The organism is Clostridioides sp. ES-S-0123-01 (assembly GCF_020658415.1).
Taxonomy (GTDB): domain Bacteria; phylum Bacillota; class Clostridia; order Peptostreptococcales; family Peptostreptococcaceae; genus Clostridioides.
This window is the reverse complement of record NZ_JACVWD010000003.1, coordinates 519,045-576,715: the sequence shown is the minus strand read 5'-3', so window position 1 is coordinate 576,715 and position 57,671 is coordinate 519,045. Positions and strand designations below refer to the sequence as shown.

At 27.9% G+C, this 57,671-nt stretch carries 52 protein-coding genes (2 of these 52 cut by a window edge); 12 read left to right on the top strand and 40 right to left on the bottom strand.

Going from position 1 to position 57,671, the window contains the following annotated elements; all coding sequences use genetic code 11:
* The 6 genes from IC175_RS09595 to IC175_RS09570 all read right to left on the bottom strand — a co-directional run.
* Positions 1-1,138, bottom strand: partial view of a DUF1846 domain-containing protein gene (locus IC175_RS09595; protein ID WP_227436738.1) — the 5' portion only. The gene continues 368 nt to the left of window position 1, outside the view; 1,138 of the gene's 1,506 nt are visible here — the first part of the coding sequence; it begins with the start codon at positions 1,136-1,138; the stop codon falls past the left edge of the window.
* A 261-nt stretch (positions 1,139-1,399) separates the two neighbouring features.
* The gene (locus IC175_RS09590; protein WP_227436740.1) at positions 1,400-1,750 is read right to left on the bottom strand and encodes a DUF6483 family protein; all 351 of its coding nucleotides are present in this window, start codon (positions 1,748-1,750) and stop codon (positions 1,400-1,402) included.
* Positions 1,751-1,973: 223 nt separating this feature from the next.
* Positions 1,974-2,165 carry a hypothetical protein gene (locus IC175_RS09585; protein ID WP_003418667.1) on the bottom strand — a complete coding sequence of 64 codons (192 nt, stop codon included), beginning with the start codon at positions 2,163-2,165 and terminating at the stop codon, positions 1,974-1,976.
* Positions 2,166-2,285: 120 nt separating this feature from the next.
* Complete coding sequence (locus IC175_RS09580; protein ID WP_227834710.1) at positions 2,286-3,200, bottom strand: ComEC/Rec2 family competence protein; 915 nt, start codon at positions 3,198-3,200, stop codon at positions 2,286-2,288.
* 170 nt (positions 3,201-3,370) lie between these two features.
* Positions 3,371-4,867: a 4Fe-4S dicluster domain-containing protein gene (locus tag IC175_RS09575; RefSeq protein ID WP_227436744.1), complete on the bottom strand. Its 1,497-nt coding sequence runs from the start codon at positions 4,865-4,867 to the stop codon at positions 3,371-3,373.
* A gap of 262 nt (positions 4,868-5,129) precedes the next feature.
* On the bottom strand, positions 5,130-6,620 hold the full coding sequence (locus IC175_RS09570; protein ID WP_227834711.1) for a 4Fe-4S dicluster domain-containing protein: 1,491 nt from the start codon (positions 6,618-6,620) through the stop codon (positions 5,130-5,132).
* 466 nt (positions 6,621-7,086) lie between these two features.
* On the opposite strand from IC175_RS09570, the gene IC175_RS09565 reads away from it, so the two are divergent.
* A complete protein-coding gene (locus tag IC175_RS09565; RefSeq protein ID WP_227436749.1) occupies positions 7,087-7,287 on the top strand; it encodes a cold-shock protein in 201 nt (66 codons plus the stop codon).
* A 173-nt stretch (positions 7,288-7,460) separates the two neighbouring features.
* Here IC175_RS09565 and speB read toward each other — a convergent pair whose 3' ends face one another.
* The 15 genes from speB to IC175_RS09490 form a co-directional block, all read right to left on the bottom strand.
* The gene (gene speB / locus IC175_RS09560) at positions 7,461-8,339 is read right to left on the bottom strand and encodes an agmatinase (RefSeq protein ID WP_227851459.1); all 879 of its coding nucleotides are present in this window, start codon (positions 8,337-8,339) and stop codon (positions 7,461-7,463) included.
* The gene (speE, locus tag IC175_RS09555) at positions 8,329-9,180 is read right to left on the bottom strand and encodes a polyamine aminopropyltransferase (protein ID WP_227436752.1); all 852 of its coding nucleotides are present in this window, start codon (positions 9,178-9,180) and stop codon (positions 8,329-8,331) included. Before speE ends, speB begins: the two co-directional genes overlap by 11 nt.
* Positions 9,181-9,215: 35 nt before the next feature.
* Positions 9,216-9,629 carry an adenosylmethionine decarboxylase gene (speD, locus tag IC175_RS09550; RefSeq protein WP_227436754.1) on the bottom strand — a complete coding sequence of 138 codons (414 nt, stop codon included), beginning with the start codon at positions 9,627-9,629 and terminating at the stop codon, positions 9,216-9,218.
* Between the two features lie 60 nt (positions 9,630-9,689).
* Positions 9,690-11,165 (bottom strand): aminotransferase class I/II-fold pyridoxal phosphate-dependent enzyme, encoded by a 1,476-nt coding sequence (locus IC175_RS09545; protein ID WP_227845904.1) that lies wholly within the window; start codon positions 11,163-11,165, stop codon positions 9,690-9,692.
* 528 nt (positions 11,166-11,693) lie between these two features.
* Positions 11,694-12,998, bottom strand: a complete 1,305-nt coding sequence (locus tag IC175_RS09540; protein WP_227482951.1) for an MATE family efflux transporter — start codon at positions 12,996-12,998, stop codon at positions 11,694-11,696.
* Positions 12,999-13,095: 97 nt separating this feature from the next.
* On the bottom strand, positions 13,096-13,935 hold the full coding sequence (locus tag IC175_RS09535; protein ID WP_227436759.1) for a MerR family transcriptional regulator: 840 nt from the start codon (positions 13,933-13,935) through the stop codon (positions 13,096-13,098).
* A 143-nt stretch (positions 13,936-14,078) separates the two neighbouring features.
* Positions 14,079-14,717: a GntR family transcriptional regulator gene (locus IC175_RS09530; protein ID WP_227436760.1), complete on the bottom strand. Its 639-nt coding sequence runs from the start codon at positions 14,715-14,717 to the stop codon at positions 14,079-14,081.
* Between the two features lie 233 nt (positions 14,718-14,950).
* On the bottom strand, positions 14,951-16,816 hold the full coding sequence (locus tag IC175_RS09525) for a glycoside hydrolase family 13 protein (RefSeq protein ID WP_227436761.1): 1,866 nt from the start codon (positions 16,814-16,816) through the stop codon (positions 14,951-14,953).
* Between the two features lie 6 nt (positions 16,817-16,822).
* Complete coding sequence (locus IC175_RS09520; protein WP_227824765.1) at positions 16,823-19,243, bottom strand: glycogen/starch/alpha-glucan phosphorylase; 2,421 nt, start codon at positions 19,241-19,243, stop codon at positions 16,823-16,825.
* A gap of 13 nt (positions 19,244-19,256) precedes the next feature.
* On the bottom strand, positions 19,257-20,699 hold the full coding sequence (glgA, locus tag IC175_RS09515; protein WP_227824764.1) for a glycogen synthase GlgA: 1,443 nt from the start codon (positions 20,697-20,699) through the stop codon (positions 19,257-19,259).
* A gap of 28 nt (positions 20,700-20,727) precedes the next feature.
* Positions 20,728-21,858 carry a glucose-1-phosphate adenylyltransferase subunit GlgD gene (gene glgD, locus IC175_RS09510; protein WP_227436767.1) on the bottom strand — a complete coding sequence of 377 codons (1,131 nt, stop codon included), beginning with the start codon at positions 21,856-21,858 and terminating at the stop codon, positions 20,728-20,730.
* Between the two features lies 1 nt (position 21,859).
* Positions 21,860-23,020, bottom strand: a complete 1,161-nt coding sequence (locus IC175_RS09505; protein WP_227851458.1) for a glucose-1-phosphate adenylyltransferase — start codon at positions 23,018-23,020, stop codon at positions 21,860-21,862.
* Between the two features lie 758 nt (positions 23,021-23,778).
* Positions 23,779-24,822 carry an SPFH domain-containing protein gene (locus IC175_RS09500; protein WP_227436770.1) on the bottom strand — a complete coding sequence of 348 codons (1,044 nt, stop codon included), beginning with the start codon at positions 24,820-24,822 and terminating at the stop codon, positions 23,779-23,781.
* 20 nt (positions 24,823-24,842) lie between these two features.
* Positions 24,843-25,289 carry an NfeD family protein gene (locus tag IC175_RS09495; RefSeq protein ID WP_227436772.1) on the bottom strand — a complete coding sequence of 149 codons (447 nt, stop codon included), beginning with the start codon at positions 25,287-25,289 and terminating at the stop codon, positions 24,843-24,845.
* A gap of 189 nt (positions 25,290-25,478) precedes the next feature.
* Positions 25,479-27,065 (bottom strand): NAD(P)H-hydrate dehydratase, encoded by a 1,587-nt coding sequence (locus IC175_RS09490; protein WP_227824762.1) that lies wholly within the window; start codon positions 27,063-27,065, stop codon positions 25,479-25,481.
* 816 nt (positions 27,066-27,881) lie between these two features.
* Here IC175_RS09490 and IC175_RS09485 point away from each other — a divergent pair.
* From IC175_RS09485 to IC175_RS09455, 7 genes are all read left to right on the top strand, one after another.
* Positions 27,882-28,769, top strand: a complete 888-nt coding sequence (locus IC175_RS09485) for an ABC transporter permease subunit (RefSeq protein ID WP_227436775.1) — start codon at positions 27,882-27,884, stop codon at positions 28,767-28,769.
* Positions 28,770-29,525 (top strand): ABC transporter ATP-binding protein, encoded by a 756-nt coding sequence (locus IC175_RS09480; protein WP_227824761.1) that lies wholly within the window; start codon positions 28,770-28,772, stop codon positions 29,523-29,525. It begins immediately after the preceding gene.
* A 153-nt stretch (positions 29,526-29,678) separates the two neighbouring features.
* On the top strand, positions 29,679-30,716 hold the full coding sequence (locus IC175_RS09475; protein WP_227482958.1) for an ABC transporter substrate-binding protein: 1,038 nt from the start codon (positions 29,679-29,681) through the stop codon (positions 30,714-30,716).
* 799 nt (positions 30,717-31,515) lie between these two features.
* Positions 31,516-32,418, top strand: a complete 903-nt coding sequence (locus IC175_RS09470; protein WP_227482959.1) for an ABC transporter permease — start codon at positions 31,516-31,518, stop codon at positions 32,416-32,418.
* Positions 32,405-33,160: an ABC transporter ATP-binding protein gene (locus IC175_RS09465; RefSeq protein WP_227433316.1), complete on the top strand. Its 756-nt coding sequence runs from the start codon at positions 32,405-32,407 to the stop codon at positions 33,158-33,160. The genes IC175_RS09470 and IC175_RS09465 overlap by 14 nt, the downstream gene beginning before the upstream one ends.
* Positions 33,161-33,315: 155 nt before the next feature.
* A complete protein-coding gene (locus IC175_RS09460; protein WP_227433317.1) occupies positions 33,316-34,338 on the top strand; it encodes a CD0873 family tyrosine ABC transporter substrate-binding lipoprotein in 1,023 nt (340 codons plus the stop codon).
* Positions 34,339-34,370: 32 nt separating this feature from the next.
* Complete coding sequence (locus IC175_RS09455; protein WP_227851457.1) at positions 34,371-35,387, top strand: ABC transporter substrate-binding protein; 1,017 nt, start codon at positions 34,371-34,373, stop codon at positions 35,385-35,387.
* A gap of 213 nt (positions 35,388-35,600) precedes the next feature.
* Here IC175_RS09455 and IC175_RS09450 read toward each other — a convergent pair whose 3' ends face one another.
* From IC175_RS09450 to modA, 4 genes are all read right to left on the bottom strand, one after another.
* Complete coding sequence (locus tag IC175_RS09450) at positions 35,601-36,158, bottom strand: sugar O-acetyltransferase (RefSeq protein ID WP_227433319.1); 558 nt, start codon at positions 36,156-36,158, stop codon at positions 35,601-35,603.
* A gap of 5 nt (positions 36,159-36,163) precedes the next feature.
* Positions 36,164-37,240, bottom strand: coding sequence for a sulfate/molybdate ABC transporter ATP-binding protein (locus IC175_RS09445; RefSeq protein WP_227433320.1), 1,077 nt, complete (start codon positions 37,238-37,240; stop codon positions 36,164-36,166).
* The gene (modB, locus tag IC175_RS09440) at positions 37,241-37,924 is read right to left on the bottom strand and encodes a molybdate ABC transporter permease subunit (RefSeq protein WP_227433321.1); all 684 of its coding nucleotides are present in this window, start codon (positions 37,922-37,924) and stop codon (positions 37,241-37,243) included.
* Positions 37,925-38,072: 148 nt separating this feature from the next.
* Entirely contained in the window at positions 38,073-38,885 is an 813-nt protein-coding gene (gene modA, locus IC175_RS09435) for a molybdate ABC transporter substrate-binding protein (RefSeq protein ID WP_227482961.1), read from the bottom strand.
* Between the two features lie 192 nt (positions 38,886-39,077).
* Here modA and IC175_RS09430 point away from each other — a divergent pair, with 192 nt between their 5' ends.
* Positions 39,078-40,007 (top strand): helix-turn-helix transcriptional regulator, encoded by a 930-nt coding sequence (locus tag IC175_RS09430; protein WP_227835929.1) that lies wholly within the window; start codon positions 39,078-39,080, stop codon positions 40,005-40,007.
* A gap of 171 nt (positions 40,008-40,178) precedes the next feature.
* Here the strand turns inward: IC175_RS09430 and IC175_RS09425 are convergent, their stop codons facing one another.
* The 8 genes from IC175_RS09425 to IC175_RS09390 form a co-directional block, all read right to left on the bottom strand.
* Positions 40,179-40,628, bottom strand: coding sequence for a hypothetical protein (locus IC175_RS09425; RefSeq protein WP_227433324.1), 450 nt, complete (start codon positions 40,626-40,628; stop codon positions 40,179-40,181).
* 200 nt (positions 40,629-40,828) lie between these two features.
* Positions 40,829-41,800 (bottom strand): alpha/beta hydrolase, encoded by a 972-nt coding sequence (locus IC175_RS09420; protein WP_227433325.1) that lies wholly within the window; start codon positions 41,798-41,800, stop codon positions 40,829-40,831.
* 189 nt (positions 41,801-41,989) lie between these two features.
* Entirely contained in the window at positions 41,990-42,844 is an 855-nt protein-coding gene (locus IC175_RS09415) for a protein-ADP-ribose hydrolase (RefSeq protein ID WP_227433326.1), read from the bottom strand.
* Between the two features lie 327 nt (positions 42,845-43,171).
* Positions 43,172-44,116 (bottom strand): ABC transporter ATP-binding protein, encoded by a 945-nt coding sequence (locus tag IC175_RS09410; RefSeq protein ID WP_227433327.1) that lies wholly within the window; start codon positions 44,114-44,116, stop codon positions 43,172-43,174.
* Positions 44,109-45,134, bottom strand: coding sequence for an ABC transporter ATP-binding protein (locus IC175_RS09405; protein WP_227433328.1), 1,026 nt, complete (start codon positions 45,132-45,134; stop codon positions 44,109-44,111). The genes IC175_RS09410 and IC175_RS09405 overlap by 8 nt, the downstream gene beginning before the upstream one ends.
* A 73-nt stretch (positions 45,135-45,207) precedes the next feature.
* Positions 45,208-46,776 carry an ABC transporter substrate-binding protein gene (locus tag IC175_RS09400; protein ID WP_227433329.1) on the bottom strand — a complete coding sequence of 523 codons (1,569 nt, stop codon included), beginning with the start codon at positions 46,774-46,776 and terminating at the stop codon, positions 45,208-45,210.
* Positions 46,777-46,891: 115 nt separating this feature from the next.
* Positions 46,892-47,803 carry an ABC transporter permease gene (locus IC175_RS09395; protein ID WP_227433330.1) on the bottom strand — a complete coding sequence of 304 codons (912 nt, stop codon included), beginning with the start codon at positions 47,801-47,803 and terminating at the stop codon, positions 46,892-46,894.
* Positions 47,787-48,773 (bottom strand): ABC transporter permease, encoded by a 987-nt coding sequence (locus IC175_RS09390; RefSeq protein WP_227433331.1) that lies wholly within the window; start codon positions 48,771-48,773, stop codon positions 47,787-47,789. The genes IC175_RS09395 and IC175_RS09390 overlap by 17 nt, the downstream gene beginning before the upstream one ends.
* A 329-nt stretch (positions 48,774-49,102) precedes the next feature.
* On the opposite strand from IC175_RS09390, the gene IC175_RS09385 reads away from it, so the two are divergent.
* Positions 49,103-49,537: a MarR family winged helix-turn-helix transcriptional regulator gene (locus tag IC175_RS09385; protein WP_255605859.1), complete on the top strand. Its 435-nt coding sequence runs from the start codon at positions 49,103-49,105 to the stop codon at positions 49,535-49,537.
* A gap of 2 nt (positions 49,538-49,539) precedes the next feature.
* Complete coding sequence (locus IC175_RS09380; RefSeq protein WP_227433332.1) at positions 49,540-49,938, top strand: HsmA family protein; 399 nt, start codon at positions 49,540-49,542, stop codon at positions 49,936-49,938.
* A 121-nt stretch (positions 49,939-50,059) separates the two neighbouring features.
* On the opposite strand, the gene IC175_RS09375 is transcribed toward IC175_RS09380, so the two are convergent.
* The 5 genes from IC175_RS09375 to IC175_RS09355 all read right to left on the bottom strand — a co-directional run bounded on the left by IC175_RS09375 (position 50,060) and on the right by IC175_RS09355 (position 54,907).
* The gene (locus IC175_RS09375; RefSeq protein ID WP_227433333.1) at positions 50,060-50,284 is read right to left on the bottom strand and encodes a NifU family protein; all 225 of its coding nucleotides are present in this window, start codon (positions 50,282-50,284) and stop codon (positions 50,060-50,062) included.
* A gap of 36 nt (positions 50,285-50,320) precedes the next feature.
* The gene (locus IC175_RS09370; RefSeq protein ID WP_227433334.1) at positions 50,321-51,688 is read right to left on the bottom strand and encodes a M20 family metallopeptidase; all 1,368 of its coding nucleotides are present in this window, start codon (positions 51,686-51,688) and stop codon (positions 50,321-50,323) included.
* A gap of 82 nt (positions 51,689-51,770) precedes the next feature.
* The gene (locus tag IC175_RS09365; RefSeq protein ID WP_227851456.1) at positions 51,771-53,285 is read right to left on the bottom strand and encodes a DUF6179 domain-containing protein; all 1,515 of its coding nucleotides are present in this window, start codon (positions 53,283-53,285) and stop codon (positions 51,771-51,773) included.
* 23 nt (positions 53,286-53,308) lie between these two features.
* Complete coding sequence (locus IC175_RS09360; RefSeq protein WP_227433336.1) at positions 53,309-53,743, bottom strand: DUF6323 family protein; 435 nt, start codon at positions 53,741-53,743, stop codon at positions 53,309-53,311.
* 252 nt (positions 53,744-53,995) lie between these two features.
* Complete coding sequence (locus IC175_RS09355; RefSeq protein WP_227433337.1) at positions 53,996-54,907, bottom strand: recombination protein NinG; 912 nt, start codon at positions 54,905-54,907, stop codon at positions 53,996-53,998.
* 288 nt (positions 54,908-55,195) lie between these two features.
* Here IC175_RS09355 and IC175_RS09350 point away from each other — a divergent pair, with 288 nt between their 5' ends.
* Positions 55,196-55,549 carry a GIY-YIG nuclease family protein gene (locus IC175_RS09350; RefSeq protein ID WP_227482965.1) on the top strand — a complete coding sequence of 118 codons (354 nt, stop codon included), beginning with the start codon at positions 55,196-55,198 and terminating at the stop codon, positions 55,547-55,549.
* Between the two features lie 334 nt (positions 55,550-55,883).
* Here IC175_RS09350 and IC175_RS09345 read toward each other — a convergent pair whose 3' ends face one another.
* Positions 55,884-56,822 carry a cell wall-binding repeat-containing protein gene (locus tag IC175_RS09345; protein WP_227433339.1) on the bottom strand — a complete coding sequence of 313 codons (939 nt, stop codon included), beginning with the start codon at positions 56,820-56,822 and terminating at the stop codon, positions 55,884-55,886.
* A 102-nt stretch (positions 56,823-56,924) separates the two neighbouring features.
* Positions 56,925-57,671 carry the 3' portion of a glycosyltransferase family 4 protein gene (locus IC175_RS09340; protein WP_227824754.1) on the bottom strand. 489 nt of this gene lie beyond the right edge of the window, so 747 of the gene's 1,236 nt are visible here — the last part of the coding sequence; its start codon lies off the right edge, out of view; it ends in the stop codon at positions 56,925-56,927.

The following is a 57,671-nucleotide window of genomic DNA, read 5'->3' as shown; positions in this document are numbered from 1 at the left end:
TACCAGTTAATATTGTCCCATCTTCTAATTCTAGTGCCACTACAGGACAAGTATCATTTTTATCAGCATTTTCTTTTAACTTATTACTGTAATTTCTAGCAGGTAAAACAACGTTTCTATCTTCTGGCTTTAAATTAAGCTCTTCCATAATCATTTTCATTCTATCATAAGCACCTTTATCAACTTGTCCCTTTTTATACTCACAAGCAGTTTTAAAGTATCTTCTTATAATTTCTTCTATAGAAGCTTTTCTTATTACTTCATCATCTATTATTCCAAAACCAACTCTATTAACACCCATGTCAGTTGGAGATTGGAAAATTGATTCTTTTCCAGTTATTTTTTCTATTATTTTTTTTAGCACTGGGAATAACTCTAAATCTCTATTATAGTTTACTGACATTTCACCATACGTTTCAAGATGGAATGAATCTATCATATTTACGTCTTTTAAATCTACTGTAGCTGCCTCATAAGCTATGTTTAAAGGATGTTTCACAGGTATATTCCAAACTGGGAATGTTTCAAATTTAGAATATCCAACTACATTTCCTCTTTTATTTTCATGGTATAACTGACTTAAACAAGTACCAAGTTTTCCACTATTAGGTCCTGGTGCTGTTACTACTACAATTGGCTTTGTAGTTTCTATATAATCATTTGCTCCATATCCTTCATCACTAACTATAGTTTCAACATCTGAAGGATATCCCTTTGTTGGATAATGTTTATAAACTTTGATTCCTCTACGCTCTAACTTATTTATGAATACAGTCGTTGCAGGTTGTCCCTCAAATCTAGTGATTACTACACTGTTTACATCTAGCTCATAACCTCTTAAATCATCTATTAATCTTAAAACTTCCATATCATAAGTGATACCAAAGTCACCTCTTATTTTATTTCTTTCTATATCTCCTGCATACACACAAATTACAACTTCAACTTTTTCTTTCATATGTTGTAATACTTTTATCTTTGCATTTTCATCAAACCCTGGAAGTACTCTTTTTGCATGAAGGTCTCCCATTAATTTTCCTCCAAACTCCAAATAAAGCTTGTCAAAATTATTTACTCTTTCTAAGATATATTTAGACTGCTCTTCTAAATATTTTTTGTGGTCAAATCCTATTTTCATCTTAACACCTCACTAAATTAAATTTCTTTTTGATAACAGTATATTTATATATATTTTTTTAGTAAAACATCTTATAAAAAAATGTTAATACTTTTTCACTCAAAGTAATATTATACATTTAAGATTAATTTTTTTCAAGATAGTTTTATGGTAAATAAGATATACTTATATTATTAATAAAATAAGAATATTATATTTAAATATATAAAATATAATATTCTCATCTTAACATTAATTTATTTTAATATCTTTATACATGCTTTATTCTAAATTTAAAACTTTCCTAATATCTTCTATACCTTGATAAACTTCTTGTTTAGAAAAATTCATAGCCTCTAATTCTTCATCAGTTTTTTCCATAAGCATAGTATAAAATTCTATTGCTATATACTGCATATTTTCACTATTTACAGTTTTAGCTTTATCAAATAAAATTTCTTCTGCTTCATTCACATTTCCCTGGAAAACTAATCTTTTCAAAGTTATTAATATAACTTCTTCTTCAGTATTATATACTAAATCTTTCTCTTCATATTCACTGTATTTTTTCCCCAATAAGAATCTTGCAACCATCAATTTTATCTCATTGAAAATCTTATCCACTATAGCCATATTTACATCTCCTATAAATAAAATTTATTTTCTTTTTAATTATACCAAACTTTATAGAAAAAATTATTGTATGTAAATAAAATGATGAATAAATAAATTTTAAATAATAAAAAAAAGAAGGTAGCGGGGGATCTCCGACTACCTTCAAACACTAGATTGTGATTGGTTTGGTATTTTGTTTATACCCACCATAAGCTTTTTTAAATCATTTAAATTGATTTTTTTAGCATCCACATCCTCCATCAAAAACGTCACCACATTCGCAAAGTATTAATAATAATATTAAGAAAGGTATCCATGCACATAAGTCCATCTCAGCCCAACAGTCTTGGAATGCTAAGAATAAGAAAAATAATATTATTATCCACCAAGCACATCCGCCAAATCCGCCTTCACCAAAAAATCTATCCAACATAATATGTTACCTCCTAGTTATTTTGTATGTGGAGTTTCAGCTCCTAAAATATACTATGTTTAAGGTCTTATATTTGCTAATGATTTTTTTAAATTTTTTTATACAATTTTTCAGAAAACACTATTGACTTACACTTAATTTATTTCCATCACTATCTATAACTATCTCTCCATTATAAGTAAGAAAAGTTTTTATATCTAATTTTTTTAATATTTCTAATACTTCTTTATCAGGTTCTTTTTTTTGTGAGCAAGTAATAGCAGCATATTTTGGTGAAATAGATTTTAAAAATGCTTCACTTAATTTATCATACCTTCCATGATGAGGAATTTTCACAAAATCGTATTTTAAAGTATTTTCACTTATAAATTCAGCTAAACGTTCTTCTTCTGCATCTCCTGCAAATAAAAAATTGTGTGTGCCATAATTTATACTAGTGATTATTGAGTAATCGTTTGAACTCTCATACTCACTTTTTAAAGCTGGTTGTATGCTTATATTTGCATTATTAACTACAATATTCATTTTTTCTTTCAATATTATGGGCTCTATACCAGTTTTTTTAAGTGAGTTAACATATTCATCATATTGTTTACTGTCTTTTTTATAATTTGCTTGTATTAAATTATTCACTTTAACACTGGACAACACACTATCAACTCCACCTATATGGTCTTTATCTAAATGAGTTAAAATTAGATAATCAAGTGTATTTATTCCTTTTTCTTTTAACTTATTAACTATTTGTTCACCATCTTTATCTTCTCCTGTATCAATCATTATGGCTTTTTTGCCTATCTCAATTAATATGCAATCTGACTTTCCAGTATTTAGTATAGTAGTTTTAAATGCAGTATTTCCTATATCATTTTGAATATTATTTTGACTCATACTATTTTTCTCACTACCTAAATAAGATTTACTTGTTGACTCTGTCTTACCATTAGCAGTTACATTTACTACAATCAATAGAACTGCAATCAAAGATACTGTTGTAATTAAAAACATGATGTCTTTTAATATTATTTTCTTCATCCAAAAGCTCCTATAAATTTTATTTATTACATATTTATAGTATAGCAATGCTGACATAATAAAATACACCTAGAAAAAGGGCAAATTCTAGGCATATTTGTGGCATTAAATATAACAAATAGTTTAGTTTTATAATTGTAACTAAGTATTTTTTAAAATATTAATTAATACTATCTTTCTAAATTTAAATCTTCAAACTCTTTTATTTTATCATTAGATAAAACACTCTTCTTAGTTGACTGTCCATTTTTTCTATCAAAAGTATTTTTAGCTTTTGCACCTGATAAGAACTTACCAGCTCCATTAATACAGCCTTCTTCGCACATCATTCCTTCTATAAAATTACCTTCTAATCTACCTAATTTAGCCATTGTCATTGTTTTCTTAATTTGTCTTGGTCCAGAAACTTTTATAGGCTCAAAATCAAAACTGATACCTTTTTCAGCAATATAATTTTGTATTGATTTTGTGAGCCCACCAGATGCTCCAAATCCTCTTCCAAAAATTGAACCATCATTTATATCATCATTTGAGCATTTTGACAAATCTACATTAAAAGCTTCAAATAATGCCATTAATTCTTCAAAAGTAAGTACATAATCTACTGCATCTTTTAAACATTCCTCAGTTGCCTCACTCTTTTTTGCAGTACATGGACCTATAAATACTACCTTAGCATCAGAATCAAATTTTTTTACGAATCTTCCTGTAGCTACCATAGGTGATACTGTAGAAGATATTTTATCAACTTCATCTGGGAACATCTTCTCTATATACTTAAAGAAGCCAGGACAACATGAATTGGTCATATACTTATCTCCAGATTTTATTCTTTCAATAAATTCATTACTTTCATGAACTGTAACTGCATCTGCTCCACAAGAAGCTTCTATCATATCTATAAATCCTAGTGATTTTACAGCATTTTTTAATTGTCCATATGTAATATTACTATCAATTTGACCTGTTATTGCTGGAGCTACTATAGCATACATATTTTCTTTTCTTGCAAGTTTTTTTGCAACTGGTGCTATCAAACTCTTGTCACATATTGCTCCAAATGGACAGGCTGACATGCATGCACCACAATTTATACAATTATCTTCATGTATCATAGCCTTCATAGTATCCCTGTTAAAATCTAACGCCCCAGTTGGGCATACACTTTTACATGGTCTTACAACTTCTGAGATAGCATCATATTGACATGAACTTTTACACATTCCACAAGCTTTGCATAAATCATGGTTTATATAAGCTCTTCCATTTATATAAGAAATTGCTCCAAACTTACAAGCTTCTTTACATCTATGTGCCAAACACCCTCTACAAAGTTCTGTTACTGTAAATTCATTTATTGGACATCTATCACATGCAGCTTCTACTATATACATAATTTGCTCATTAGAACCTAAATTTACTGAATCTGGATTTATATTTTCATATTTAGCATTTGGTGTCAAACTCAGTGCAAGCTGTGCTCGTTCAAGAACTACCTCTCTCTCTTTATAAACGCAACATCTATATCTTGCTTTCTCTCCTTTAATTATTTCATATGGAATTTTTTCTATATTTTCTTTTGTTAAATTTTCTTCAATTGATAACTTTGCTACAACTGTTAAAACTTCATGTTTTAATCTTTTTAGCTGTGTTTCGAACTCAAACATAAGTACTCCTCCCTATAAGTCACCTATTTCACCTATATTTATACTATTATGTATATTGTATTTTTTATTTATTTCCATAAATTATTATAACACAGGCATGGTTTTTGTTAAGTTATATACAAAATATTATATATCTAATTTTTATTTTAAGTACTTAAACATCTTGATATAAATCTAAATAAAAATAGAGTTATCCTAATGTTAAATTACAACTTAGAACAACTCTATTCTCCATCTATATTTTTTATGATTATCTATAGATTTATTTTTCTAGATTTATATCACTAAAATCTTTTATTTTTGTATTTGCTAAAACACTTTTCTTAGTTGATTGAGAATTTTTTCTATCAAATGTAGCTTTAGCTTTTGCGCCTAGTAAGAACTTACCAGAACCATTAATACATCCACCTTCGCACATCATACCTTCTATAAAGTTTCCTTCTAATTTCCCTAAATTAGCCATAGTCATTGTCTTCTTAATCTCTCTTGAACCAGAAATTTTTACAGGTTCGAAATTAACTCCAATACCTTTTTCAGCAAGATAATTTTCTATAGCTTTTGTAAGTCCACCAGCAGCACCAAAGCCTCTTCCAAATATTGATGCATCATCTATATCTTCATTTGAACACTTAGCTAAGTCTATATCAAAGGCTTCAAATAGTGCCATTATTTCTTCAAAAGTTAGTACATAGTCAACAGCTCCTTTTAATTCCTTTTTAGCTGCTTCATTCTTTTTAGCTGTACAAGGACCTATAAATACTACTTTTGCATCAGGTTCATAATTTTTTATAAATCTTCCACTAGCTATCATAGGAGATACAGTAGAAGATATTTTTCCTACAAGGTCTGGGAATGTCTTTTCTATGTAACCAACAAATCCTGGGCAACAAGAGTTTGTCATAAAAGTGTCTCCTTTTTCCATTCTTTCAGCAAACTCTAAACTTTCATGAACTGTAACTGCATCTGCTCCACAAGCTGCCTCTAGTACATCGACAAAACCTAATGATTTTATAGCATTTTTTATTTGACCATATGTAACATTTGCTTCAACTTGACCTGTTATAGCTGGAGCTACTACTGCGTACATTTTTTCTTTTTGTACTAATTTTCTAGCTACTGGAGCTATCAAACTCTTATCAGATATCGCTCCAAATGGGCATGCTGACATACAAGCACCACAGTTTAAACATTTATCTTCATGTATCATAGCTTTCATATTTTCTCTATCAAACCCTAAAGCATTAGTTGGACATACGCTCTTACATGGTCTTACAACCTCTGAGATGGCATCATACTGACAAGCTTTTTTACACATTCCACAAGCCTTACATAATTCATGATTTATATAAGCCATTCCTCCAACATGTGTAATAGCCCCAAATTTACAAGCTTCTTTACATCTATGTGCTAAACAACCTCTACAGATATCAGTTACTGTAAATTCATTTATTGGGCAACTATCACATGCTGCTTCTAAAATATATATTATTTGTTCATCTTCTCCTACATCCATTGTATCTAAATCTATTTTATCTTGACCTGGCAATAGTCCCATACTTACATTTACTCTTTCAGATATTATAGCTCTTTCTTTATAAACACAACATCTGTATGTAGGTTTCTCGCCTTTTATTATTTCATATTGAATATTATCCATTGCTTCTCTTGTAAGGTTATCTTCTTTTCCAAGCCTAGCTATTGCAGTTAAAACATCATGTCTTAATTTGTGTATTTGTGTTTCAAATTGAAACATGTTAATACCACCCCCGTAAATAATTTTATACGGTATTATTATAGCATAATATTTCCTTTTATTAATATATATGTAAAATATTATATATTTAATTTTTATTTTATCGAATTCATATATTGTTTTTTTATTTTATTATATAATAATAGTGATATTTCTGAAATTTCACTATTTTTAATTTTTATTTTTAACCTATTTTATAATATTTTTTATTATTTTTTTAAATTTTATTTTTTATTTTTCAATTTATATATTACATTTTTTGATATTAAATTTACCAGACTCTCTCAGATTTCTATTTTATTTTCTTTCATTATTAATATATTTTTTAATAAATTTTTTTAAATTATAAAATTGATTAACTTTTTTTAAAATTTCAATTGCTTTTTTTTAAAATTTATGCTATATTAATAGAACAGACTTAATTTATTTAGTTTGTATTTTTTAATAAAGCGGAGGTTTTTTTATAATGAAAAACGGAATAGTAAAATGGTTTAATAGTGAAAAAGGATTTGGATTCATATCAGTAGAAGGAGAAGATGATGTTTTTGTACATTTCTCAGCTATACAAACTGATGGATACAAAACTTTAGAAGAAGGCGAAAAGGTTAGCTTTGATATAACTCAAGGTAATAGAGGACCTCAAGCTGAAAACGTAAATAGAATATAATTATTTAATTTAAATATATATATTTTAGAAAAAGGAGCTACATAAGGCTCTTTTTTATTGTTTAAATTTATTGTTTAAAAAATAAAGAAGTTACCTTAAAAAAGTGCTAAGCTTAAAACAACTTATTTAAAGTAACTTCTTTATTTTATAGTATATTATTTATACAGACTTCTCTACCTAAATTTACTTGATATTATTAAACATAATTCTCTCAATACTTTGCATGCTATAACTGTTGATACTCCTGTCGTATCATAATCAGGGCTAAGCTCTACAATATCACAACCAACTATATTTATATTAGATTTTTTTATAATCTTAAAAACATCTTGAAATTCTCTATAATTTATACCACCAGGTTCTGGCGTGCCTGTTCCTGGAAATACAGATGCATCCAACACATCTAAATCTATAGTTAAATAAACATTTTTCCCATTCAATTTATTAATTATCTTTTCAAATGTATTTATTCCACCGACTTCCATATAGGTATGTTTTTGTTCTATTGCAAACTTAAATTCTTCTCTTGTTCCAGACCTTATTCCAAATTGAAATATTTTATCATCTCCAACAATATCCCATACTCTTTTAATTACTGTTGCATGAGAATTTTTACTGTTATTATATTCTTCTCTTAAATCTGTGTGAGCATCAAAATGAATTACATACACATCATTATACTTCTCATAAACTGCTTTAAAGGCTGGTAAAGTAACTAGATGTTCTCCACCAATCATAAATGGAATCTTTAAATCTTCAACTATACTAGCAGTTTCATCATATATTTCTTTCAAAACTTGTTCTGTATCTCCAACACTAATTTCCAAATCTCCATAATCACATATATTATAATCTTCTAAATCCAAGTCTAAAAAAGGACTATATGTCTCAAGACCATAAAATTCTTTTCTCATTGAGCTACTTGCAAATCTAGCTCCAGGTCTATTTGAAGTAGTTCCATCAAACCCTACTCCAAACACTATCAGATTTGATTCTTTATAACTTTTATCCATACCCATAAATGTATTTATATGATAGAAATTACTCTTCATTTAGCATCTCCTTTACATATTGAGGTAACATAAATGAACCTAAATGGATATCACTATTATAATACTTCGTTTTTAAATTTAATTTTTCCCAGCCATCTCTATCTTGATTCTTTATTGGGTCTAGTTTTTTTGAAGCAAAGCCAAATAACCAATGTCCAGATGGATATGTTGGTATATGTGCTTGATAAACTTTAGCTATTGGAAATATCCCTTTTAACTTATCGTTGGCTCTTTTCATTTCCTTAGCATTAAACTCAAAATAAGGACTTTCACTTTGATTTACTAAAATTCCATCATCAGTTAGTATTCTATAACAATCTCTATAAAAATCATTTGAAAAAAGTCCTTCTCCTGGTCCTATTGGGTCAGTTGAATCTACTATTATCAGGTCATAAGATTTGTCATAAGCTTCCTTAACAAATTTAACTCCATCTTCAAAATATAAATTTACTCTTTCATCATCTAATTTACATGAACATATATCTATATACTCTTTAGACACATCCACAACCATTTTATCTATTTCAACCATATCAATTTTTTCTATTTTAGGATAACGACTTAACTCTCTTACTGTACCACCATCTCCACCACCTATAACTAAGACTTTTTTGATATTTAGATTTGTAGCCATAGGAACATGAGTTATCATGTCATGATATATAAACTCATCTTTATATGTCACCATCATTAAACCATCTATTGTCAGAAACTTACCAAATTCCTCACTATCAAACACATCTATTCTTTGAAATTCAGATTTTCCTTCAAACAAATGTCTATCTACTTTTATAGAAAATCTTACATTTTTTGTCCATTCCTCTGTATACCAAAGTTCCATATAATAATCCTCACTTTCATTTATCTATTTTACGTTTATACTGCTTCAGGTTTATGAGTGATTTTACCTAAATCTTTTTTTGAATATTTTTTTATTTTTGTTGTCAATCCTCTTGGAATTTCTGTAGACTCACTTCTTTCTGATTTTAGAAGCTGTTCCAATAATTCAAAACTTTTCCATGGGTCTATATCACCACAAGTGAAAAAATCCGCCGCTGCATAACCATATTCAGGCCAAGTATGTATTGTCAAATGAGATTCAGCAATTATTACAGCACCTGAAACCCCCCAAGGATTAAAATGGTGAAATACAGAATCAACAATTGTAGCCTTTGCATTTAATGCTGAATCATTCATAAAATTTTCTATAAGATGTGGGTCTTTAAGTATACTCTCATCACAGTTATAGTATTCTACTAGTATATGTCTTCCTAGTGTTTCAAATTTCATTTCAATCCCAACTCCTTTTACATATTTATATGTACTATTGTATTTATCCAATAACACAATTTATTTTATAACGAGTATTGTATCTAAGTTTTTATCTTGCATATCAGTCAAATATGCATTACTCTTTTTTAAAAAAACAATATACTCCATAATTTCTTTTGTTATTAATTCTCCTGGAGTAACAATTGGTATGCCTGGTGGGTATGCCATTATTGATTCTCCACAAATTCTACCTATGCATGACTTAATATCTATGCTTTCTTTAGATGCATAAAAAGCTTCTCGCGGATTAAGCTCAATAGTTGGATTTATTTGAATCATATTAAACTCATTTAACTTGGTTTCTTTTCTATAATTTTTTTCAATTATAGAAAGAGCCTTAACCAATCTGTCAATATCTGATTTGTTGGTTCCAATAGACACAAGTGCCAAGATATTGTACAAATCGCCTAGTTCTACTTGAATTGAAAACTTTTTATACAACAAATCATACACTTCAAAACCAGTTAAATTTAACCCTTTTACATTTATACATAATTTAGTTTCATCTATAAATTTAACACCTTTTCTTTTTAATATTTCGGTAGACAAAACATCTATTCCATCTATTTTATTTAATCTAGCTTTTGCATATCTAGATAAATTTAATGCTTTTGATAATTGTTCTTCTCCATTTTCAACTAGGTTAACTCTTGCTCCATCTATACTTGCCATAAGTAAATAAGATGCAGATGTAGACTGTAACATGTTGATTGACTGAAGTACTTTTTCAACTCTTATATTTTCTCTATTCAATAAAAGTGCTGAAGATTGTGTCAATGCTCCTCCAGTTTTATGTATACTTACAGCCACCATATCTGCTCCTAAACTTATTGCAGAAGGAGGTAAATCTAAATGAAATGGAAAATGAGCACCATGAGCTTCATCTACTAATACTAAAAGATTATTTTTATGACATAATTCTATGATGCTCTCAAGGTCTGCACAAGCACCATAATAAGTTGGATTAAGTAAAAATAAAGCTTTTATATCGCAGTTTTTTTCTATTTCCTCTTCAACTTTATCAATAGTAATATTTAAACTTATACCTAATTGCTCATCAAATTCTGGTTGTATAAATATTGGTATTCCTCCACAAAGTATTAAAGCATTTATTACTGACTTATGAATATTTCTTGGTAGCAATACTTTTTCTCCTGGATTTATTACACTTAAAATCATTGCATGTATTGCTTGTGTAGTACCATTAGTTATAAAGAATGCTTCATCAGCCATATAAGCCTGTGCTAATAAATCTTGTGCATTTTTTATGACTCCAGTTGGATTAGATACATTATCCATAGTGGGTGATGAGTTTATATCCATTTTCATGAGATTTTCACCTAGATATTTATTTAATATATCTACACCTCTATTTTTCACATGTCCAGGTACATCAAAGCAAGCTATATCTCTTTTTGAATATTCTTTTAATGATTCCAATAATGGAGCACATTCATAGCTCAATTCAACTGCATTTGCGAACTCACTGTCCATGACTTTAAATTCATCCCCTCTCTATATTCTAATATTTTCATTGTTTTTATTTATTATTTCTATTTTTTATTTTTACTTTTATTAAACTCATGATATTTATTATATTAACAAACGAGTATTTTTACAAGTATTTTTTTATTTCATATCAAAAACCTATACCTTAGTGTTATCAATATTTATAAACTTTTATATTTTTTATTGTTTATATTAATTTTTTTTAAAATTAGTATTTGTAAACTTTCTTATTTTTAGTCAATTTCTTATTTTTATTTTTTTCAAGTTTTACTAACGCTTTAAGTTTAATATTTTTAATTAGTATGTATTCTATTACTAAACTTTTATACTATTTTTATTTTATATATTAAAATCCATAGTTTAGTGTAACTAAATAATTTTCATATTTGTAGATTTAAATTTTTTATAAAAATTATTAAAATTTAATCTAATACTATAGAATAAATTCTATTTATGCAAACAAAAATAGAGTAGTAAATAAATTCACTACTCTAGATTTATAGTATCATAACATTATAGACTTATAGCATTTTTTGTACATTCCTTTATATTTGCTACTTTACTCATAATTATAACTGTTAAAAGTTCTGAAACAGCCATACTTACCCATATTCCATTTACTCCAAATAACTTAGAAAAAACAAGTAGTATAATTGGCAACAGTAGGATTGAACGTAAAACGCCTATAATATTAGAATGTACTGGCATTTCTATCGCCTGATAATACATCATAGTTGTCAAATTCTTCCCAATCATAAGATAGGCTAAATTAGCCATATTAAGTGCAACATAGGCCATTAAAATAATTTCTCTATCACTTGTAAATATTTTTATAATTTCTTTTCCAAATAAAAAACATATTACTGTAAACATTATAGATACAAAGAAACTCATTTTTGTTGCCATATTATAATAGCCTAACATTTTTTTACTTTCTTTAGAACCAAAATTATAGCTTATAAGTGGTTGAACACCTAAAGTTATACCCATTAAGAGATTATAAATATTAGTAGTTACATAGTTTACTACAGCATAAGCAGAAAGACCTACATCTCCAACAACTCTTGTCAAAACTATATTATGTGCAAGTATAATTATTGAAAAAGCACTCTCTGCAAAGAATGAGGGAAATCCTATATTAAATAATTCTTTTAAAACATCCTTTTCTATCTTTGCTGAACCAAAAGATAACTTACCTTTTTTAAACATAAAATGAGGTAACATTATTAAAAGTGTGGATAGTTGACCTAAGCCACTTGCAATTGCTGCACTTTTTACACCAAATCCAAGCTTAAATATAAATAGATAATTTAAAGTTATATGAAATATTGTTCCTGACACAGTAGCTATCATAGCAAGTTTTGGTCTTCCATCATTTCTTAAAAAACTACAAAAAACAAGACCTAGCAAATTTGGTAGACAGAAAATAGCATAAAATGTTAAATATTCAGAAGATAATCCTACTAAATTTTCTGTTGCTCCCATAATTCTAACTATATGCTCTGAAAAAAGTATACAAATTATTGTAAGAGATAAACTACCTATTATTAAGATTTTTATCACTTGTCTAAATATATTTACAGCCCTTTCATCATCTCTAGAACCAAATTTTTTGGAAACTAGTACTCCTCCTCCAACTGCCATTAAACTGGATAATCCTAAAAATACCATTACAAGAGGCATTACTATACTAACAGCTGTAAGTGCTGAATCGCCTAGTCCTTTTCCCAAAAATATTCCATCTAATATTGTATTAAATGATGATACAAACATAGCAAGAGCTGATGGTATAGCATACTCTAAAAATTTTTTTGCCATTAAAAATCTCCCTCCCATAGATTATTATAATAAATATTATTTCACTATATAAAATACTAATCTATCCTCTGAGGGTAGAGTCAAGTTTTTTTGTATACTATTTTTTTCTTATTTCTAATTGAACCAATGTCTTTTCTTTTGTATCTGAATCTACTCTGGAAAGCATCCATATTTCATTAAAATTTCCAACAAGTTCTATATTATTATTCTTTGCATAATCTATTATTTTTTGATAATAATCATAGGCATTATTCCAATTATCATCATATATAATTGTTAAATATTCACCTGCTGGTAAAATATGCTCATTCTCATATTCTTCTCTTTCTTTAAAATCTACTATATCATCATATAATAATGCTTTACCTTCTTTGATTACTTTCTCATATGAAATACTACCTGAGATTATAGGATATACATCATTATACTTATCTTGAATGTGTAAAATAATATGTCTCAGATACATCTCAAGTTCCACTTCATCCTTTGAATTACATTTATATACATTTACTTTTCTTTCTTTATTGTATTTTATAAATACATTATTTAAATCATATTTTAACAGTTCATTTACTTTAAATTCTATATCATTTAGATAATTTTTCACATCTGATAGTTCTTTTATTTTATTTTCTATCATTTTATTTTGTCTATCAATTGTATTCATCATAGAATCAATTGAACTGTCTGAATCAATTAATTTTTTTATATCTTCAAGAGCCATCCCCATAATCTTACAGTACTTAATTACATCTATACTCATAAATTGTTCTCTTGAATAATACCTATATTTATTTTCTTGATTTACATATGCTGGTTTTAATATACCTACTTTATCGTAGTATCTTAGAGTTTTTATTGATAAATCAAAAAGTCTAGACACTTCTCCTATTGAAAAATATGTTTTTATATTATCCCCTCCCTTTATATTTTGCATTAAAATAGTACTACATTAACCTATAAATATCAATATAAAATTAATTGTATTTTTAATTAATTTTATATTGATATTTATATATTAAAAATAATAAAATAATGATAGAATTATAAAAAAATAAGAGAAGCTTTTAAAAGCTTCTCTTATTCCATCTCTGCTATAGGTATCGTTTTCCAATGTTTTCTTAAAATTGCTTCAACATTTTCTGAATCCTTTGCTCTCATAAACTTCACTGCCTCAATATGTTGATTATTGCTGTAAGTTAGCATTTTATACAATTCTTCTTCATTGTCGCTAGTATATGACTTTGACATAAAATTATATCTAAGAGAGTTCAACATATTTATTAACACCTGATTATCTGATTTTGCTATGTATATATCGTGAAATTCATTGCTTAGTTTTAAGTAGTTATTGTAATTTTTATACTTTATAGAGATAGCCATCATTTCTGTTAACTCGTCCATTTTTATTAAATCTGATTCAGTTAAATTTTCTAAAGATGAAGAGCCTGCTAACGCATCTAACATACCAATTACAGAGTATGTGTCTAGTTTTTCCTTTTCCTGAAACTCTTTTACCACAAATCCCTTATTAGGTATCTTTTCTAGTAAATTTTCACCTGCCAACCTCGTTAGTGCTTCCCTTGCTGGTGTTCTACTAACTCCAATAGAGTTACAAATTTCAGATTCAGTAATTCTCTGATTAGCTTCATACTCTCCATTTTGGATTTTTTTTGATATATAGTCATAGACTTGAGTTGTAAGTGGATCTACTTTCATAAGACACTCCTCCATATTAAGATTATAAAAGTTAAATCTCCCTACAACTTCAGTAGAGAGGTTTTGTTTTATCTTACTTATCTATATAATATCATAACTTCTATATTTTTTACACTTCTTTGTATATTTTGAAATACTAAAATTTTTATGATAATTTAAAACAAAAATGTAGCAAAACCTTTGATAAATCAAAATTTTTGCTACATTTTTATTTTTAACTTAAATTATTATACTTAAAATACACTAAAAATAATAAATGATTTAGAATCCATATGGATTTTTAATTCATTGTTTTCTATCTGTATATTTTTATTTATATTTTTAAGATTATACTTTATAGGTATTTCCTCTATAAAGTTACCTTCTATATTTAATGATATATTTTCAGGATTGTTACTTCTATTTATTAAAATCAGTATCCTATCATTATATTCATTAAATCTTATAAATGCAAACACATTGTCATTTTTAGTATATATAAATTCTGTTTCTCCAGAACTTAAAATTTTATTTTTATTTCTGATTTTTATAATATTTTTATAAAAATTTAACATATCTTCATCTTCATTTTTCCATGGATATGTTCTTCTATTGTCTGGGTCTACATCTCCACAAAGACCTGCCTCATCTCCATAGTATATATATGGTACTCCTTCAAATGTCATCTGCGTAGCTACAGCAAGTTTCATCAAATCTATATCATTATTTAATTCAGTTTTAGCTCTTGTGACATCATGTGTTCCAATTAAATTTAAATTAGACTTAAATGATTCTTCTGGATAATTTTCTTTAATTTGCATATATTTATTGCTAAGTTCATATGAATTAATTTCTCCTTTTAAAAATGAAAACATATTATTTCTAAATGGATATCCCATAACAGAATCTAATTCTTCACCTAATAAATAGCTTCTTCTTTGACCATAACTAATCTTATTTGAGGCATCTTCCCATACTTCCCCTATAAGTATAGAGTCATTATCAGCTTCTTTTAGTTGCTTTCTCAGCTCTCTTATAAACTCAGTTGGCAGTTCATCTGCAACATCCAATCGCCATCCTTTAATCCCCATATTCATCCATTTGTTTATGACACTATCCTTGTCATATATTATATAATCCATATAGCTTTTTTCTAATTCATTTGTATTTGGCAAGGTCTTTATATCCCACCAACTTTTATATTTATGAGGAAATTCTTCAAACACATACCATGAATAATATGGTGATTCTTTTGATTGATATGCACCTAAACTATCATAATTTCCATACATATTAAAATACTTACTATCTGCTCCAGTGTGACTAAAAACACCATCAAGTACTATTGATATATCTTTTTCTTTTGCTTTATCAATTAATTCTTTAAATGTATCTTCATCTCCAAACATAGGGTCAATCTTTTTATAATTTCCTGTGTCATACTTGTGATTACTAGAAGCTTCAAATATAGGACTCAGATATAATATACTCACTCCTAATTTTTTTAGATACCCAAGTTTATTAATTATTCCCCTTAAATTTCCACCATGAAAATCCCATCTTATAATATCCCCTCTATTATCCTTTATGTACATAGGTATATCGTCCCAATTGCCATATATAAAGCTGTTTTTTTTAGGATTATCAACCTTCCCATTACGATTTCCATTGTTAAATCTATCTACAAATATATGGTAAAGTACTCCTTCTTTGTACCAGTTTGGCACTTTAAAGTCTCTATAAACAGTAATTTGATATTTATTGATATCATTATAATTATATTCACAAGTGTATCCATTTTCTCTATTCTTTCCATAGAATACAGTCTTTTTCTCACCATTTATTTCAGCAATCACTTTAAAATAATAAAAATAAACACCAGTTGTATCAAATTTTCCAACCTTACAATAAAAATACTTTCTAAGTGTATTATTGTTTAATTCTTCATTTAAAATTATTGTTTTTGATTCATCTTCTTTGTTTATTTCTAGGGAAATAGACTCAACATTATATCCTTCATTTACTTTGACATTAATCATCAATTCTTCATCAAATTTTAAAGCTCCAAACGGAGCCTTAAAATTTTTATCCCAAGAGTTATATTCTATTATGTTTTGCATTTATAATCACACCCTTTTAAACCAAATGTCTTTTGCATATTCAGAAATTGTTCTATCAGAAGAAAAAAATCCTGAATTAGCTATATTAACCAAAGACATTGTATTCCATTTTTCTTTATCACGATATAGTTTGTTTATATTTGCTTGAGCTTGCCCATAATTTTCAAAATCCCTCAATACAAAGTATTCATCATTGTAAGTGGTAAGTGAATTATAAATACTTCTACCTTCTTCACCTAGGTTAGGAATAAATCCATTTATTAAGTCATCTACTACTCTTTTTATATCCATGTTAGAATGATACAAGTCAAGTGAAGAATATCCACCAAACTTATTATAATTAAGTACTTGCTCTGCACTAAGTCCAAATAAAAACATATTTTCTTTTCCTACTTGTTCACATATTTCTACATTTGCACCATCTAATGTTGCTAAAGTTATAGCACCATTCATCATAAACTTCATATTACTTGTTCCTGATGCTTCTTTTGTTGTCGTTGAAATTTGTTCACTCACATTTGCTGCTGGTATTATTATCTCTGCTAATGATACACCATAATTCTCTATAAATACGACTTTTAACTTGTCCTTTACTCTAACATCATTATTTATAGTACTTGCAACTGAATTTATAAATTTAATTATGCACTTGGCTAAATAATATCCTGGTGCAGCTTTTGCTCCAAATATAAAAGTTCTTGGGTCAATATTTAAATTAGGATTGTCAAGTAATTCATGATACATATGGAGTACATTAAAAATATTCAATAGCTGCCTTTTATAAGCATGCAACCTCTTAACCTGAACATCAAATATAGAATTAGGGTCGATATTTAAATCGTATTTATCATTTATAAAATTTGCTAAATTTACTTTATTATTGTATTTTATATCATCAAGTCTTTTTAAAACAGAAGAATCATTTTTAAATTTTTCAATATTCTTTAGCTGTAAAGTATCTGTTTTCCATGAATCACCAATTAAATCTGTTATTAAATTGCTAAGTTGCGGATTTGAACTTATAAGCCATCGTCTATGTGCAATTCCATTAGTTTTATTGTTAAATTTATTTGGTTCGTCTTGATAAAAATCTTTTAAAACTTCTGTTTCAAGAATTTGAGTATGAAGCTTAGCAACTCCATTTACACTGTGACTTGTTACAATACATAAATTTGCCATATTTATGTTGTCCCAGTCTATTATACTCATTCTTCTTATTTTATCTTGGTCATATCCTTTATTATTTAATTCTTCTACATACCTTCTGTTTATTTCTTCTATTATCATATAAATTCTTGGTAATAACTCTTTTATCATACTTACAGGCCACTTTTCCATTGCTTCTGACATTATAGTATGATTAGTATAAGATACTGTTTTTTTAGTTATCTGCCATGCTTCATCCCAAGATAAGCCTTCTTCATCAAGTAAAATTCTCATAAGTTCTGGTATACACAAGGTAGGATGTGTATCATTTATATGAATTGCCACCTTATCAAATAAATTACTGATGTTTAGTTTATTCTTTTTATACTTCCTTATTATATCTTGTACACCTGCACTTACAAAGAAATACTCTTGCTTCAGTCTCAATAATTTTCCTGCATAATTTGAATCATCAGGATACAACACCTGTGAAATTTCTTCAGTATAGTACTTGTGTTTTAGAGCCTCTTCATAACTTCCTGAATAATTTAGAGCATTTGAAGTAAGTTCTCCAAAGTCTCTTTTTGGTATCTCACTTTTAAATAATCTTAAAGTATTGATACACTGATTTTGGTATCCGATTATTGGTATATCATAAGGCATTGCCATTACAGGAAGATAGTTTTTATGGACTACTTTTAAATGGCTTCCCTCCTTAATCAACTCTACTTCTCCACCAAACTTTACCATCGTCGCTTCATTTGGTCTTACAGTTTCCCATGCATAACGTCCTTCTGTAAGCCAGTTATCAGGTACTTCGACCTGATAACCATTTACAAATTTTTGTTCAAATAAACCGTATTTATATCTAATTCCATATCCTTGACCACTTATGTTCAAAGATGCCATAGAATCTAAAAAACATGCTGCTAATCTTCCAAGACCACCATTCCCTATGGCTGGGTCTACCTCAGCTTTGATTAAATCATCTAAGTTAATTCCTAATTCTAGTAATCCTTCTCTAACTTCTTCTTCAATATTTAAATTTAGTAAATTAGATTTTAATTGTCTTCCTATTAAAAACTCTAGACTAAAATAATAAACCTCTTTTTTCTTATCTAATTTCGTAGCAACCCATTTTTTTGCTATTTCATCTTTCAGTAGACTACATAATACATTTAACAATTGTTCATCAGTAGCTTCCTTGATAGACTGTGCATATAAGCTATACATTTTCACTTCAAATTTTTGCTTGAATTTCTTTTTGCTTATTGTTACCAAAAAAACCACTCCTTTAATCACATATGTCTCTATATGTTTCTATATACTCCTTAGCTGATTTTTTCCAACTATTATCAGTATTCATTGCATTCTCAACTACTTTAATCCATTTTTCTTTATCTTTAAAAACTTTAATTGCATTTTGCAAACAGAAAAACATCTCATGAGCATTGTAATTTTTAAAACTAAATCCATTACCTTCTCCAGTAAATTGATTGTAAGGTATTACAGTATCTTTAAGTCCTCCAGTTTCTCTAACTACTGGTAAAGAACCATATCTCATAGCTAGCATTTGACCTATACCACAAGGTTCAAATAGTGATGGCATCAAGAATATATCACTTGCAGCATAAATTTGTTGAGCCAACGATGCATTGAATGTAATTCTAGCAGATACTTTATCTGAAAAATTAGAATCATAATAATTAAACATTGATTGATATTGATGTTCCCCAGTTCCTAAAATGACAATTTGTAAATCTTCCCTCATAAGCTCAGGCATCATATAGGCTATTAAATCAAATCCTTTTTGAGAAACTAGTCTTGAAACTATCCCTATTAATGGAATAGATGAATCCTTTTTTAATCCTAATATATCTTGTAATCTTAATTTATTTTCCAATTTTTTCTCAATAGAATTTACATTGTAATTGACAAATATATCCTTATCTTTCTCAGGGTTATTCAGGTCATAATCTATGCCATTTAATATCCCTTTTAATTTGCCTGATTCCTTTCTAAGCAAACCATCTAATTGTTCTCCATAAAAAGATGTTTGTATCTCATTTGCATAAGTAGGACTAACAGTTATAACTTTATCTGCAAAATTTATTCCAGCTTTCATAAAATTTATTGAACCATAATACTCTATATCTCCATTATCAAAATATTTTTCAGGTAAATCTAATATATCATTTAAGACATACTTATCAAATACACCTTGATATTGTAGATTATGTATAGTATACATAGTTTTTATATTTTTATACCCCTCAAGGGTTGCATATCTCTCTTTTAAAATTAATGGCAACATACCTGTGTGCCAATCATTTATATGTATTACATCTGGATAAAAGTCAATTCTACTTATAGCTTCTAAGACAGCATCTGTAAAGAATGTATATCTTTCTGCATCATCTCCATACCCATAAATACTCTTTCTCTCATCTTCTCTTCTAAAATAAAATTCATTGTCTATAAAATAAAATTTAACACCATCTAGTTCCATTTCTAAAAGACCACAATATTGATTTCTCCATCCAACGCGTACACTAAAAACGGCTATTTCTTTTAATTGATCTTTTAAATAACTTGGTATAGTTGAATATTTAGGCATTATTACCCTTACATCTACACCTTCTTTTTTTAATTCTTTAGGCAATGCATAAGATACATCTCCTAATCCTCCAGTTTTAGCAAAGGGCCAACACTCTGCTGTTACATAAAAAACCTTCACTAGCTATTCCCCCTTCTAAAAAATATTTTTATATATTCGTATTTTTTTCTACTACAATAGGATATTTTTCATCTCCTTTTAACTCTTTTCCTTTTGATACACTTGTATTTTTATCTAGTATTGCATTATATAGTTTTGCATTTGACTTTATTACACAATTTTGCATTACTATTGAGTTTTCTATAACTGTTCCTTTTTCAACATTAACTTTTCTAAATATAATGCTATCTTTTACAGTACCTTCTATTAAGCAACCTGATGCTATAAAACTATTTTCTACCTTTGCACTATCTGTGTAAATTGTAGGTGACTCATTCTTTTCTTTAGTAAATATTTTTCTTTCAGAATACAGTAATTCATCAGCCACTTCTATTTCTAATAAATCTTTGCTCATTTGAAAATATGATTCAACAGAATTTACACATTTCAAATATCCTGTATACTCATAAGCTCCTATTTTCATATTTTCTGCTTCTTCAACAATGAACTCTTCTAAATAACAATAATTCCCTTTATTTACAATATTATATATACATTCTACAAAATCTTCACGTTTCATAATATATGTTTCCATACATATATTTGCTCTAGGGAATTTTCCTAAATTATTTCCTACATTTATTACTCTGTTATTACTATCTAAGTTTAAGGTTAGATTACCAGCAAAATCTTTATTTGCATTGTTTACATTTTTATATATTATAGTTATATCATTATGAGATTTTTTATGGTACTCCAAAGCCTGAGAGTAATCTAGGTTACATAACATATAACTTGGAGCTATTAAAATATATTCTTCTTCACTTTTCTCTATATAATCAAGATTAGCTAGTATTGTGTATATATCTCCTTCTCTATGTGAGTAAGTATTTCTATACTTAGTATTTTCTGGGCTAAAAATTGATAAACCACCCTTTTTTCTACTTAAATCCCAATCTTTTCCACTACCTATATGGTCTGTCAATGATCTATACTTTTCTTTTGCGAATATTCCAACTTTTGTGATTCCTGAATTTATCATATTAGATAGAGCAAAATCTATTATTCTATATCTTCCAGCTATTGGTGTAGAAGCTATCGGTCTTCCATAATTAAGTTTATTTATTGCAGGGTCTCCTTTTTTGTTTAAATTTATTATACCTAAACATTCATTTCTCATCTTAAAGACCTCCTTCTATTAATACGCATCTAGGCTCTATATTTTCATATTCAGAAACTACATTTATCTCACTATTTACATTTTTTATCTGAACATTGTCATTTATAGTTGCACATTCACCTATCATAGCTTTTTCTATAGTTACATTTTCTCCTATTACAACATTTGGCATGATTACTGAATCAATTACTTTACTTCCTTTTCCAACAACAACTCCATGTGATAATACAGAGTTTCCTACTTCTCCTAAAATTCTACAACCATCAGCTATCATTGATCTATGAACATTTGCACTTTTGCCTATATATTGAGGAGGCATTGCCATTGTATTTGTATATATCTTCCATTTAGGGTCTGATAAATCCAGTGTTTCTGGAGATTTAATTATATCCATATTTGCATCCCATAAACTTTGTATAGTTCCTACGTCTCTCCAATACCCTTTAAATGGATATGCATACATTCCAACATTATCCTCTAACATTTTAGGTATTAAATTCTTTCCAAAATCATCATAATTTATATCTGAATTTTTTTCTGCTTCTTTAAAATAACTTCTCAACATTTTCCAATCAAATATGTATACTCCCATAGATGCCAAATTACTTTTAGGTTCACCTGGCTTTTCTTCAAATTCATAAATACTTGAATCTTCATTTGTATTCATTATGCCAAATCTAGAAGCTTCATCCCAAGGTACTTCAATTACTGCAATCGTAGCCTTAGAGCCTTTTTCTTTATGAAATTTTAGCATTTTACTATAATCCATCTTATATATATGGTCACCAGATAATATTAATACATATTCTGGATTATAGGTATCTACAAAATCCATATTCTGATATATAGCATGTGCTGTACCATTATACCAATTTCCCTCTTTTTCATTCATGAATGGTTGTAATACATATACTCCACCATTTATTCTGTCTAAATCCCAATGACTTCCCATACCTATATGAGAATTTAATATCAGTGGTCTATATTGAGTTAAAACACCTACAGTATCTATACCAGAATTTGAACAATTACTTAAAACAAAGTCAATAATTCTGTACTTTCCTCCAAATGATACAGCTGGTTTTGCAATTCTCTTTGTGAAAACTCCAAGTCTTGAACCTTGCCCCCCTGCCAAAATCATAGCTAACATCTCTTTTTTCATTTAATGACACTCCCCTCATCTAGTAATTAATATTTATAATTGCATTTTTACCTTTATAAACTTTTAGTCAATAAATGTTGTGTATAAATTTTGCCCAAATGATAATGTAATAAGAGTAAAATAATATAAACTATACAATTTCTATAATGTATACCCCATAATTACTTTATTGAAGTATACATTATTTTCCATAAGTGCTATAGTACTTATAATATTCAATTCCTAGTTAGAAAATAATATAAACATTTATTTTATAGATATAAAAAATATTTTTTATAAATCAATTTATATCATACAAACATACTTAAATTTTTATGCTTTTTTGATTTGATAATAATAGAACATAATATGACATGATTATCTAAAAATCTTTAAATAATTACTAGCTAATTTTATTTTTTGTTATTTGCTCATCTATGATTAAATCAGTGAATTATAAAATTTTAGTTCTATTGTTAGACATATTCATTATGTTTGATATTTTTATAACTATATATGTTATCAATATAAATATCCAAATTAAAGTTACTTTCTTTTCCTATATGTTTTATTTAATATTATATAACACTTTTTACATTAGTAAAGGGTAAATTGTATAAAAATTCTGTTAATTTATTTTTAAAATCGCGTTTTATAAATAAAAACAAAGAAGAAGACCTAAAAAACTATAAGTCTTCTTCTTTTCAATGTGCATTCTATACTATATTTAATTAATTCGACATTTAATTTCCATTTCCTTCCTACTATAAAAAACTCTTTTATTTTTTTAATGAATCATTTCCACTAAATGCATCTTTTACATCTAATATATCATTTTTATCATCACTCATGACTTCTTTTATTCCTTTGAATGTTCCTAAGAAATTAACTGCTTCTGAAGGTAAAACCAATTTTGTTGACTTACCTTCAGCCATTTTTTCAAGTGCTTCCATAGATTTTAATGCTAAGATATTATTGTCAATGTCAGACTCTTTCATAGCTGAAAATACTAATTTCAAACCTTCTGCAGTAGCCATTTGAGTTCTTTTAATCATTTCAGCTTCACCTTGTGCTTTAGCAATAGCTGTTTGTCTTATAGCCTCAGCTTCACCTTCTGCTACCAATATAGCAGACTCTTTTTCTCCTTCTGCTACACGTACCATAGCTTCTTTTCTTGCTTCTGCTGTTAATATAGCAGATTGTTTTTCTCCTTCTGCTTGTAATATAGCAGCTGACTTATTACCTTCTGCTTGAAGTATTGCTTCTCTTCTTTCTCTTTCCGCTCTCATTTGCTTTTCCATCGCAACTTGAATATCATGAGGAGGCATTATGTTCTTTAACTCTACTCTATTTACTTTTATTCCCCATTTATCTGTTGCTTCATCAAGGATTGTTCTCATTTTTACATTTATTATATCTCTTGATGTTAGTGTTTCATCTAAATCAAGTTCACCAATTATATTTCTTAAAGTTGTAGCTGTTAGATTTTCAATAGCAGCTATTGGATTTGCTATTTCAAATACATATCTAACTGGGTCTGTAACTTTATAATATACAACTGTATCAATCTGCATAGTTACATTATCTTTAGTTATAACTGGCTGAGGTGGGAAATCTATTACAATTTCTCTCAAGTCAATCACATATGCCATTTTATCTAAAAATGGTATCAAGAAATGTACTCCTGTTTCAGCCACTTTTTGAAACTTACCAAGTCGCATTATTATACCTACTTTAGATTGTTTTATTACTCTTATACAAGTTAAACTTATTGCTACTACTACTATTATTAATACAATACTTAAAACAACTTTCATGCCCATAAATATATCCTCCTTTTATTTTATTGATTCGTCACACTAGTTGCAGAATTTACTTTTTTAACAACTAGTTTTACCCCTTCTATTTTTAATACTTCTACTGTAGAACCCTTATCAATCTTTTCATCATCTATAGAAATAGCAGTCCATGTTTCATGTTCAACTACAACTAAACCAGTTTGATTTGGAGAAATTTCCTCTGTAACAACACCTTTTTTAGATATCATTGCTTGTAAATTGGTATTAGATTTATAAGTTTTATCTTTTTTTACAATTTTCTTAGTAGCTACAACTAACATAGCTATAGAAATTACAGCAAATATTAAAACTTGTAAAAATATACTCTTTATAAAAGTACTTAAAAATATAAGTATTACTGCTCCCACACTAAACCATATTAGTGTTAAGCTTGGAGTCAACATTTCTGCTATTCCAAATAAGACTGCTACTATTAACCATATCAACTTCATACTATCTACCCTCTTTTCATATGAATTATCAAACACTATATAAATCATATTCTTTATACAATATATTTGAATATGATTTTAAACAATCAACCAAAAACCAATAAAATAAGTCAATTTGAGATTAATTTAATAGTATTATATCAGCATACTTTGTTAAAGTTGTTACAAAGTAGTATCAAATATTAGTAATTAAATAATCAAAAACTTGTTCATTGTTAACGAAATGTTACTTATTAAATCTGTTGCATTTACTGTATACATACTTTTTCCTAACTTATCTCCTATATAACCATGTACATATGCTCCACTCACTGTAGCTTCAAGTATATCCATACCTTGACCTACAAAAGAAGTAATCATACCAAGTAAACAGTCTCCCATTCCACCAGTTGCCATACAACTATTTCCTGTAGGATTTATATATGTTTCTTTACCATCTGTTATGATAGTTTGATATCCTTTTAAAAGGACAACTACATTGTATTTTTGAGCAAATTCTTTTGCCACATCTACTCTATGTTCTCTTATATACCCAATTGAGTCACCTGTCAACCTGGCCATTTCTCCCAGATGTGGAGTAATTACAAACTTATTTTTCCACTCTAAAAACTTATAGCATCTATCCTTCATAACATTTAATCCATCTGCATCCAATATTATTGGACAACTAGAGTTTTCTACTACTCTAAGTAATCTCTCAAAAGTTTTGTGATTATCTCCCATTCCTGGACCAAAACCAATTGCATTGCTAGAGCTCAATAGTTTATCAACTCTCTCTTCTTCAAAATTTACAGTCATTGCTTCAGTGAGTCTAATAGATACTTTTTCTTGTACATCTTTACTACTAATCAAAGTTACAAGACCACTTCCACTTTTAACAGCAGATTCAGTTGCTATGAAACTAGCCCCATAAAATCCTTTTGAGCCTGCAACTATAGATACTTTTCCAAAATCACTTTTAAATCCATTCTTATCTCTTCTTCTAATATTATTTTTTACAAAACTCTCATCAGTTATGAATTCATCATTATGGTATTTTCTTGTAATAAAATCTGGAATACCTATTTTTTCTACAATTACATCCCCAATAAGTGAGTTTACATCATAATTTAAAAAACCTCTTTTATAAAACTCAAAACTAATTGTTTTTTTTGCTTTAATACAAATTCCAAGTATACTTCCTTTGTCACTATCTATACCAGATGGTATATCTATAGAATATGTATTTTTGCTGTTATCATTTACTATATCAATTACTTCTTTAAAAATACCAGTTATTTCTCTCTTTAGTCCTGTTCCAAATATTGCATCTATTACAACATCACTTTTAGATACTGCTTCCTTAAACATTGTTAAATTTTTATTTTTAATTATACTCTGTTTTTCTGTTTCAATAATTTCATCTACTTTATTTTTATTTATATAGTCATTATATTCCTCGCTTAAATCATTTTTATCAATATTTATAATATTAATCCCCATATTTAAAAGTATATTATAATTGATTTTAGAACATTCACTTAGTTTCTTGATATTACCAATTAAAAAGACATTTACATTTTTTTCTTTTAGCTTTAAATGTCTTGCTATTCCAAGACCATCTCCACCATTATTTCCAACACCACATACAATTGTATAATCATTATATATATCTATATCCATGTTTCTCATTGCAGATATTACTGCATTTTCCATCAATACAATCATTGGAATTCCCAATTCTTCTACGCATGCATTATCAACACTTCTACTTAAATTCGCTGTACCTATCAACACATATCATCACTCCTATAAAATTAAATACTTCCTAAAATATTTAAATAAAAACATATAAATATCTACTGAAGTCTTTTTAATCTTGTAAACATTTTGAATAAAAACATCAAAAATAAGATTCCTAAAAATAATTAAAAAAATAATAAAAATTCTGAATTGAAATAATCATTCAATTTATTATATCATATAATTTTGGTCATTATATTACTTCAAAATCTATTTTCATTAATTCTATAAAAAGTTTACCTTTTGCTCAATTTGTTTCTAAAATCCAAATGAATTTTAATTTTTATTTATAAATTAAAAGTTAAGAAAACTACCCAATCCTATACATAAAACTTTTTTTATTCGAACTCAATTTTCTGACAATTTAATAATTTTTCAAAATTTATTGTTGACTTTTATTTTTTACTGTATTAAACTAATTACTATACAAAATATAAAACAAAATTTTCAAAATTATTAAATTAAAAGGAGAGGTAAATATGAAGACTTTATTAAACAAACAAGTACGATTTTTTAGTAGCCAATTTAGTTAGGGTTTGTAGCTAAGTTAAGACAAATTGTCATAACATAGATACAGACCCCTTAGGATTACCATTTTTAAGGATTGTATCTATGTTGGCTATAGTGATTGTTGTTAAAGTTTTTATTTTATCATCATATTATAGAGAGCCACATGGATTATACTGTGTGGCTCATTCGTGTTTTTGCCATACAGTTATATGTACTGTGTGGTTTTTTTATATCCAAAATTTAATTTTCAATTATATTTAAAAAATTATTTTAAAATATTTTCAAAGGGGTGTTTTATTTATGTCAGGTATTATATCTGTAATGACGCAAAGTTTAATTTTATCAATCATGGCACTGGGGGTTTATATAACTTACAAAATCTTAGATTTTCCCGATATGTCTGCTGATGGTAGCTACACAATGGGAGCTTCTATTGTAGCATTTTCTCTTACTAATGGGATTTCTCCTATAGTAGCAACTTTAATGGCTATTTTATGTGGTTGTATTGCTGGTCTTGTAACTGGTATACTTCACATTAAATTTAAAATATCTAACTTACTTTCTGGTATTTTAGTTATGGGAATGCTCTACTCTATCAACCTAAGAATAATGGGAAAATCAAATATCCCACTATTTAGTTTTAAACATTTATTCAATGGAGAAATATCTCCTATAGTTTTAGCTCTAGCATTTGTACTTATCTGTAAAGTACTTTTGGATTTATTCTTAAAGACAGGTCTTGGATACACTCTAAAAGGTGTTGGTGACAACTCTCAAATGATTAAATCTTTGGGTATAAACATCGGTTCTATAAAAATATTAGGGCTTATGATTTCAAATGGACTTATAGCTTTATCTGGTAGTTTGATGGCTCAATTCTTAGGATTCTCAGACGTAAATATGGGTATCGGAACTTTAGTACTTGGAATTGCATCTATCATAATTGGTATTACATTATTTAAGAAATTTACTTTTATTAAAAATACTACTGCAATAATTGTTGGTTCTTTCATATACCAATTCACTATATACTTTGCAATGAGTTTAGGTATGTTATCAACTGATTTAAAACTAATAACTGCCATAGTTATAATAGCTTTCTTAGCTACTGGTAACTTAAATATCTCACTAAAAAAAACAAGTGCAAGGCTAGTACCAAAAATAAATCTGAAAAAAGAGGTGTTATAGATGTTACAAATTAAAAATATTTCAAAGAGTTTCCCAAATCCATATGGTCAACCTAATACTATATTTGAAAATTTATCCCTTAGTATAGAAGACGGTGAATTTGTAAGTATCATAGGTAGTAATGGAACTGGTAAATCTACTTTATTAAATATAATATCGGGATTATTAAAAGAATCCTCTGGTGAAATCACTCTAGATAATACTAATATAACAAATTTAGCTGAACACAAAAGAACTCAAATAGTAAGTAGAGTTTTTCAAGACCCAAGCTTAGGAACTTGTCCTTCTATGACAGTTAGAGAAAATTTATCTTTGGCTCTTAATAAGGGGAAATTGCTAAATTTAAAGAGATGTCTCCGTCATAAAACAAATGACTTAGAGCACTTACTTGAAGGAATTTCTCTAGATTTAAAAAAATACTTAGATATCAAAGTACAATATCTTTCAGGAGGTCAAAGACAATCACTTTCACTAATTATGTCTAGTTTAGCAAGCCCTAAGATTCTATTATTAGATGAGCATACAGCAGCACTTGACCCAAAGACATCAAATGAAGTAATTGAATTAACTGATAAAATTATAAGAGAAAAAAATATAACTACACTTATGGTAACTCACAACTTAAAGCATGCACTTCAATATGGAGATAGATTGATAATGCTCCATAAAGGTGAAGTGGTCTTAGATGTAAAGGGAAAAGAAAAAGAAGAATTAACAGTTGAAGAAATCTTAGAAAAATTTGAATATGCTGTTTAAAAGTATGTATTATGATAATTTAATTTTAGCTTAGTTACAAATTAGTTTATTTATAAAATAATTGTAAAATCATAATATTTTTAGCAATACTACAATAATTCATATGAATATATGAACATATATAACAATAAAATTTTTGAGGGGGATATAAAAATGATTAATAAAAAAAGATTGGTAAGTTTAATTTTAGCTGGTACTCTTGGAATATCTATGCTCACTGGATGTTCTCAAAATGGAGGCTCAGATGCTTCAAAAGACAATGAAAAAACAGACAAGAAAGAAATAAAAAATATAGGAATCACTCAATTAGTAGAACATCCATCTTTAGATAAGGCAAAACAGGGATTCATAAAAGCACTAGAAGATAAAGGTTATAAGGATGGAGATAATATAAAAATAGACTTCCAAAATGCACAAAATGATATGCCTACTACACAAAGTATTGCAAGTAAATTCGTATCTGATAAAAAAGATTTGATATATGCTATATCTACACCTTCAGCTCAAGCAGCTTATAATGCTACTAAAGATATACCTATAATCATGACTGCTGTTACAGACCCTGTAGAGGCTGGCTTGGTTAAATCTCTTGAAAAACCAGGTGGAAACGTTTCAGGTACATCAGATTATCTTTCAATTGATAAAACACTTGAATTGGTTAAAACTTTAACTCCAAAAGCAAAGAAAATAGGCGTTATATACAATACTAGTGAAGTTAATTCAAAAATACAAGTTGATTCTCTACATGATTATGCTAAGAAAAATAATTATGAAGTTGTTGAAAAAGGAATCAGTTCTTCAAGTGAAGTTAACCAAGCTATTTCTAGTTTAGTTGGCAAAATAGATGTTTTATATGTTCCTACTGATAATTTAATAGTTTCTTCTATGCCTATAGTTTCTAAAGTAGCTAACGAAAACAAAATACCTATAATAGCTTCTGAAGAAGGCTCTGTATCATCTGGTGCTTTAGCTTGTTGTGGAATAGACTATGAAAAACTAGGTTACAAGGCTGGAGAACTTGCTATTGAAGTGTTAGAGGGTAAATCTGTTGGTGATATACCTGTTGCTATGTTAGATGAAACTGAAATAATAATCAATGAAGATACACTAAAAGCACTTGACATGCAAAAGCTATCAGCAGATAATATAAAGTATATAAAGTCAGATAAAAATGCAAAATCTGCAGAGTAAAATGTAGTAAATTCAAAAAAGTAGGTAATATGAAAACTTTATATAGTAAGTACTCTTATCCACCCTAACCCTTTGAAAATTGTACTTATTGTAGCAATTTATTGCATATAAAGTTATTCATTTTCCATAAAGTCGTCTATTTTGACGACAGATTATGAAAGTTATATAACTTTCTAATCATTATTTGAGCTGTCTAAATAGAAATTTAAATTTCTTAGACAGCTTTTTTTTATAAATTTTAATATCTACAGCTTTATCTTCATTCCACATTTTTCTTTAATTAAATATTTTTTCACAAAATTCCCATTCAATTTATAAGTTTAGGATAACGTTTTTTCCAATTGATACATTTTCTTTTAAAAATTCCAAGTATACACTATGTAGTATCTTAATTAAATTTAGCAGTTGACTTTTATTATTGTATAATTTATAATTTATAACAAGTCAAGAATACATATAATTTTCTGACTAATTAAAATATTAAAAGGGAGAGATAATTATGAATACTTTATTAAACAATAAAAAATATTATTATTACTATAGCCACTATTTCTAGGGTTTGTACCTACGTTTTAACATAGATACAGACCCCTTAAGACTAGCAAAACTTTGGGATTGTATCTATGTAGGCTATATTGTTTATAGAGTTTTCATTTAACTATATAAGAGCCACATAGATTATACTATGTGGCTTATTCGTGTTTTTACCACATAGTTGTTTATACTATGTGGTTTTTTTATATACAAAATTAACAAATAATTAAAATTATAAAAATATTTTTAAAGGAGTGTTTTATTTATGTCAGGTATTATATCTGTAATGACGCAAAGTTTAATTTTATCAATCATGGCACTGGGGGTTTATATAACTTACAAAATCTTAGATTTTCCCGATATGTCTGCTGATGGTAGCTACACAATGGGAGCTTCTATTGTAGCATTTTCTCTTACTAATGGGATTTCTCCTATAGTAGCAACTTTAATGGCTATTTTATGTGGTTGTATTGCTGGTCTTGTAACTGGTATACTTCACATTAAATTTAAAATATCTAACTTACTTTCTGGTATTTTAGTTATGGGAATGCTCTACTCTATCAACCTAAGAATAATGGGAAAATCAAATATCCCACTATTTAGTTTTAAGCATTTATTCAATGGAGAAATATCTCCTATAGTTTTAGCTCTAGCATTTGTACTTATCTGTAAAGTACTTTTGGATTTATTCTTAAAGACAGGTCTTGGATACACTCTAAAAGGTGTTGGTGACAACTCTCAAATGATTAAATCTTTGGGTATAAACATCGGTTCTATAAAAATATTAGGGCTTATGATTTCAAATGGACTTATAGCTTTATCTGGTAGTTTGATGGCTCAATTCTTAGGATTCTCAGATGTAAATATGGGTATCGGAACTTTAGTACTTGGAATTGCTTCTATCATAATTGGTATTACATTATTTAAGAAATTCACTTTCATTAAAAATACTACTGCAATAATTGTTGGTTCTTTCATATACCAATTCACTATATACTTTGCAATGAGTTTAGGTATGTTATCAACTGATTTAAAACTGATAACTGCCATAGTTATAATAGCTTTCTTAGCTACTGGTAACTTAAATATCTCACTAAAAAAAAACAAGTACAAGGCTAGTACCAAAAATAAATCTGAAAAAAGAGGTGTTATAGATGTTACAAATTAAAAATCTTTCAAAGAGTTTCCCAAATCCATACGGTCAACCTAATACTATATTTGAAAATTTATCAATTGACATAGAAGACGGTGAATTTGTAAGTATCATAGGTAGCAATGGAACTGGTAAATCCACTTTATTAAATATAATATCGGGTCTTATAAAAGAATCTTCTGGTCAAGTATTATTAAATAAACACAATTTATCTAATTTGGCTGAACATAGAAGAACTCAAATAGTAAGTAGAGTTTTTCAAGACCCAAGTTTAGGAACTTGTCCCTCTATGACAGTTAGAGAAAATTTATCTTTGGCTCTTAATAAAGGTAAGTTATTAAATCTAAAAAAATGTCTTCGTTATAAAAGAGATTTTCTAGAAAATTTATTAGAAGGAGTTTCTCTAGATTTAAAAAAATACCTAGACGTACAAGTACAATTTTTATCAGGAGGTCAAAGACAATCACTTTCACTAATTATGTCATGCTTAACAAGTCCTTCAGTTTTATTACTTGATGAGCATACAGCAGCTCTTGACCCAAAGACATCAAATGAGGTAATTGAATTAACCGATAAAATTGTAAGAGAAAAAAATATAACTACACTTATGGTAACTCACAACTTAAAGCATGCTCTTCAATATGGAGATAGATTAATTATGCTCCATAAAGGTGAAGTGGTCTTAGATGTAAAGGGAAAAGAAAAAGAAGAATTAACAGTTGAAGAAATCTTAGAAAAATTTGAATATGCTGTTTAAAAGTATATATTATGATAATTTAATTTTAGCTTACTTACAAATTAGTTTATTTATAAAATAATTTTAAAGTCATAATATTTTTAGCAATACTACAACCATTCATATGAATATATGAACATATATAATAATAAAAAATTTTTGAGGGGGATATAAAAATGATTAATAAAAAAAGATTGGTAAGTTTAATTTTAGCTGGTGCTCTTGGAATATCTATGCTTACAGGATGTTCACAAGGTGGAGACTCTAGCAATTCTAAACAAGAAAATAACTCTAAAGACAAAGAAGTTAAAAAAATTGGTATAACTCAATTGGTTGAACATCCAGCATTAGATGCTACTAAAACAGGATTTGTAAAAGCCTTAGAAAAAAATGGATTTAAAGATGGAGAAAATATTGATATAGATTTCCAAAATGCTCAAAATGATATGCCTACTACACAAAGTATTGCAAGTAAATTTGCATCTGATAAAAAGGACTTAATATTTGCAATATCTACTCCATCTGCTCAAGCAGCTTATAATGCAACTAAGGATATACCTATACTTATAACTGCTGTCAGTGACCCTGTCGCTGCTGGCTTAGTTAAATCAATTGAAAAACCAGGTGGAAATGTATCTGGAACATCAGACTTTGTTTCTGTAGAAAAAGGATTAGAACTACTTAAAATATTTGCTCCTAAAGCAAAGACTATAGGAGTTATGTACAATACTAGTGAAGTTAATTCAAAAGTTCAAGTTGATGCTTTAAAAGAATATGCTTCTAAAAATGGTTTTAAAGTTGTTGAAAAAGGAATAACTACTTCAAATGAAGTCAATCAGGGAATTTCTAGCTTAGTTGGTAAGATAGATGTTTTATATGTTCCTACTGACAACTTAGTAGCTTCTTCTATGCCAATAGTTTCTAAAATAGCTACTGAAAATAAGATTCCAGTTATAGCAGCTGAATCTGGTCCAGTTGAAAAAGGTGCTCTTGCTTGTCAAGGTATAAACTATGAAAAACTTGGTTACAAAACAGGTGAAATGGCTGTTAAAATTTTAAATGGTGAATCAGTTTCTGATATGCCTGTAGCTACATCAGATGATACAGATATCATTGTTAATGAAGATATACTAAAAGCTTTAGGTATGGAAAAACCTTCTAATGAAAATATTTCTTATGTAAAAACTAAACAAGAATAAATATAATAGATTTTTATGAGGGAGTGGTCAAAATGAAGTCCAGTAAGTTGATAAATTTAATTTTAATTGGTGTTCTTAGTGTATCTACCATTACAGGTTGTTCTAAAAATAATGAAGGTGAGTCAAATAAATCATCTGATAAAAATAATGAAATTAAAAAAATTGGTATTACTCAATTAGTTGAGCATCAAGCTTTAGATGCATCCAGAGAAGGATTCATTAAAGCTCTAGAAGATAATGGATTTAAAGATGGTAAAAATATAGAAATAGATTATCAAAATGCTCAAAATGATATGCCTACTACACAAACTATAGCTAGTAAATTTGTTTCTGATAAAAAAGATTTGATATTTGCTATATCTACTCCATCTGCTCAGGCATCATACAATGCTACTAAAGATATACCTATACTTATAACTGCTGTAACTGACCCTGTTTCAGCTGGATTTGCAGATTCTTTAGATAAACCAGGTAAAAATGTTTCTGGAACTTCTAATTTTACACCTATTGATAAGAGTTTAAAGGCTCTTGATATACTAATCCCACAAGCAAAGACTATAGGTGTTATATATAATACTAGTGAGGTAAATTCTAAAGTTCAAGTTGATAACTTGAAGAAATATGCAAATGATAAAGGTCTTAAAGTTGTTGAAAAAGGAATTAGTTCTTCTAGTGAAATAAATCAAGCTGCTTCTAGTTTAATGGGTAGCGTAAATGTTATTTATGCTCCTACAGATAATTTACTTGCATCTTCTATGCCTATCGTTTCTCAACTTGCTACTAAAAATAAAATACCTATAATAGCTGCAGAGGAAGGTATGGTAAAAGGTGGAGCATTAGCTTGCCAAGGTATAGATTATGAAAAATTAGGTTATAAGACTGGTGAGATGGCTGTTAAGGTCCTAAAAGGAGAATCTAAAGTTTCAGATATGCCTATAACAAGTTTAGAAGAAACTAATTTAATTATTAATGAAGATACTCTAAAGGCACTTTCTCTAGATAAACCTTCTGACAAGAACATAGTTTATATTAAAACTGAAAATAAATAATTTGACCACTCTAATTAATATAAAATATGAAAATAAAGTAAAATTTAATGATATTTTTATATACAATCAATATGCCTGTTTCTATGAATCTTTCCAAACATAAAAACAGGCATATATTTTTATTTTAATATATTGTCTATTCAATTTTACATTGATATATTTCTTATCCAAAGATAATATATTAATAATCTTAACTTATTTATATAAATAAAATTATTCTTCTATATGTTTTATTACTCTACATGGATTTCCAACGGCTACAGTATTTGATGGTATATCTTTTGTCACTACACTTCCTGCACCTATTACCACATTATCACCTATAGTAACTCCTGGAGTTATAATCACGCCTCCACCTATCCATGCATTATCTCCTATCTTTACAGGTGAACCATACTCTATTCCTGAAATTCTAAGCTGTGCCTCAATTGGATGATAAGCTGTATAAATTTGAACATTTGGAGCTAACATTACATTATCACCAATTTCAATTTTACATACATCTAAAAAAATACAGTCATAGTTTGCAAAGAAATTTTCACCTACATGTATATTATATCCATAGTCACACCTTATATTTTGTTCAACATTTATTTGATTCCCAACTGAACCAAATAGTTTTTTTAAAATATCCACTCTTTTTTCATATTCATCTTCCAAAGAGTTATTAAACAACCTAGTTAATTTTTTACAATACTCTCTTTCTTTTACTAGCAATTCATCATTTGCATAGTAACCTTTCCCTGACAACATTTTTTCTTTTTCAGTCATATAAATTACTCCTTTTCTTTGCAATTGTACTTAAAGCAAAATAAATATTCCTGTGGAAAATCTAAATAAATGCTGTCTCCCTTATCAAATTTCATTTTGTTTTTTTCTAATTCTATCTGAATAGGCATACTTTTGCTAGATAAATTATTGTTTATAGCATATATAGTGTATGTAAATGGATTTTCTATAATGTTAATTAGTCTAAAACATAACTTGCCATCTAAATTTTCACTAGAATCTAAAACCTTAATATGATGCTCTCTGATTCCCACATATTCTATATTATCACCTATGTTTCCAGTTAATGTCAACTTACATCCCCAATCTGTAGCATAAATAGTATTGTTATCTATTCTATTTAATCGAGATATATTTTTACATCCTGTTATTTTTGCTTCTATAAGATATTTTGGAGACTCAAATAGTTCTTTTTTAGGTCTTTTTGGAAGACCTTCTCCTTTATTATAAACCATAATATCATCACAAACTCGGTAAGCTTCTTCAATATCATGAGTAACAAACAATATATCTCCCTTATAATCTTTTAACATATTCATAAGTTCTTTTTCCATATTACTTCTCAAATGATGGTCTAATGCAGAAAAAGGTTCATCTAAAAGTAGTATATCTGGAGATGTAGCTAAGGCTCTAGCTAGTGCTACTCTTTGTTGCTGACCACCAGATAATTGCCAAGGGTATCGACCCTCAAATCCATTTAATTTAAGTATTTCTAAATATTTCATTATTATTTCCTTTTTTTCATCTTTACTTAACTTTGAAAGACCAAGTTCGATATTTTGGCTTACAGTCATGTGAGGAAATAATGCATAGTTTTGAAATAAAAAACCAATGTTTCTTTCTTGTGTTGATAAATTTATCTTTTTTTCAGAATCAAACAATACTCTTTCATTTAATATAATCTTACCTCTTGTAGGTTTTTCAAGTCCTGCTATACATTTTAATGTCATACTTTTTCCAGAACCAGATTCACCTAAAAATCCTAAAATTCCTTTTTCCTGTTCAATTTTTACTTTTAATTTAAAAGAGGATAAATCTTTTTCAATATCTACATATAAACTCAACTATCTGCACCTCTTTCCTATTATTTTCTGCTGGAATTCTGACCAATAATTTAATAATAAAATCATTGCTATAGATATCGCTACAATAATCATAACCCACATCATAGCTTTATTCATATCTCCACCTTCAACTGCAAAAAATATAGCGATTGGCATAGTTTGAGTTTTTCCAGGTATATTTCCAGCTATCATAAGTGTAGCACCAAATTCTCCAAGTGCTCTAGCAAACGACAACACAAGTCCACCTATTATCCCAGGCCAAGCTAATGGTACTGCAATCTTTAAAAAAACTTTCCATTCATTAAGACCTAAGGTTCTAGCAGCAGACAACATGTTGCTATCAATTTGTTCAAAAGCTGACCTTGAAGTTCTATACATCATAGGAAAAGATACTACTACTGCTGAGATTACAGTTGCTGTCCAGCTAAATATTAAGGTTTTATCAAAATTCAGTAAAAATTTACCTACAAAGCCATTTTTCCCACATAACAACAATAAAAAGAATCCAACAACTGTGGGTGGCAAAATTAATGGAAGTGTAAAGATACCATCTATAATACCTTTCCACTTACCTCTATAGTTAGCCATAATATATGACACAAATATTCCTATTATAAAAGTTATTATCGTTGACAAAAAAGCTGTCTTAAGTGATATCCATAAAGGTGACCAATCTGTCCCCATTTTTTCCCTCCTTAATTTAAATGGAAATAGTGAAATTAATAAATATATTAATTTCACTATTTCCATTTTATTATAATATACAATTATTTTCAATTTTCATTTATTTATATACAACTTCTTTTTAATTACATATAAATTATTTGTAAGCTTATTCTACTTTTTTATATCCAAATTCCTCAAAAATCTTTTGTCCTGCATCACTCAACAGGAATTCTTCAAATTTCTTAGCAGCATCTGCATTTTTACTAGCTTCAATTACTGCAACTGGATATGTAATAGGTGAATGAGTTTTTTCATCTGTTTTCTCAACTACTTTTATTTTATCATTATTCACAGTGTCACTAAAATAAACGAATCCAACATCTGCATTACCTGATTGCACCCATGCTAAAACCTCTTTTACATCTTTTGCAAACACCAATTTATCTTTTAATGTCTCTTTTAAATTTAAATTAGTTAATACTTCATCTGCATATTTACCTGCTGGAACACTTTCAGCCTCTCCAACTGCAATTTTCTTTACTTTATCTGTAGTTAAGTCTTTCATACTAGATACATCACTACCAGCTGAAGAAATAAGAACTAAATCATTTTTAACTAAATCTTTCATAGTATCAGAAACCAATAACTTTTCTTCATCTAAAGCTTTCATTTGTTTCTGACCTGCTGAAATAAATAAATCACATGGTGCACCTTGTTCTATTTGCTGTTGAAGTGAACCTGATGCTCCATAGTTAACTGTAAGCTTTACATTGGAATCAACTTTTTTGTATTCTTCTTCAATTTTTGCCATTGCTTCTTTTAAACTTGCAGCAGCAGATATGTTTAGTTCTACTGTCTCACTGCTTTTATTTGTTTTTTCTTCTTTACTATCATCTTTTGGACTTTCTTTACTACTACATCCAACTGTCCCCAAAGTTAAACATGCAACTAATCCTAATATTCCCAATATTTTTTTCATAATACTCTCCCTTTTTGTAAATTTGATACATATTTTAATTCGTTTTATCATGTTTTATCACGTTTTGTTATGTATAACTTAATTATATATACCTGCTAATAAATTTTCAAGTAAATTATTTATATTACTTTTAAATATTTTTCTACATTTTTCTTTTTTTAATGTTAAAATAACCTTATATGGAGGTGGATTATGGACTCATTATCATCTTTGACACCTGTTGAAGTAGCTGAATTATTAAAGATAACAAAAAATACTGTATATGAATTAATCAAAAGAGGTGAACTTCCTTCTTACAAAGTAGGTAAAAAAATAAGAGTTGATATTAAAGATGTCGAAGAATATATCAACAATCAAAAAACTGGTAAAATTAAAGATACACATTTTAACAATAAAAATATAGATATTGATAATAATTGTAAAATTATTATTTCTGGTCAAGATGTAATATTAGACATTTTAGCTAGGTCTGTTGAAAAAAGATTAGATAGAGTAAATACATTTCGCTCTTATATAGGAAGTTATAATGCTTTATATGAATTATATAATGGCAGGGTTTCTATAGCATCATCCCATCTATGGGATTTTGAAACAGACGAATATAATAGTACTTTTGTTAAAAAACTATTGCCAGGAATCCCATGTGTACTTATAAATCTAGCATATAGAATGCAAGGTTTTTATGTTGCTAAAGGAAATCCTAAGGAAATAAAAGGTTGGAATGATTTAACCAGACCAAATATAACACTTGTAAATCGAGAAAAAGGGGCTGGAACTAGAGTTTTGCTTGATGGCAAACTTAGACTTTTAAATTTTAATGGCACTGATATAAATGGTTATTATAATGAAGAATTATCGCATTTAGGTGTAGCAAGCAAGGTTTCTCGTGGTATAGCTGATGTTGGATTAGGCAATGAAAAAGCTGCTCTACAAGTAAACAATATTGACTTTATTCCTCTTCACAAGGAACGTTATGATTTGGTTATTAAAAAAGAAGACTTGAAAAAACCTGTCTACCAAACTATAATTAGTATAATTAATTCAGCTGAATTTAAGGCCGAACTTCAAGGTCTTGGTGGATATGATTTGATTGACACAGGCAAAATCATAGCAGAAGTTTAAAAATAAAAATCGCAATCTATTTTTACATGACTTATAAATTAATTGTAAAGTAAATTGCGATTTTTATGTATGCCAAAAACGTACATCAAAAAATTCAGTCTATCATAAAAACCTATATTGTTCATTTTGGTAGCCACATATAAAATTCAATATACTAAATAGTTAAATATATTAATATATATTTACATAATAGTAATTTTCCTTAATGTAGATTAACGTATTATGTGTTTTTGATATGAATAATTTTCCTATCTTGTATACATGCGGTAAAATAAATGAGTTTAATAGGTTATATACAAAGTTGCTTTCTTCTTGTATCTTCTCAACTAATAAATTATTAATAAAATTATCTTTTTCATTTTCAATAACTTCACTCCAATTTATTTTAACTTTTAATATGTATCTTCCAACTAAGTATACACATTCTGTAACAAATAACAATAATACTATATAATCAGCTCCTCCTGATTGATATAAACTTCCTGATACTAAGGGTTTAGCAAAAAAGTTATAAAAATTTAAAGTATCTCCTGTATAGTCAAAAAATATTAATAGTAATCCCAAAACTCTTAATACTCTCATATTCAACATGCCTTTTTCTTTATTATTTTTGTTTTTCATATATACTACCTCTCTTTTCGTTAGATTTTATTGTATATAATACTAACTCTTTTATTTGAGGTACAGGTGAATTTAATTGGTAGTTATTTTCATTTTCATAATCAATTAATTCATATTAAATATTTGTATTTAATATGAAAAATAGCTTATTTATTTTGTAATAAAATAAATAAGCTATTAAAATATACAACTAATTTCTATTAATTGATAATACTACTATCTATAAACCTAAAAATTCTATTGAAATATGCTCTACTATCAGAGTCATATCCAGCAACATGTTCAATACCTTCTATGAGCCATAGCTCTTTTTTATTATGCTTGACTAAGTCATACATGGTTTGGCTATTTTGATAATTACAAACAGTGTCTTTTGTTCCATGTATAAATAGTATAGGAACATTACTCTTTTCGATTGCCTTATATGGTTCTACATCACTATACCAAAATCCAGATTTAAATTTATTATACACATCCCCACATGCTACGACATAATTTACTAATACATTTGGTATATGTTTTTCTATTACTCCCATTCTAATGGCATCCTTCATTTCAGAATATGGAGAATCCAATATATAAAAATCGACCTCTTGACTTTCTGAGTTTATAGCTGTATGCATAGCAGCTGTTCCTGCACCCATAGAAAATCCATGGATTCCCAATTTACCATCTGGGAATTTATTTTTTACAAACTTAACTATACTATCTAAATCATATCTCTCATAAAGACCAAATGTATAATTGTCGCCTCCACTATTACCAGTATTTCTTTGATTGTAAATCAATACATTATAACCTTTATCTAAGTATTCATATGCTATTTTTAGCATTTCATAGTGATTACTTCCCATTCCATGAACAATTATAATAGTATTTTTTGTTTTTATATTTGAATTCATAAAAAGACTTTCAAGTTTGTAATTATTAGAGCTTTGTATCATCAGCTCATCTGTCTTGTAGTTTTTCAATTTATCTAAGGGCTTATCTTTCCTCTTAGAAAATACTTTTAATACATCTTCTTTTTTTATTAACTGTTCTGAGCCAACTGAACTATCGTACACCAATTTGCCAAATATATACGATATGATTAACGGTATTAACAGAAATACAACTGATACAATTATTACCTTATTTCTTAAACTAATATAATTCTTAAAACTATTTTTCATATTTATTTACCATTTAATTTTCCTATATTTTGTTTTTTAAAAGTAATACAATCGCTACTTATACTACTCTTATGATTTCTATTATACCTATTAATCTACTAAAATTACAAATTATATTTTATCAATCATTAATATTTATAAGCTATTGCCTTATCTAATAAATATTACTAGATACTTTATTGGCAAGTGCTATCTAAATATTCTTCTATATTTTTCTTCTTCCTCTTCTGTGAATACATTAAATACAACTTTTAAATTTTTCTCAGGATTTTCTTTTAGCCATAATCTCACTCTATTTACAGCAAGATTAGCTGCTTCTTTTTTTGGATATCCAAATACCCCTGTAGAAATACCACAAAAAACGATATTCTTTATTTCATCAATTTCTCTTATAGTATTTAGAGATGATTTGTAGCAATGTAGTAATTGTTTTTCCTGTTCTTTGCTTGGCTGACCACCAGATACAATAGGTCCAACAGTGTGTACTACAAATTTTGCAGGTAGACAATAACCTCTAGTTATTTTAGCATCTCCTGTATATTCTAAATGTCCTTGTTTTTTTATTATTTTATCACAATCTTCTCTAAGTCTAGGACCTGCGCATGAATGTATCTCATTATCTACACATAAATGTAATGGTTGTAAACATCCTAATAGCTTATTGTTTGCAGCATTTACTATTGCATCTGCTTTTAAATTAGTTATATTGCCTCTCCATATAGCAATGCCTTCCTCAACTTCTTCTATATCATTTACATCTACTAACTCTCTTTCTTCACATTCAATTAACAATAAGTTATGTAACATACTAAGTATCTCTGGAGCAATTTCTTTTGGTGGATATACATTAAGAAGTCCTCTAAGTATATCTCTAGGCTTAATTTCATCATTTGATAAATTGTATATTTTAGAAGGAACTTCTTTTGAAAAATATGCAATTAAAGTGTTTATATTTTTCTTTCTTTGTTCGTCAGTTAGAGGTTTGATACTTCTATCAAAATCCTCAAATAAGTTTACATCATCAGCATAATCTCTCCACTTCATAGCTATCTCTCCATTCTTTTATTTTAGAATTATAAAAAATAATTATGTATTATGTACATACTTATTTATTTCTATAAACACTTACATAAATCCTGTTAAAAGTGTAAATTTTTTAATATTAATATATTTAAAGACAAAATATAGAACAATTTTAAGTATTTTATATAAACCTTTATAAAATAATATGCTACTTGCTAACACTTTAATCATAAAATTTTTAAATATAATAATTAAAGGGAACGTTCTAAAGCTTACACTTTTACACATAAATTTACATACATAAAAACCACTCTAAATAAGCAACTCTTACCTAGAATGGTTTTTACACTAAACAACTTTTAAATTTTGTTGGTATTTATTTATATCTGATTTAGAAGCATATACAAAATGACCATCTGAAACCTCAATCCAACTTGATAACTCATCACTTGAACAATTATACATACTATAATTATATTCCACTCTATTTCTTACCTTAGCATATCTTGGGTCAGGAATAGGAATTGCAGAAAGTAAAGACTTTGTATATGGATGTATAGGATTATTATACAACTCTTCTGAATTCGCTAATTCTACTAATTTTCCATTATGCATAACTCCTATACGGTCACTAATATGTCTCACCATAGATAAATCATGCGCTATAAATAAACAAGTTAAATTCTTTTCTTTCTGTAATTTTTTAAATAAATTTACTATTTGTGCTTGTATAGACACATCTAAAGAGGCTATCGGTTCATCAGCTATTATAAACTCTGGGTCTACTGAAAGAGCTCGAGCTATACCAATACGTTGTCTTTGCCCACCTGAAAAGTCAGAAGGATATTTATTTGCATAGCTTCTATCAAGTCCCACTAAATTTAACATCTCATAGACTTTATCCAGTCTTTCTGCTTTATTTTTACAGACACCCTGAATTTTAAGTGGCTCTGAAATTATATCTCCAATTGTCATACGAGGATTTAATGATGAGGTAGAATCTTGAAAAATAATCTGCATACTTTTATTTACATCTTTTTTTACAAATTTATATGATTTTTTATCTGAGATACAATTTCCCTTGTAAATTACGTCTCCACCAGTAGGCTCATGTAACTTTATTATAGTTTTACCAGTTGTAGATTTTCCTGAACCAGATTCTCCTACTAAACCAAATATCTCTCCTTTATATATATCAAAACTTATATCATCAACTGCTTTTACAATAGTACTTTTATCCAAATGAAAATATTGTTTTAAATTTTTTATTTCTAGTATTTTTTCTTTATTCATTAGAAATCACCCTTCCACCATTTACCCTAACTGGTATATTTATTTTAGGTGCATCTGGATGCAATAACCAAGTTGCTGCACTGTGTGTATCATTAATTTTAAACATTGGTGGCTCCTTTTCATAATCTATCCTAAGAGCATTTTTATTTCTTACTGCAAATGCATCCCCCTTTGGAGGATTTAATAAATTTGGAGGCATTCCAGGTATATTATACAAATAATCTTCTTGTGAATCTAAAGTAGGTAATGAACCTAATAATCCCCAAGTATATGGATGTCTAGGGTCATAAAATATATCTTCTACTGTTCCTATTTCTACAATCTTACCTGCATACATAACTGCTATCCTATCAGCCATAGTTGCAACTACACCTAAATCATGAGTTATAAATATTATTGATAAGCCTATTTTATTTTGTAGTTCTTTTATTAAGTCAATTATTTGAGCTTGTATAGTCACATCCAAGGCTGTTGTAGGCTCATCAGCAATTAATACTTCTGGATTACAAGCTAGTGCTATAGCAATTACTATACGTTGCCTCATTCCTCCTGAAAAATGATGCGGAAATTGTTTAAATCTTTTTTCAGGATTATCTATCCCAACTAATTCAATAAGCTCTATAGCTCTTTTCTTAGCTTCACTTTTACTTATGCCTTGATGGATTACTATAGCTTCAGTTATTTGCTTTCCTATTGATATGGTTGGATTCAAAGATGTCATAGGGTCTTGAAATATCATTGATATATCTCTTCCTCTAATATCTTCCATTTCTTTCTCAGATTTTTTAACTAAGTCCTTTGATTTAAATAGAACCTCTCCACTTTTGATATATCCATTATATGGAAGTATCTTTATCAAACTTTTGCATAATACAGATTTTCCACAACCAGATTCTCCAACTATAGCTAGTGTTTCACCCCTTTTTAGGGTAAAGGACACATCTCTCACAGCCTGTACTTCGCCTTCTTCTATTTTAAAGCTTACAGATAGATTATTAACCTCCAATAAATGTTCCAAAAACCATCAACCCCTATGCTATTCAAACCTTAGGGATATATTTCATCCCTAAGGTTTCTAATTAATCTAACTATTATTCTATTGTCCAATCAGCTATGTTCCAGAATATCCCTACACCATGATGACCTAAAACTGTATCAGGTGTTAAACCTTTTATATTTGGTTTTCCAACATATATAGCATCTATATAAGCAATAAATGTATATGGCATATCTTTAGTCATCTCTACTTGGAATTGTTTATATAACTTTAATTTTTCATCTTTATTTTCTGTTTCTCTTGCTTGTTGAAGTATTTTGTCTATAGTAGGATTAGAATAAGCACTGTAGTTTGCACCTTTATCTGTTCCAAATACTTTATATGTATGGTCATCTGGGTCAAATGGACTTCCCCAACCGATTAAGTGCGCATCTTGATTAGCCCAATCTGTTTCAGTTACAACTACAGCTTTAGCATCAACACCTATTTCTTTTAGCTGTTGTGCACATATTTTAGCCATATCAACTCTAACTTGGTCACTTTCGCCAGCTGTTATTTCAAAAGCTAATTTAGTACCTTCTTTTTCATATATTCCATCAGAACCTAACTTCCAACCTAATTTTTCAATTTCTTGCTTAGCCTTTTCTGGATTATATTCAAATTTCTCTATATCAGGATTATTATATGGTCCCATTTGTAAAGGTGAATATGCGGCTACACCATGACCCAATAATACACTATCAACTATTGCTTTTCTATCTATTGCATAACTTAAAGCATTTGGTAATCCTTTAGTCTTTTCATCTTTAAAGAATTTAGAATTGAAGTTATATAGTATACCTCTATAATCTGCAGTTTTCATTATATTTACTTTAAAATTCTTTTCGTCTTTCTCAAAATTAGACATATCTTTAGGAGTTACTTGTGCTAAATCTAATTCACCTGATTTTAATTGCATTGCTTTAGCTTTGTCATCTGGTACAATCTTAAATACTACTTTATCCAGTCCTGGCTCTTTTACAAAATAATCACTATTTTTAACAAGTGTTATACTTTGCCCTTTATCCCATTTTTCAAGTTTGAATGGTCCAGTACCTATTGGTTTTTGATTAAATCCATCAGTAGTTATATCTTTACCTTCTAATGCATGTTTTGGTAATATTCCAACTGTTAAATAATCAAGCATTGCTGTATTTGGTGCTTTTAAAGCAATTTTTATAGTAGTATCATTAATTACATCAATTTTTGTTATATCTTCATAATTTGATGCTATTTCAGAAGCATTGTCTGGATTCATTATAGTTTCCATTGTGAATTTAACATCATTTGCTGTAAATTTCTCTCCATCATGCCACTTAACATCATCTCTTAAATTAAAAGTATATGTATTTGTTGCTTCATCAAATTTCCAATCTTTTGCTAGACAAGGAACTACTTTATTATTTTCATCATGAGCTGTTAATCCATTAAATATCAATGAATTTATTTCGCCATGTTCATATAGTGCTGGATTTATACTTGTATAGTCATTACTTCCATAAACAAGTACTTTACCATCTTTAGGTTTATCTGTTTTTTTGTCCCCATTTCCTGCACTCGAACAGCCTGCCATTAGACTAAGTATCATTACTAGACTTAAAACTTTTAATTTTTTTAATTTCATGATGCTCCCCCTTTTGCTTTTAATAATAAATATTTTTTAAAGCTTTGACCCCATTTATTTAAATAGATATTTCAAATACCTTAGTATTTGCTTATTTAACACTTAAAACGCTGATTTATAAATTACTTGATTTTTTATTATTGCTCTTTCTTATATAATTACCAATATTAGTTATACAGACCAATGTAGTAACTAAAAATATACCTGGAATTAGGATAATCCACCATCTATTTGAAAGCAGTGCTTCTTCTGATAAAGATAGCATACTTCCCCAAGAAACAATTTCTATTGGCAAACCAATTCCTAAAAAACTCAGTGTTGACTCAGTTCCAATAGCTGCACCTATATTTGTTACTACCATAAACATTATTGATGCAACAAAGTTTGGAAGTAGGTGCTGTTTTAATATATATAAAAATCCTCCACCCATACTTTTAGCTGCTAGTATGTACTCACTATTTCTTATTTGTCTAACTTCAGTCCTTACAATCTTAGATATATTCATCCAACTTGTTATCCCTATTACTATGGACATAGATATTGGATTTGAATTCCCAAGTATCGCTTGTACAAATATTATAATTAATATTGATGGTATACTAAGTATGATTTCTGTAAATCTCATCATTGCATCATCTACAAGCTCAGATGCTGAACCGCTTATGCTACCATAAACAATTCCTATAATAGTTGATATTATTGTCGAAAATATTCCTATAAATAAAGATATTTTTCCTCCATACCATATCATAGAATATATATCTCTTCCCATTGAATCTGTTCCAAAGAAAAAATCTTTACTTGGAGCTAAATTAGAACTTACTAAATCCATATATGTTGGCTCATGTGTCATTATCAAAGATGAAAATACACTTCCAATAACTATAATGGATAAAATTATGATTGATATATATGGTAACTGTTTAAATTTTTCAAACAGAGTTTTTTTTATTTCTATTTGTTCATCTTTTACTACTGAAATATAATTTTCTCCTACAATCTCAAAATCACTACATTGCGGCTTCATTGTTATCACCTCTATCGTACTTCATTCTAGGGTCTATTTTATTGTTTATAATTTGAGCTAGCATATTTCCAAATACCACTAAAGCTCCTGTTATTAGACATAAAACTAATAACATATTATAATCGTGATACTTTGCACTCTCAAAACAAAGAGTTCCTAACCCTGGATAAGAAAAAACCTTTTCAACTACATAAGTTCCTCCTAATATATGAGGTATTGAAATAGCCATGATACTTATATATGATGGCATTATATTTCTCAGGCAATGCTTAAAAACAATGGTTCTATTGTTTAAACCTTTTGCTTTACATAGCAATACATAATCTTCTCTTATTTCTTCTAGCAATTTATTTCTTATCATATATGTGTAATACCATAAATGGCTCAATATAAGTACTGTAAGAGGTAATATTAAATGAGATATCCTACTTGATATACTATATTCCTCTCCCATTGAATAAGCTCCACTACTTGGAAGTATACTTAGATTTATACTGAATATAAGTATAAGTACTAAAGCAACCCAGAATGATGGAATACAATTGGTTATCGTACCTAGTTTACATATAACCCTATCTATAAGCTTATCTTCATGCAATGTACAAAAAATTCCTAAAAGTAATGCTAGAACAAAGGTAAGTATGTATCCTGAACCACCTAATATGATAGTATTTATATAAACATCATTTATAACAGAAGTAACATTTTGCTTATATTTAAATGAAATCCCAAATTCTCCTTTTGATGCATCTGAAATCCATTTTATATATTGACTGTATATTGGTTCGTTTAGACCAAGTTTTTTCATAGCATTTTCTTTTTCTTGAGTACTCATTCTTTCTACACCATCTCCATAGTAAGAAATTAATGGGTCTCCTGGAGCAAGTCTTGCCATATAAAAAACCACAAAAGATAATAAAAACATTACTAAAATAAACTGCAACAACTTTTTAACTATATCCTTTAACAAACCCCTATTCCCCCTTTGTTGCAATAAAAAAAACCACCAAAAGCAAGCGTCAATCGACGTTTAAACCTTCGTGGTTTTATTATCATTAAATAAAAATTAAATTTTAAATATTTATCTATAAACCAATTTTAGCATCATTTATGTTGTGTGTAAACAAACTTTTGAAAAATTGTTAAAATTTCATCAAATTGTTTTATTTTTACCTAAAATTAAATTTTTATGATATTACTAATCTCTTATTTATTACATAATTATTAAATTTTATATTGACTATTTACTGAAACTATATTATATTAGTTTCTATGCAAACTATCTAAGAGGTGATTTTATTGAAAACTAATTATGATTGTTTTAGAATAGCTATGCTTCTAAAAGAACTCTATTCTAAAACAATGTACACAGTAGAGGAAAATTTTAAGGAAAATGGATTAACACATCAACAGATTATAGTTATAAAGCTAATAGCTCATAATCAAGAACTAACAATTTCACAACTATGCGATGAGATGTCTTTAGCTAAAGGAACGGTATCAGGTATAATCAGTAGATTAGAGCAATTTGGATATGTAGAAAAGTTCAAAAAATATGATGATAAGAGAAATACATATGTTAAATTTACAGAGGATGGACTTGAATTCGCCACAAATTTTAAAAGTAAAATGCAAGAAAGCTTTGATGGTATTTTTAAAAATTGTGATGAAAAAGAATTAAATGAATTAGTAAAAAATCTTAGAAATATATTAGCAAAAATAAAGGAGAGATAATTATGAGTTCTAAATTAATACTTGCAATAGTGTTTATAACATCAGCTTTAATTTTTTACACTATAGGTGTATTTGGAGAAAGAAAAGCTAAAATTTTAAAAAAGAAACATGTAATTATATTTTGGCTTGGTTTAATATTTGATACTTTAGGAACATTTACAATGAGTAATATAGCTAATAGCCACGCTTTTGAAGTGAAGTCTGTATTGTCCCAAAATCTTCATAGTATAACTGGTCTCCTAGCAATTGTGCTTATGCTTTTTCATGCAGGCTGGGCTACTTTTGTTTTGTATAAGGACGATGAAGATAAGAAAAAATTCTTCCATAAGTTTAGTATAGTTGTATGGACTATCTGGTTAATTCCATACTTTATAGGTATGTTTATTGGTATGGCTGGATAATAAATAAAAAAAAGTGTGTAGGAAAATGAATATACACTTACACACTTTTTCATATATATCTATAATGTTTTACTTACTCTTTTACACAGCTTAATAAATCCTTATGTATAATTTAAATTTATTAAACACCTAACACTTGAGTTACTCCTGGAACTTCGCTTACCAAAACATTTTCAATAACAGCTTTTATTGTCATAGTTGCTCCTGGACATCCACTACAAGCACCTTGTAATCTAACTAAAACTACACCATTCTCATTTACATCTATAAGCTCTACATCTCCACCATCTCTTTGTAATACAGGTTTTATCTTTTGTTCAAGTACTTTTTCAACTTGTTCTCTCATAGTTATTCCCCCCCAGAAATATTTTTATTACCAAGATTATACCAATGGTTTAAATTTTTGTCCATCTAATGATTTTTCAAACTCTATATTTGCCTCATCAATAATCTTAGTATTCATAAATACATCATAAGCACTACAAGCCAATACCTTAGCTGAATTTATCATAGCTGAAAATCCTATACTTGAACCAGCTGATGCACATGACTGCCATGTGTGGCTTGCCACACCAACAGGCCATGCTGCCATTGCAAATTGAGCTACTGGTATCACATAACTTACATCTCCAACATCAGTAGAACCAGCTAATCCCTTATCTTCTGCTCCATCAGCTATACCATGATGTATATAACTGTCCACAATAGATTTATCGTCTTGGAATGCTGTAGCTACACCTAGTCTCTCATCCTTAGTAAGAGTAGCACATAATTTTTTTGCAAATTCTTCTTCTTCAGGAGTAGTTTTAGGAGTTCCAACAAGAATCATATTATCGTATACTAAATCAGTTAAACACTGATTTGGTATATAATCATAAATCCCATCAGTAATTACATACTCCATTTCAGTCTCTGTCATCATAGCTGCTCCTTGTGCCACTTTTATTAGCCTATCAAGAACATTCTCTGCATCCTTTGCTTTTTTACCTCTTATAAAATACCAACTTTCCGCAAAACCAGGAACTACATTAGGTCTTCCTCCACCATTAGTTATAACATAATGCATTCTTATAGAGTCAATTACATGTTCTCTTAAATAATTTGCTCCTACATTCATAAGTTCAACAGCATCTAATGCGCTTCTACCATTATGAGGGGCTTGAGCTGCATGTGCTGTTATTCCCTTAAACTTAAATCTAGCAGATAAATTTGCCAGACTTCCACCTCTCCATGTGCCATTTATATCAAAAGGATGCCATGTAAATGCGCAATCTACATTATCAAAACATCCATTTACACACATTACAGTCTTTCCTCCACCTTCTTCTTCAGCAGGACAACCGAAATATTTTATTGTTCCATTAAATTTATTTTTTTCCATAAGTTCTTTGATAGAAACGACTGCTCCTACACCTGCTACACCCAATAAATTATGACCACATCCATGTCCAGATTCTCCCTCTACCAATGGATTTTTTTCTGTACTCACAGATTGTGATAGTTCTGGCAAAGCATCATATTCGCCAAGTATTCCAATTACTGGCTTACCTTCTCCAAAACTCGCTATAAATCCAGTGGGTAAATTGTCTACTTCTTCAATTTCAAATCCTTTTGACTTTAGATATTCCTTTTGAATACTGCTTGCATACTTTTCTTCAAAAGCTAATTCTGGATTTTCCCATATTTTTTTAGATAAATCAATTAATTCTTCTCTTATCTCCTCAATATTATTTATAATATATTCTTTCATAGTCTCCTCCACAGATATGTATTTTTGATATGCTTTACAAATTATATTATATACTAACATTCTATTTATTCACAATTTTTTGTTAATTAATTTGATTTATATATTCTTCTATACAATGTATTTTTTCCTTATTTTTTTTCTTCATAAATTCAATGTACTCTCTTTTCCATGGTGTAGTTTTATTATTTTTGTTTAGTAATAGTTCTAATAAATTAATTTCTTCCATTCTCATATCTTCATAAAATACTACACTTCCTAGTATTGCCAATTCAAATTCACTTAATGAAGCAAATAGCATTAGATAATCATCCCCAAATAAGCACTCAGATTCAAGAATATCAATAAAGTCTTTTTTTGCATTGATATTTTCCTTTATTATTTTTATTTTTTCAATTATAGAAGTACTCTCTAGTACAGCATTGAATATCGCTCTAAATGACTTATCATCTAATTTATTTTCATCATCAACAATATACTTTTCTAAAGGTTCACTTTCATTCTTACTTACAGTTATAATACTTTTAAAAGTGCCACTTTTTATTGAACTTAGTACAGACTCAATAAATATCTTCTCATATGCTTTTATGTATTTTATCATGGCTTCATCTTCTATATTTAATCTTTCTATCAAAACAGCAATTGCTTCTTCAAGCAATAAAACTATTTTTTCATTTATTATACTTTCTTTATTGAGCTCTTCAGAATTATTAAAATCAAAACTATTACTTTCTTCAATAAATTCAACTACATTATTTTCCTCATATTGCTTAATTTCATCTTCAAAAGTATGATTGTATATGTTTTTAAATTGTTTTTCTAAAAATTCATATTCATATTCTGAAATCTTCAAATTAGTTGATTCATTACCTAAAATTGTAGAGAAAATAGAGTTATTTATAATAAGTTCAAATAAATTTATAAGTATAACATCACAATCTATTTTATAAGTTCTTCCATAATCATAAAATAATTTTTCTCTATCTTTATTTCTAAATAAATTACAAAATCTATTTTCTATATCCATACTCTCAATATAATTTTTCACATAATAAATTCCTTGAATATCCATATCATCTAATGCCAATGGATAATCTATACTCACTGGAATATCATATGCTTCAAATTTTATACTATAGTTTTTAAAGAAACCAGACAGTTCCATTAAAGTATCATTATACGCCATTAAATTAGTGTCTAATTTTCTACTTTTCATTACTTCATAAAATTTTTCTAACTCAAGTAAATCATATTCAAGAATTTTAATGCCTTCTAAGTATACATACTTAATATTTTTAGACGTCAATTCTGCAACTCTTTTTTCTATACTTTCAAGTTTACTTACATATGCATCAATAGAATACCAAATTGAAAGCAATAATTTTTCAGCAACTTCAGTCTTTACTGATGTACTTTGACCATTTGTATATTTTTTAATTAAATCTATAAGAATTAAGGATATTTCCTGTTGTATGTTATATACTTCTCTCTCATTTATTACTTTACAATCCATACATTCTTTAAGTAGAGATATTGCATATTGATTTTTTATTAGATTATTTTCATTTATATTGATGTTGGTTAGATTATTATTTGACATAGTAAGTTTCCCCTCTCATTAGATTAAACTTCTCCAAATTTAAACTTTTTTGCAAATTCCTCTGCTTCTCCCCTTACATTATCCATATTCCCTGTAAATTTTTCATAAAGTTCATCAAGTATTTCTATAATTTCATCATCACAAATTTTATCATCTGTTTCATTTTTTAAGTAATAAAAGATTTCTTGCATATCATTAATAATTTCTAAATAATCATCCATATTCGTAAACTGTGATGTATATATGTTTTCTATTAATTGTTTTGTAACTTTTATATCTAATTCTATTCTTCCATATCCCTTTAAAGTATCATTTCTTGAAGTTATTATATCTTTTACATCCGCTTCGGAAAGTACTAGACCATAACACTTAGATTCTTTATTAGTTTCAAGCAATTCATTTCTTTCTATTTCCTTTAAATTTTGATGCATAGAACTCAAAATAATAGGTGATATCATTTTAAAATTCTCCTTTTTTATTTTTTCTATTGACTTTTAATTCATTTTATGTTATATTTAAATTAGTATATTTATTAACTTATAGAACTACTTATAATAATATTATTATAAGTAGTTTTTGTCAACTCAAAATTACTATTTTAATTAAATTTTTCAATAAAAAAAATATATCATTACTCAGATATATTTTTTATAACTATTCATCAATTTAATAGTTATTTATAATTAAAATCTAAAGAATGATATATTAATTTACTTATCTTTTTTAGCTCTACTTCTGCTTTTCTTTACATTTGAGCAATTTCTACAGGAAGGTGAACAGTATTGAGATTTAGAATTTGTAGGTATATAAATCTTTCCACAATACTTACATTTATTTAAAGATGCAGGTTCACTTGTAATTGCAAATGCATATATAGTTTCAATAGCTGTTTTTAAAGAATTAAATTCCCATGCAATTGTGGGTTTATCTAATTGACTTATAGAAAATCCAATCTTTTGAGGGTTAAACCCTCCAGACATAATAGTCACACTTTCAGTTAGTAGGTTAGACATGTTTTTATAGACACAAATTTGATTAAAATGTCTACACATATCCTTAGCAAAATTTACAATCCAATCCAATTGTTCTGTATAAAACCTTGAAAATACTAAATCTAAAATCAATGGTCTTTTTCCAAAAAACTTGGGTGATTCCTCTCGTTTTGATACATCTATACCTCGTTTATATTTTTTAAAGTATACATCTTCATCACTTGCAAATGGGATGAACATATTTACATACTCATCAGTATTCAATATATTCTCTTTTGTAATATAATTCTTTTCAATCATCAGTACTCTTTCTTCACCAACAATATCTCTATTATATACACTTGAATAAATTAATCCTAACAACCCATATTTCTTTACAAATTCAAGTACTTCTTTTTTTAATCTCATTTCTTTAGTTTCTTTTGATATCTCTTGTAATGCTTCTTGTCCTATGCGAATTATATCTACTATAATTTCATCTGCAACATCAAATGGATTGTACATAGTAAATACAGCATCTTCTGTTGGTACTATATACAGTTCATCTTCTTCAGTAATTTTATATTCATAATCACTATAGCGAATCCAATCACTTGCAAAGTTTCCAATTAATTCTATATTTTTATTCATAATAACAGCCTCCCTTGAATGTAATAGTTAAGATTTATTAACTATTACATTTTTAGTTTATTCTATAATTTTCATCATGTCAACTCTTCTTTTAATTTTATATAATATTAAGTCATATAATAACTCTAATTAGCCTAGATATTGATACTAAGTAATAGTAAACTTATAATTAATTTTATCAAAATCTATTTACATTTGAAATTAATCTCTTTATAATTAATATGTAATATGTAATATATAAATAATTTTACATATTACATATTAATTATAAAGAGAGGTACTAAGAAAATGGATAGAAAACGTGAATTAAAACAACTATATAAGGAAATGAAATTTGACATTGGTGTATTTATGATAAAAAGTGATACTACTAAAAAGATTTATCTTGGAAAGAGCAATGACATAAAAAGCAAGTTTAACTCCCTCAAATTTCAACTTGGTGCTGGGTCATGTATGGTAAGAGATTTAAACAATGATTGGAAAAAATATGGAGAAAAAACATTTACATTTGAAATTTTAGAACTTATAAAACACGATGATAACAAAACTAAAAAAGACTACTTAGAAGAATTAGATATTTTAGAAATGGTTTGGTTAGAAAAGCTAAAAGAAGATAACTCTTATGAGATTTATTCTTTATAAAAAATAGGCATCATATCTTCTTTTTTGATGTAAACGTGATAGGATGGAATTGTCATACAATTTTGTGTATGACTCCATTCACATTTTCACTTATGAGGATAATTGATTCGTATATATGAATAGCTCATGTACTCTTTTTTAACATATACAATTCAATTTAGTATATAATTTTGATACATAATTTTAATAAAAAAAACCTTCTAATTGATTTTTATCATAAAATCAACTAGAAGATTCATATAGTTTAACATTTATACATTATATATCACTAAAATATAAGCATTATACTGACTTTTACTATATATTATGTATTCATTTTACTAACAACATTTTATTATTTTGTAGCTTCTAAACATTGCTCTATAACCTTATTATCATTTATACCTATTGCAGTAACTTTATTAGCATTATTTAATATACTCTTATCGCTTTTGTCTGAAACTAAAACAACAGGAGCGTTTTTAGCCATTGGTGAAGCAACTAAAGCATAAACTAAATCATCTCCACTTGCCACATAAAACTCTTTTGTTTCATTATAAAACTTCTTAATTACATTCTTATTAGTTTCATATCTATCACTACCATCAATTCTAGTTGCTCTATATCTACTTACTATATAATCACTTAGTGTAGATTTTCCTCCAATAGCATATACTGGAACAGGTGAAACACCAAACCATGGGTCTAAATCTGTATCTTCTTCTGCTGAAGCTATATCCTTTGTCAATAAAATAGGAGCACCATCTCTGTATGCAACAGACGCAACACTCACTGCATCAGCCTCGTCTTTAAATCCATTTACTAAAAACGTCTTATCACTACTCTTTATCTTTTCTATTTCAGCTGCAATTTTATAACTTGTATCTACTCTATCTACTCCATCAATTCTTATAACCTGCATTCTTCTCATAAGTAGCATTTTTTCTACATCTTTACTTATAGTATTTTCGCCACCTATTATATATATCTTAGTAACTCTATTAAGCCTTTGTAAAGTGGCTTCTGGTATATCATTCTTATTAGTTAATAAAATTGCTGCATTATTTACCCCTGCAAGACCACTAGCAGAAATACCATCGACCATCGTAGAATCCGAGTTGATAAGTACAGCTGTTGTATAATCTTGCTTATCAGAAATAATACCAGCTGTTTCATATTTATCCGTTCCCTTGATATTTTCGATTTTATCTAGTGCATTTGCTGATGTTGGAAAACTAACACTTAATAATAATGCTGAAATACCTAATGCTAATATTCTTTTACTAAACTTCATAAATTACCTCCCTCAAAATAAATATATTTAGTATTAGTATAATATAAATTCGCTTAAAAGTAGTGTAGAAATAGTTACACTTTTTTTATAATTTAAATCACTCTAAATTACACACATCTCATCCATTAAAATAACTTCATTCATCCTATAAGCTAAAGCGTCCCATGTTTTTTTTGACATATCTGCAAATGACCTTTTCTCTAAATTGGATAATAGATACTGTATTTTAGAGTCCATTGCATTATATAAATTCTTCTCAAATATAGATAACTCTTCTTCATTTGGAATACCTTCTCCATGCATAGAAGGTAGAGTTACATATTCTATCTTGCCAGAATCATTAATTTGGCTACCAATCCACTCTCTAACACCAGGAATATCAGTGGTAATTACATCTAACCCACATGATAAAGCCTCTAAAACTACAACTGGTAACCCTTCATAAAACGATGGTAATACAAATATATGTGACTTATTAAATAACTCCGCTAAGTCACTTTGGTCTAATTTTCCTAGGAAATTCATTTTAAATGGAGATTGATTTGCAAGCTTAACAATCTCATTATAAGATTCAATATCACTTCCTGTACCTGCAAAATTGACTTCTATTAAATCTTTACGATATATTAGTTCAGATATAGCTTTTATAAATGGAATCAACCCTTTTGACTTACATATCTTCCCTGCAAACACTATCCTTATCTTATCACCTTGCATTTTATAATTTTTATCATAAAATACACTATCATTGTATCCACTGCCAATCACAACTACTTTACTTTCACTTACTCCAAAACTTTTTACAATATCATCTTTTTGCTTTTTATGAAGAGCAAATATTAAATCCAA

Excerpts from the sequence above, each read along its gene's own strand:
- IC175_RS09350 (WP_227482965.1), top strand. The coding sequence starts at position 55,196 with ATGGATAGAAAACGTGAATTAAAACAACTATATAAGGAAATGAAATTT.
- IC175_RS09380 (WP_227433332.1), top strand. The coding sequence starts at position 49,540 with ATGAGTTCTAAATTAATACTTGCAATAGTGTTTATAACATCAGCTTTA.
- IC175_RS09420 (WP_227433325.1), bottom strand. The coding sequence starts at position 41,800 with ATGAAAAATAGTTTTAAGAATTATATTAGTTTAAGAAATAAGGTAATA.
- IC175_RS09365 (WP_227851456.1), bottom strand. The coding sequence starts at position 53,285 with ATGTCAAATAATAATCTAACCAACATCAATATAAATGAAAATAATCTA.
- modA (WP_227482961.1), bottom strand. The coding sequence starts at position 38,885 with ATGAAAAAAATATTGGGAATATTAGGATTAGTTGCATGTTTAACTTTG.
- IC175_RS09415 (WP_227433326.1), bottom strand. The coding sequence starts at position 42,844 with ATGAAGTGGAGAGATTATGCTGATGATGTAAACTTATTTGAGGATTTT.
- IC175_RS09470 (WP_227482959.1), top strand. The coding sequence starts at position 31,516 with ATGTCAGGTATTATATCTGTAATGACGCAAAGTTTAATTTTATCAATC.
- IC175_RS09590 (WP_227436740.1), bottom strand. The coding sequence starts at position 1,750 with ATGGCTATAGTGGATAAGATTTTCAATGAGATAAAATTGATGGTTGCA.
- IC175_RS09485 (WP_227436775.1), top strand. The coding sequence starts at position 27,882 with ATGTCAGGTATTATATCTGTAATGACGCAAAGTTTAATTTTATCAATC.
- IC175_RS09475 (WP_227482958.1), top strand. The coding sequence starts at position 29,679 with ATGATTAATAAAAAAAGATTGGTAAGTTTAATTTTAGCTGGTACTCTT.
- IC175_RS09530 (WP_227436760.1), bottom strand. The coding sequence starts at position 14,717 with ATGAAAGTAGATCCACTTACAACTCAAGTCTATGACTATATATCAAAA.
- IC175_RS09580 (WP_227834710.1), bottom strand. The coding sequence starts at position 3,200 with ATGAAGAAAATAATATTAAAAGACATCATGTTTTTAATTACAACAGTA.
- IC175_RS09425 (WP_227433324.1), bottom strand. The coding sequence starts at position 40,628 with ATGAAAAACAAAAATAATAAAGAAAAAGGCATGTTGAATATGAGAGTA.
- IC175_RS09355 (WP_227433337.1), bottom strand. The coding sequence starts at position 54,907 with ATGAATAAAAATATAGAATTAATTGGAAACTTTGCAAGTGATTGGATT.
- IC175_RS09465 (WP_227433316.1), top strand. The coding sequence starts at position 32,405 with ATGTTACAAATTAAAAATCTTTCAAAGAGTTTCCCAAATCCATACGGT.
- speE (WP_227436752.1), bottom strand. The coding sequence starts at position 9,180 with ATGGAACTTTGGTATACAGAGGAATGGACAAAAAATGTAAGATTTTCT.
- IC175_RS09375 (WP_227433333.1), bottom strand. The coding sequence starts at position 50,284 with ATGAGAGAACAAGTTGAAAAAGTACTTGAACAAAAGATAAAACCTGTA.
- IC175_RS09540 (WP_227482951.1), bottom strand. The coding sequence starts at position 12,998 with ATGGCAAAAAAATTTTTAGAGTATGCTATACCATCAGCTCTTGCTATG.
- IC175_RS09410 (WP_227433327.1), bottom strand. The coding sequence starts at position 44,116 with ATGAATAAAGAAAAAATACTAGAAATAAAAAATTTAAAACAATATTTT.
- speB (WP_227851459.1), bottom strand. The coding sequence starts at position 8,339 with ATGAAGAGTAATTTCTATCATATAAATACATTTATGGGTATGGATAAA.
- IC175_RS09565 (WP_227436749.1), top strand. The coding sequence starts at position 7,087 with ATGAAAAACGGAATAGTAAAATGGTTTAATAGTGAAAAAGGATTTGGA.
- IC175_RS09400 (WP_227433329.1), bottom strand. The coding sequence starts at position 46,776 with ATGAAATTAAAAAAATTAAAAGTTTTAAGTCTAGTAATGATACTTAGT.
- IC175_RS09575 (WP_227436744.1), bottom strand. The coding sequence starts at position 4,867 with ATGTTTGAGTTCGAAACACAGCTAAAAAGATTAAAACATGAAGTTTTA.
- IC175_RS09585 (WP_003418667.1), bottom strand. The coding sequence starts at position 2,165 with ATGTTGGATAGATTTTTTGGTGAAGGCGGATTTGGCGGATGTGCTTGG.
- speD (WP_227436754.1), bottom strand. The coding sequence starts at position 9,629 with ATGAAATTTGAAACACTAGGAAGACATATACTAGTAGAATACTATAAC.
- IC175_RS09395 (WP_227433330.1), bottom strand. The coding sequence starts at position 47,803 with ATGAAGCCGCAATGTAGTGATTTTGAGATTGTAGGAGAAAATTATATT.
- IC175_RS09570 (WP_227834711.1), bottom strand. The coding sequence starts at position 6,620 with ATGTTTCAATTTGAAACACAAATACACAAATTAAGACATGATGTTTTA.
- IC175_RS09460 (WP_227433317.1), top strand. The coding sequence starts at position 33,316 with ATGATTAATAAAAAAAGATTGGTAAGTTTAATTTTAGCTGGTGCTCTT.
- IC175_RS09370 (WP_227433334.1), bottom strand. The coding sequence starts at position 51,688 with ATGAAAGAATATATTATAAATAATATTGAGGAGATAAGAGAAGAATTA.
- modB (WP_227433321.1), bottom strand. The coding sequence starts at position 37,924 with ATGGGGACAGATTGGTCACCTTTATGGATATCACTTAAGACAGCTTTT.
- IC175_RS09455 (WP_227851457.1), top strand. The coding sequence starts at position 34,371 with ATGAAGTCCAGTAAGTTGATAAATTTAATTTTAATTGGTGTTCTTAGT.
- IC175_RS09360 (WP_227433336.1), bottom strand. The coding sequence starts at position 53,743 with ATGATATCACCTATTATTTTGAGTTCTATGCATCAAAATTTAAAGGAA.
- IC175_RS09345 (WP_227433339.1), bottom strand. The coding sequence starts at position 56,822 with ATGAAGTTTAGTAAAAGAATATTAGCATTAGGTATTTCAGCATTATTA.
- IC175_RS09525 (WP_227436761.1), bottom strand. The coding sequence starts at position 16,816 with ATGCAAAACATAATAGAATATAACTCTTGGGATAAAAATTTTAAGGCT.
- IC175_RS09545 (WP_227845904.1), bottom strand. The coding sequence starts at position 11,165 with ATGGACAGTGAGTTCGCAAATGCAGTTGAATTGAGCTATGAATGTGCT.
- IC175_RS09480 (WP_227824761.1), top strand. The coding sequence starts at position 28,770 with ATGTTACAAATTAAAAATATTTCAAAGAGTTTCCCAAATCCATATGGT.
- glgD (WP_227436767.1), bottom strand. The coding sequence starts at position 21,858 with ATGAGAAATGAATGTTTAGGTATAATAAATTTAAACAAAAAAGGAGAC.
- IC175_RS09500 (WP_227436770.1), bottom strand. The coding sequence starts at position 24,822 with ATGGGCATGAAAGTTGTTTTAAGTATTGTATTAATAATAGTAGTAGTA.
- IC175_RS09535 (WP_227436759.1), bottom strand. The coding sequence starts at position 13,935 with ATGCAAAATATAAAGGGAGGGGATAATATAAAAACATATTTTTCAATA.
- IC175_RS09450 (WP_227433319.1), bottom strand. The coding sequence starts at position 36,158 with ATGACTGAAAAAGAAAAAATGTTGTCAGGGAAAGGTTACTATGCAAAT.
- IC175_RS09430 (WP_227835929.1), top strand. The coding sequence starts at position 39,078 with ATGGACTCATTATCATCTTTGACACCTGTTGAAGTAGCTGAATTATTA.
- IC175_RS09495 (WP_227436772.1), bottom strand. The coding sequence starts at position 25,289 with ATGAAGTTGATATGGTTAATAGTAGCAGTCTTATTTGGAATAGCAGAA.
- IC175_RS09505 (WP_227851458.1), bottom strand. The coding sequence starts at position 23,020 with ATGAAAAAAGAGATGTTAGCTATGATTTTGGCAGGGGGGCAAGGTTCA.